The sequence below is a fragment of the Streptococcus suis genome, assembly GCA_002831545.1.
Classification (GTDB): Bacteria; Bacillota; Bacilli; order Lactobacillales; family Streptococcaceae; genus Streptococcus; species Streptococcus suis_P.
Genome location: CP025095.1, coordinates 1,557,129 through 1,614,799, shown reverse-complemented (window position 1 = coordinate 1,614,799; position 57,671 = coordinate 1,557,129). Strand labels below are relative to the sequence as shown.

At 38.4% G+C, this 57,671-nt stretch carries 44 protein-coding genes and 3 pseudogenes (2 of these 47 cut by a window edge); 42 read left to right on the top strand and 5 right to left on the bottom strand.

Annotated elements, in window-relative coordinates; genetic code table 11:
• On the top strand, nt 1-507 hold the 3' end of the coding sequence (locus CWM22_07870; protein AUC91813.1) for an N-acetylmuramoyl-L-alanine amidase. 2,301 nt of this gene lie to the left of the window's left edge; the window shows 507 of its 2,808 coding nt (coding positions 2,302-2,808); its start codon lies off the left edge, out of view; its stop codon occupies nt 505-507.
• Nucleotides 508-584: 77 nt separating this feature from the next.
• Nucleotides 585-1,013, top strand: coding sequence for a glucosaminidase (locus tag CWM22_07865; GenBank protein ID AUC91812.1), 429 nt, complete (start codon nt 585-587; stop codon nt 1,011-1,013).
• Between the two features lie 69 nt (nt 1,014-1,082).
• On the opposite strand, the gene CWM22_07860 is transcribed toward CWM22_07865, so the two are convergent.
• Together CWM22_07860 and CWM22_07855 are read right to left on the bottom strand one after the other, a co-directional pair.
• Nucleotides 1,083-3,644, bottom strand: a complete 2,562-nt coding sequence (locus tag CWM22_07860) for a sulfatase (protein AUC91811.1) — start codon at nt 3,642-3,644, stop codon at nt 1,083-1,085.
• 207 nt (nt 3,645-3,851) lie between these two features.
• A pseudogene (locus CWM22_07855) lies at nt 3,852-4,244 on the bottom strand (sulfatase).
• 201 nt (nt 4,245-4,445) lie between these two features.
• Here CWM22_07855 and CWM22_07850 point away from each other — a divergent pair.
• From CWM22_07850 to CWM22_07775, 16 genes and pseudogenes are all read left to right on the top strand, one after another.
• Nucleotides 4,446-5,594 (top strand): glycosyl transferase, encoded by a 1,149-nt coding sequence (locus CWM22_07850; GenBank protein AUC91810.1) that lies wholly within the window; start codon nt 4,446-4,448, stop codon nt 5,592-5,594.
• Entirely contained in the window at nt 5,591-6,520 is a 930-nt protein-coding gene (locus tag CWM22_07845) for a glycosyltransferase family 2 protein (GenBank protein ID AUC91809.1), read from the top strand. Before CWM22_07850 ends, CWM22_07845 begins: the two co-directional genes overlap by 4 nt.
• A gap of 2 nt (nt 6,521-6,522) precedes the next feature.
• Entirely contained in the window at nt 6,523-7,329 is an 807-nt protein-coding gene (locus CWM22_07840) for an LPS ABC transporter (protein ID AUC91808.1), read from the top strand.
• Nucleotides 7,329-8,543 carry an ABC transporter ATP-binding protein gene (locus CWM22_07835; GenBank protein ID AUC91807.1) on the top strand — a complete coding sequence of 405 codons (1,215 nt, stop codon included), beginning with the start codon at nt 7,329-7,331 and terminating at the stop codon, nt 8,541-8,543. The genes CWM22_07840 and CWM22_07835 overlap by 1 nt, the downstream gene beginning before the upstream one ends.
• 20 nt (nt 8,544-8,563) lie before the next feature.
• Nucleotides 8,564-10,288 (top strand): rhamnan synthesis protein F, encoded by a 1,725-nt coding sequence (locus tag CWM22_07830; protein ID AUC92867.1) that lies wholly within the window; start codon nt 8,564-8,566, stop codon nt 10,286-10,288.
• 32 nt (nt 10,289-10,320) lie between these two features.
• Nucleotides 10,321-11,580: an exopolysaccharide biosynthesis protein gene (locus CWM22_07825; protein ID AUC91806.1), complete on the top strand. Its 1,260-nt coding sequence runs from the start codon at nt 10,321-10,323 to the stop codon at nt 11,578-11,580.
• The gene (locus CWM22_07820; protein AUC91805.1) at nt 11,577-12,884 is read left to right on the top strand and encodes a hypothetical protein; all 1,308 of its coding nucleotides are present in this window, start codon (nt 11,577-11,579) and stop codon (nt 12,882-12,884) included. Before CWM22_07825 ends, CWM22_07820 begins: the two co-directional genes overlap by 4 nt.
• A gap of 22 nt (nt 12,885-12,906) precedes the next feature.
• A complete protein-coding gene (locus CWM22_07815; protein ID AUC91804.1) occupies nt 12,907-13,896 on the top strand; it encodes a glycosyltransferase family 8 protein in 990 nt (329 codons plus the stop codon).
• Between the two features lie 2 nt (nt 13,897-13,898).
• Entirely contained in the window at nt 13,899-14,879 is a 981-nt protein-coding gene (locus tag CWM22_07810; GenBank protein AUC91803.1) for a glycosyltransferase family 2 protein, read from the top strand.
• A 9-nt stretch (nt 14,880-14,888) separates the two neighbouring features.
• Entirely contained in the window at nt 14,889-16,949 is a 2,061-nt protein-coding gene (locus CWM22_07805; protein AUC91802.1) for a glycosyl transferase, read from the top strand.
• Nucleotides 16,949-18,202: a glycosyl transferase family 1 gene (locus tag CWM22_07800; protein AUC91801.1), complete on the top strand. Its 1,254-nt coding sequence runs from the start codon at nt 16,949-16,951 to the stop codon at nt 18,200-18,202. Before CWM22_07805 ends, CWM22_07800 begins: the two co-directional genes overlap by 1 nt.
• Before the next feature lie 104 nt (nt 18,203-18,306).
• Nucleotides 18,307-19,023 (top strand): glycosyl transferase family 2, encoded by a 717-nt coding sequence (locus tag CWM22_07795; GenBank protein ID AUC91800.1) that lies wholly within the window; start codon nt 18,307-18,309, stop codon nt 19,021-19,023.
• On the top strand, nt 19,023-19,379 hold the full coding sequence (locus CWM22_07790) for a DUF2304 domain-containing protein (protein ID AUC91799.1): 357 nt from the start codon (nt 19,023-19,025) through the stop codon (nt 19,377-19,379). The genes CWM22_07795 and CWM22_07790 overlap by 1 nt, the downstream gene beginning before the upstream one ends.
• Complete coding sequence (locus CWM22_07785; protein AUC91798.1) at nt 19,369-20,157, top strand: glycosyl transferase; 789 nt, start codon at nt 19,369-19,371, stop codon at nt 20,155-20,157. Before CWM22_07790 ends, CWM22_07785 begins: the two co-directional genes overlap by 11 nt.
• 104 nt (nt 20,158-20,261) lie before the next feature.
• Entirely contained in the window at nt 20,262-21,377 is a 1,116-nt protein-coding gene (locus CWM22_07780) for a glycerophosphodiester phosphodiesterase (GenBank protein ID AUC91797.1), read from the top strand.
• 179 nt (nt 21,378-21,556) lie between these two features.
• Nucleotides 21,557-22,027 (top strand): annotated as a pseudogene (locus CWM22_07775) (hypothetical protein).
• Between the two features lie 5 nt (nt 22,028-22,032).
• Here CWM22_07775 and CWM22_07770 read toward each other — a convergent pair.
• A complete protein-coding gene (locus CWM22_07770) occupies nt 22,033-22,227 on the bottom strand; it encodes a ferredoxin (GenBank protein AUC91796.1) in 195 nt (64 codons plus the stop codon).
• Nucleotides 22,228-22,277: 50 nt separating this feature from the next.
• Between CWM22_07770 and CWM22_07765 the strand changes: the two genes are divergently transcribed.
• From CWM22_07765 to CWM22_07740, 6 genes are all read left to right on the top strand, one after another.
• Nucleotides 22,278-22,754 carry a LysM domain-containing protein gene (locus CWM22_07765; protein ID AUC91795.1) on the top strand — a complete coding sequence of 159 codons (477 nt, stop codon included), beginning with the start codon at nt 22,278-22,280 and terminating at the stop codon, nt 22,752-22,754.
• 9 nt (nt 22,755-22,763) lie between these two features.
• Complete coding sequence (locus tag CWM22_07760; GenBank protein ID AUC91794.1) at nt 22,764-23,441, top strand: (d)CMP kinase; 678 nt, start codon at nt 22,764-22,766, stop codon at nt 23,439-23,441.
• Between the two features lie 195 nt (nt 23,442-23,636).
• Entirely contained in the window at nt 23,637-24,143 is a 507-nt protein-coding gene (locus tag CWM22_07755; GenBank protein AUC91793.1) for a translation initiation factor IF-3, read from the top strand.
• A gap of 26 nt (nt 24,144-24,169) precedes the next feature.
• Nucleotides 24,170-24,370, top strand: a complete 201-nt coding sequence (locus CWM22_07750; protein AUC91792.1) for a 50S ribosomal protein L35 — start codon at nt 24,170-24,172, stop codon at nt 24,368-24,370.
• A 49-nt stretch (nt 24,371-24,419) separates the two neighbouring features.
• Nucleotides 24,420-24,779, top strand: a complete 360-nt coding sequence (locus tag CWM22_07745) for a 50S ribosomal protein L20 (GenBank protein AUC91791.1) — start codon at nt 24,420-24,422, stop codon at nt 24,777-24,779.
• Nucleotides 24,780-25,008: 229 nt separating this feature from the next.
• Nucleotides 25,009-27,510, top strand: coding sequence for a histidine triad protein (locus CWM22_07740; protein ID AUC91790.1), 2,502 nt, complete (start codon nt 25,009-25,011; stop codon nt 27,508-27,510).
• A 296-nt stretch (nt 27,511-27,806) separates the two neighbouring features.
• On the opposite strand, the gene CWM22_07735 is transcribed toward CWM22_07740, so the two are convergent.
• Nucleotides 27,807-29,981: an alkaline phosphatase gene (locus CWM22_07735; GenBank protein ID AUC91789.1), complete on the bottom strand. Its 2,175-nt coding sequence runs from the start codon at nt 29,979-29,981 to the stop codon at nt 27,807-27,809.
• A gap of 116 nt (nt 29,982-30,097) precedes the next feature.
• Between CWM22_07735 and CWM22_07730 the strand changes: the two genes are divergently transcribed.
• The 14 genes from CWM22_07730 (at nt 30,098) to CWM22_07665 (ending at nt 52,667) form a co-directional block, all read left to right on the top strand.
• The gene (locus CWM22_07730) at nt 30,098-31,261 is read left to right on the top strand and encodes a class I SAM-dependent rRNA methyltransferase (protein AUC91788.1); all 1,164 of its coding nucleotides are present in this window, start codon (nt 30,098-30,100) and stop codon (nt 31,259-31,261) included.
• Nucleotides 31,258-31,932, top strand: a complete 675-nt coding sequence (locus tag CWM22_07725) for a type I 3-dehydroquinate dehydratase (protein ID AUC91787.1) — start codon at nt 31,258-31,260, stop codon at nt 31,930-31,932. Before CWM22_07730 ends, CWM22_07725 begins: the two co-directional genes overlap by 4 nt.
• Nucleotides 31,933-31,934: 2 nt before the next feature.
• Nucleotides 31,935-33,101 carry a chorismate synthase gene (gene aroC, locus CWM22_07720; GenBank protein ID AUC91786.1) on the top strand — a complete coding sequence of 389 codons (1,167 nt, stop codon included), beginning with the start codon at nt 31,935-31,937 and terminating at the stop codon, nt 33,099-33,101.
• A gap of 7 nt (nt 33,102-33,108) precedes the next feature.
• Nucleotides 33,109-34,212 carry a prephenate dehydrogenase gene (locus tag CWM22_07715; GenBank protein ID AUC91785.1) on the top strand — a complete coding sequence of 368 codons (1,104 nt, stop codon included), beginning with the start codon at nt 33,109-33,111 and terminating at the stop codon, nt 34,210-34,212.
• A 9-nt stretch (nt 34,213-34,221) separates the two neighbouring features.
• On the top strand, nt 34,222-34,560 hold the full coding sequence (locus CWM22_07710) for a YlbF/YmcA family competence regulator (protein ID AUC91784.1): 339 nt from the start codon (nt 34,222-34,224) through the stop codon (nt 34,558-34,560).
• 262 nt (nt 34,561-34,822) lie between these two features.
• Complete coding sequence (nagA, locus tag CWM22_07705; protein AUC91783.1) at nt 34,823-35,968, top strand: N-acetylglucosamine-6-phosphate deacetylase; 1,146 nt, start codon at nt 34,823-34,825, stop codon at nt 35,966-35,968.
• A 23-nt stretch (nt 35,969-35,991) separates the two neighbouring features.
• Nucleotides 35,992-36,993, top strand: a complete 1,002-nt coding sequence (gene lacD, locus CWM22_07700; protein ID AUC91782.1) for a tagatose-bisphosphate aldolase — start codon at nt 35,992-35,994, stop codon at nt 36,991-36,993.
• An 812-nt stretch (nt 36,994-37,805) separates the two neighbouring features.
• Nucleotides 37,806-47,498 (top strand): hypothetical protein, encoded by a 9,693-nt coding sequence (locus CWM22_07695; protein ID AUC91781.1) that lies wholly within the window; start codon nt 37,806-37,808, stop codon nt 47,496-47,498.
• A 34-nt stretch (nt 47,499-47,532) separates the two neighbouring features.
• Nucleotides 47,533-49,539 carry a hypothetical protein gene (locus CWM22_07690; protein ID AUC91780.1) on the top strand — a complete coding sequence of 669 codons (2,007 nt, stop codon included), beginning with the start codon at nt 47,533-47,535 and terminating at the stop codon, nt 49,537-49,539.
• A gap of 24 nt (nt 49,540-49,563) precedes the next feature.
• Entirely contained in the window at nt 49,564-50,418 is an 855-nt protein-coding gene (locus CWM22_07685) for a hypothetical protein (protein ID AUC91779.1), read from the top strand.
• Between the two features lie 168 nt (nt 50,419-50,586).
• Nucleotides 50,587-50,772: a hypothetical protein gene (locus CWM22_07680; protein AUC91778.1), complete on the top strand. Its 186-nt coding sequence runs from the start codon at nt 50,587-50,589 to the stop codon at nt 50,770-50,772.
• Nucleotides 50,753-51,103 (top strand): IS66 family insertion sequence hypothetical protein, encoded by a 351-nt coding sequence (locus tag CWM22_07675; protein AUC91777.1) that lies wholly within the window; start codon nt 50,753-50,755, stop codon nt 51,101-51,103. Before CWM22_07680 ends, CWM22_07675 begins: the two co-directional genes overlap by 20 nt.
• Before the next feature lie 51 nt (nt 51,104-51,154).
• Nucleotides 51,155-51,361, top strand: a complete 207-nt coding sequence (locus CWM22_07670) for a transposase (GenBank protein AUC91776.1) — start codon at nt 51,155-51,157, stop codon at nt 51,359-51,361.
• Nucleotides 51,315-52,667, top strand: a complete 1,353-nt coding sequence (locus tag CWM22_07665) for a transposase (GenBank protein AUC91775.1) — start codon at nt 51,315-51,317, stop codon at nt 52,665-52,667. Before CWM22_07670 ends, CWM22_07665 begins: the two co-directional genes overlap by 47 nt.
• Before the next feature lie 285 nt (nt 52,668-52,952).
• Here CWM22_07665 and CWM22_07660 read toward each other — a convergent pair.
• Nucleotides 52,953-54,058 (bottom strand): annotated as a pseudogene (locus CWM22_07660) (IS630 family transposase).
• Between the two features lie 503 nt (nt 54,059-54,561).
• On the opposite strand from CWM22_07660, the gene CWM22_07655 reads away from it, so the two are divergent.
• The 4 genes in view from CWM22_07655 to CWM22_07640 are tightly spaced (at most 54 nt apart) and all read left to right on the top strand, a layout consistent with a single transcriptional unit that may run on beyond the window.
• Nucleotides 54,562-55,521, top strand: a complete 960-nt coding sequence (locus CWM22_07655) for an ABC transporter substrate-binding protein (protein AUC91774.1) — start codon at nt 54,562-54,564, stop codon at nt 55,519-55,521.
• 23 nt (nt 55,522-55,544) lie between these two features.
• Nucleotides 55,545-56,519, top strand: coding sequence for an ABC transporter substrate-binding protein (locus CWM22_07650; protein ID AUC91773.1), 975 nt, complete (start codon nt 55,545-55,547; stop codon nt 56,517-56,519).
• A 54-nt stretch (nt 56,520-56,573) separates the two neighbouring features.
• The gene (locus CWM22_07645; GenBank protein AUC91772.1) at nt 56,574-57,467 is read left to right on the top strand and encodes an ABC transporter permease; all 894 of its coding nucleotides are present in this window, start codon (nt 56,574-56,576) and stop codon (nt 57,465-57,467) included.
• A gap of 9 nt (nt 57,468-57,476) precedes the next feature.
• Nucleotides 57,477-57,671: the beginning of an ABC transporter ATP-binding protein gene (locus CWM22_07640; protein ID AUC91771.1), read on the top strand. 606 nt of this gene lie beyond the right edge of the window; the window shows 195 of its 801 coding nt (coding positions 1-195); the start codon lies at nt 57,477-57,479; the stop codon falls past the right edge of the window.

The following is a 57,671-nucleotide window of genomic DNA, read 5'->3' as shown; positions in this document are numbered from 1 at the left end:
TTGCGTGAAAATCTCTTGAAATATGGAATCAATGTTTTGATGACCCGTACAGGTGATTATGATGTAGACTTCAAAACAGAGAGGTCACGAATGACGAATGCAAGCAACGCAGACTTATTTATTAGTATCCATTTTAATGCGACGGGAGCAGGAGTTTCGAATGCGACTGGTATCGAAACATACTGGTATCAATACGATCCGGAATACCAACCTAAAATTAATAAAGAAATGCATAATAACCCTACTCGTTTAGCTGAAAGTGAGATTTTAGCCAACAAGGTTCAGGAGAGTTTAATTAAAGAAACAGGTGCAGTTAACCGTGGCGTAAGAAGAGAAACTTTTGCAGTCCTTCGCGAGACAGCAATTCCTGCCATTCTAGTGGAGCTAGGATTTATGGATAATCCTTCGGAATTACAAGTTATCAAACAAGATTCTTATCACACTCGCCTTGCGAAAGCATTGGCACAAGGCGTAATGAATTGGTATGGTGCTGTTGAGGGAAAGTAGAAATTGCAGGTACAGGTATTGAAACAGGAAAACTTTCTAATGATCAAAAAAGTTTCATAGCTAATCTAGTACCTGCAATTGAGCAAAGTTCAAAAGCTAATTCTATCCTTTCGAGCGTCATGTTATCTCAAGCCATCCTCGAAAGTGCATGGGGAACGTCATACTTGGCGACTCATGGGAATAATCTTTTTGGCATCAAAGCGGATGCTGCGTGGACGGGTGCTACAATTGAAATCATTACCAATGAATACCGTGATGGTGAGAAGAAGCAAGAAAAGCACTTGTTTAGAAAATATGATTCATGGAATGAAAGTGTAGCAGACTATGCTAAGTTCTTTACCTCTACTCCGTGGAGAATAAAAAATTACCAGAGTTTCAGAGAGGCAACTGATTATCAACAAGCGATTCTTGCGCTAAGACAATCAGGATATGCTACTGATCCGAAATATGGTGAAAAATTACGATCAATTATCGAGAATTACAAGCTTTATCTTTTAGATAATTAAGTTTTTTGCCCAGCCTCTTTCAGGGGACAAATAAATAGCCTTGCTCAAAAACGAGCAAGGCTATTTTTATCACTCATATAGATCTGTTAGAGGTCGTTTATCAACGGCACTATTGTATTCTAGTTGTAAGTAGGTTTGGTAAAGTGATAGGCTGGATATGTCTTCAATTTGTTGGCCATTATTATCGGTATTTCCCCAGCTAGTAATGATAGGTGCTTCGATTTGCATAACACTCAAAAATTGTTGGTAAGGTGATCGAGGAAGGGCATAGTCGGATTCGGATAAAATATCCATCAAATATGGAACGAGATAGTTTGGGCTAATAGTTGTAGATTCACGTTTCTTAATATCAAAATTAGACCAAATCACAAAAGGGGTAGAATATTTAGCGGCAGGATTATTTTCATCCATAAATTGTGCGTAAAATTCTTGAGTCAAACTAGGTTGGTGATCGCCGTACATGACGATGACCGTAGGCTCTTTGTAAGTGCTAAAGAAAGTAATTAAATCAGCAAATGCTTCGTCCGTCTTCTTCATGCTGGTCAAAAATTCTGTTTCAGCTAAGTATTCAGATGTTGAACCATTAATGCTGACTTCGCGAGGATAAATTTCTTCCGTACTTGGATAGCCTCCATGTCCTTGCATGGTAACAACAAAGCTAAATAGAGGCTGGTCTCCTTTTTGGGTATAAAGTTCTTTTATTCCGTTGAACAAGAATTGATCAGATGGCCAGCCACGATCGATTGTTAGTGGTGCTAAGCTACTAATAGCAGGTTCCGAATCTAAAAAATAAGATTTATTAAACCCTAGTAGAGGATACACTGCATTGCGGTTGTAATTATTTCCGGATTGAGGATGTAGAGCTACGGTGTCGTAATTTTTATTTTTTAGATAAGTTGCGAAACTTGGACGTTCTTGTGTGATAATCTGCTGATATGGGAATAAATTAGAAGATAATAAACTGATTGGGTTACTTGTCAGAACTTCATACTCTGTATTAGCTGTTCCGCCTCCAAATACAGAAACATTTAATGTACCGTGAACAGTATTATCTGTTAAAGCATGTTGGTTTGATAGCGGATCAGGCTCCATATTTAAGCCCTGTAAGTTTGAAAAATCACTCTGTGATTCATTCTGTATAAAGATAATATTAGGTCTGATTGTTTGTCTTTCTGGTTCAGGAGAGTATTTTTCAAGAACTTCACTAAGATTGGAAGCTGAATATCCATCAGGTTCAGTTATTTTACTATCTTCATAGAAAGAGGCGAGCGAGAGTGGTAGCCCAAATTGACCGTAGGTAACGTACATTCTCCAGTAATTTAATGATATATTTGCATTAGAGACGATAGTTTTATTAATCATTGGAACGATTGTTATTAAAGTTATATAGCCCAGTAAAATTCTGCTGAAACGTTTCGGCCACTTGAAATCATAACTAGAATAAAACGTTCTAGAAGGTAGAAGTTTTGGTAAATATAATTTAGGGATAAAGAAAAAGAAGGTCAATAAAATATAAGAAAATACCATGCTTTGTAGCATTCGATTGTTGATATTAATTGCTACGCTAGAAGCTACATTTAATCCATCTGTGATTTGAAAAAGATTATAAAACAATAGAGGAGCACCACGGCTGTCAATCAAAAGTTGGTTACTTATACCAATAAATACTGAAGCAGATAGAATTAATAGGCTGGCAAATCGTAGATTAGTTGTAAAGACCAGTATTAGGTAGAGGACTCCGATAATGATTAGATTGTTCCAAAGACTGTTTGGGGAAAGAGTAGAGAATTGTGAATAGCTATTTTCAATAATAAATAATGAAAAAATGGGAACTAGAAGATAAATCACTGATAGACTAATCGTTTTGAAGGCTTTAGAGATATGACCTCGGAGTTGTTTGTATCCCAAAAGACCAAAAAATATCAGGAAAGTTAGTGCAACTAATAGCTGTTGAGTTTCCATTTTATTAAAGTTCGAATTAAATAGCACTAATTCATTGCGATATAAACGTGGAAATGTAAAAGTAGTGAATATATATTGAGTGATTAATAATATTGTTAAGATGCTGATATGTCTTCTCTTGATTCTCCATGTTGATCCATTTAAGATAAAGCATGATAGGCCTAAAGCAAGGACTATTAAGTGGAGATACCAAAATTGATTATCTTTAGTTATCCGTAAAGTATAGGGAAGTTCAATAAAGGCTAAATTTTTATATTTATCTCCAGTTGATGTGTCAACAGATTCAACCAATTGTCCACCAACTTTAATTTTTACAATAGTCGGATTTTCACTAACAAAGTATTCAAATGATAAGGTTCTTACAGAAGAGGAAGATTTAATTATGAGTGAATTTTCCTCACCTAGAGAAGAGAAATTAGGGATTAAATCAGCATCATTGATTCCCCATTGGTTTTCTATAATTTCTGATGAATGAATATAGCGTCCATTTATTTGGATGCTGTCGATTACTTGGTTTGGTTGTTCTGCGATGATTTCTATCATTCCATCATTTTTTGTAGAACCTAATTCGTTTTGAATGAGATGTGCATAGAGAAAAAAACTTCCAATCAATCCGATGGAGATTAGTATGTGAATAAACTGTTTGATTAATTTCATATTTATTAACAATTCTAAGTTTTATATTTTTATGTAAAAGCCAGTACATATTATATCAAATTTTTCTTATTAACTCAAAATTTATTTTTATCTATACTGTGGAGTTAGAGGGGTAGAAAAAGAAAAGGCTTTATAGCCAAACTAGGATAGAATTAGGAAAAAAAACTAAAAAATGGTATAATGAAAAGAACTGCAATTTGATGGAGAGGATTCATGAAACACGTTTTCAACCAATTGTCCACCAACTTTAATTTTTACAATAGTCGGATTTTCACTAACAAAGTATTCAAATGATAAGGTTCTTACAGAAGAGGAAGATTTAATTATGAGTGAATTTTCCTCACCTAGAGAAGAGAAATTAGGGATTAAATCAGCATCATTGATTCCCCATTGGTTTTCTATAATTTCTGATGAATGAATATAGCGTCCATTTATTTGGATGCTGTCGATTACTTGGTTTGGTTGTTCTGCGATGATTTCTATCATTCCATCATTTTTTGTAGAACCTAATTCGTTTTGAATGAGATGTGCATAGAGAAAAAAACTTCCAATCAATCCGATGGAGATTAGTATGTGAATAAACTGTTTGATTAATTTCATATTTATTAACAATTCTAAGTTTTATATTTTTATGTAAAAGCCAGTACATATTATATCAAATTTTTCTTATTAACTCAAAATTTATTTTTATCTATACTGTGGAGTTAGAGGGGTAGAAAAAGAAAAGGCTTTATAGCCAAACTAGGATAGAATTAGGAAAAAAAACTAAAAAATGGTATAATGAAAAGAACTGCAATTTGATGGAGAGGATTCATGAAACACGTTTTTATTATCGGTAGTCGTGGACTGCCAGCAAAATATGGTGGCTTTGAGACCTTTGTCCAACAATTGGTCAGTCACCAGCAATCTGAGAAGATTTGTTATCATGTGGCTTGTTTATCGGATACAAGTCATCGCCAACATTCAACCTACCTGGGTGCAGATTGCTTCACCATTAATCCACCAAAACTTGGACCGGCTCGTGTGATTGCTTATGATATGATGGCGATCACTTATGCCCTTAAAATCATTAAGGAACAGCAGATAGAGCGACCAATTTTCTATATCTTGGGAAATACCATAGGTGGCTTCATAGTACCTTTTGCGAAAAAGATTCACTCTGTTGGAGGTACCTTGTTTGTCAATCCAGACGGTTTGGAATGGAAACGGGCCAAGTGGGCCAAGCCAGTCCAAAGGTATCTAAAATTTTCTGAAAAGATGATGGTCAAATATGCTGATTTGATTATTGCTGATAATGAGGGAATTGAGGATTATATTCAATCTGAATACTCGGCTACCAATACACGCTTTATTGCCTATGGTACAGATTTAAGTCCGACTAAGTTAACAAAAGAATCTGAGCAAGTTCGCCAATATTTTACAAATTGGAACATTAAAGAGAAAGAATTTTATCTGATTATCGGTCGTTTTGTACCTGAGAATAACTATGTGACAGCTATTAAGGAATTCATGGCTAGTTCGACCAAGCGTGATTTAGTCATCGTTGCAAACCATGAAGGCTCTGCCTATTTTCAAAAATTAAAAGACGAGACAGGCTTAGCATCAGATAAGCGAATCAAGTTCGTAGGAACAGTGTATGACCAAGAACTGCTTAAGTATCTGCGCAAAGAATGTCGAGCTTATATTCATGGACATGAAGTTGGAGGAACCAATCCTAGTCTCCTAGAAGCGCTGGCGCAAACCAATGAAAATTTGGTTTTAGGTGTCGATTTTAACCGCAAAGTTGCCCTAGAAGGTGCTCGGTATTGGAGTAAGGAGTCAGGTAGCCTTAGTCAATTAATTAACCAAATTGATGAGAATGCTGAAGCGGTGGAATTAGGAGAAATTGCGAAAAAACACATGAAGGATGAATACACCTGGGAAAAAATCGTCCACGAGTACGAGGAATTATTTTTACAATGAAAGTAAACATACTCATGTCGACCTACAATGGTCAACAGTTCTTAGCTGAGCAAATTCGTTCTATCCAAGAACAGACTTACACAGACTGGACACTATTTATTCGTGATGATGGTTCCAGTGATCGAACTAGAGAGATTATTAAAGATTTTGTTGAACAAGATCAGCGAATTCACTTCATAGATGTTGAGACAGACGAAAATCTCGGTGTCATCAAAAGTTTTCATAGGCTAGTTCATTATGATACTGCTGATTTCTATTTTTTCAGTGACCAAGATGATGTTTGGCTGCCAAATAAACTGGAAGTTAGCCTGAAAAAAGCACAAGCCTATCCAACAAATTTGCCATTGATGGTTTATATGGACCTCAAAGTTGTCAATCAAAATCTAGAGGTTATGGCAGAAAGCATGGTAAAATCTCAATCTCATCATGCCAATACGGAATTGGTGCAAGAGTTGACTGAGAATACTGCGACTGGCGGTGTCGCCATGATTAATCATCATCTTGCTGAAATGTGGCAAGTAACTGAGGATATTTTGATGCATGATTGGTATCTGGCCCTGCTTGCGTCAGCCTTTGGAAATTTGGTATTTATTGATCAACCAGGGGAACTGTACCGCCAGCATTCTGATAATGTTTTAGGGGCTCGAACACTCTCAAAACGCTTTAAAAAATGGATTCGCCCTCATATTTTATTTGCTGTCTATTGGGATTTGATAAAAAATAGTCAAAAACAAGCCCGACACTTACTACAAATGCCTCTATCTCAGTCAAATAGAGAATTAATTGAAGCATTTGTAACCATTATGGATAAACCAATGCTTGAACGATTCAGGATTTTGAGAAAATATGGATTGAGGAAAAATAAGGCTTTCCATACATTGGTATTTACAACACTCATTATTACAAAATTTGCTTATAAGGAATAGTTATGAACTTATTGAATAGAGAAAACCAGATTCTTTTGAAAGAAATGGTAAAAACTGATTTTAAACTGCGTTATCAAGGTTCTTTGATTGGTCACCTGTGGTCAATCCTAAAACCATTGTTACTTTTTACAATTATGTATTTAGTCTTTGTACGTTTTTTGCGTTTTGATGATGGAACTCCACATTATGCAGTAAGCTTACTGCTTGGTATGGTTACTTGGAACTTTTTTACTGAAGCAACCAACATGGGAATGATGTCCATTGTTTCTCGTGGAGATTTGTTGCGTAAATTGAATTTTTCGAAAGAAATTATTGTCTTTTCTTCAGTTGCAGGAGCTGCAATTAATTACGCCATTAACTTAATGGTTGTGTTTGTATTTGCTGCTATTAACGGGGTTCCCTTTACTTGGTCCGTTTTAATTATAATCCCATTGTTTTTTGAATTGGCATTACTAGCAACAGGTATAGCTTTCATTCTATCTTCTTTATTTGTAAGATTTAGAGATATTGGTCCAATTTGGGAAGTGTTCTTACAGGCTGGATTGTATGCAACACCAATTATTTATTCATTGACATTTATTTTACAGCGTGGGCAAGTAACATTTGCTAAGTCGATGATGTTGAACCCTGTTGCACAAATTATTCAAGACTTGAGACATTTTATTGTTTATTCTGGGAATACTACAGTTAGTGAATTGATTGAAAATCCTGTTATTGTGGCAATTCCGTATATTCTTCCAGTCGTTGTTTACCTATTGGGTATAACTGTGTTTAGAAAAAATGCCAAAAAGTTTGCGGAGATTTTGTAATGGTAAAAAATAATAATATTGCTGTAAAAGTAGAACATGTTAGCAAGAGTTTTAAACTTCCAACGGAGAGTAGTCAGAGTCTAAGAACTACTTTAGTCAATTTATTTAAAGGGATTAAAGGCTACGTAGAGTATAATGTTTTGCAGGATATCAGTTTCGAAGTTGAAAAAGGGGACTTTTTTGGAATTGTTGGTCGCAATGGATCTGGTAAGTCAACACTGTTAAAAATTTTATCTCAAATATATGTTCCTGAAAGAGGAACTGTAGCTGTGGATGGTAAATTAGTTTCTTTTATTGAACTTGGTGTTGGTTTTAATCCTGAGCTAACTGGTAAGGAAAATGTATACCTAAATGGTGCGATGTTAGGATTCACTGCAGAAGAAATTGATGCAATGTATGATGATATTGTTGAATTTGCGGAATTAAGTGAATTCATGAATCAAAAGTTGAAAAACTATTCTAGTGGTATGCAGGTACGTTTAGCCTTTTCAGTTGCCATTAAAGCTCAGGGAGATATTCTGATACTTGATGAGGTTCTAGCAGTCGGTGATGAGGCTTTTCAGCGTAAATGTAATGATTACTTCCTAGAGCGTAAAAAAAGTGGAAAAACGACCATTCTTGTCACCCATGATATGGGAGCTGTGAAAAAGTATTGTAATAAAGCCCTTCTTATAGAGAAAGGATACGTCAAGGCATTAGGAGAACCTGATGATGTAGCTAATCAATACAGTTTTGATAATGTGCTTGCCTCAATAAGCGAAGTTACAGAAAACGAAGAACCTCTGCATCAGAGTGATATTGTAAAAGATTTGCAGATTAACCTGGTCTCAAAAAATCAAATTGAACCAGATGAATCAATTGAAATCGAGTTTAGATATACGGTTTTAGAAGATATTGAAACACATGTTGCATTTACATTTTTAGATTTAGAACGTCATTTTGATGTATATAACGATAATTCTATGGATTTAAAAACGTTTGGCAAAGGCGAGAAGTTTTTCCGAGTGAAATGTAAGCTACCTTCAATTAATCAGGCAAAATTAAAAATGGCGGTGTCAGTACGAAATAGTAATAAGCAGCCGTTATTATTTGCCAAGACATCTGACACACCAGCTATTTTTATTAGTAGGAAGTTTAGTACTGATAATATTGCAGAGGAAGACGCAGCAACCGGGTTTATTCAGAGAAATAGCCAATGGGAGCTGCTAGATTAACAAAATATAACGGAGGCAGAATGTCGCGTTTGTTGGTATATGTTCACTATAATAAATATAATGTTGTCAGTGAATATATTTATTATCAATTAAAGTCGATACGAAGTATTTATTCAGACATAGTTTTTGTTTCTAACAGCCATGTTTCAAAAGACATAGTACAATATTTACAGTCGGAACGACTGATTGATTTTTTTATCCAAAGAGATAATATTGGTTATGATTTTGCGGCATGGAAAGAAGGGCTGAATCAAGTAACATTTTATCAATATGATTCGGTAACTCTGATGAATGATACATGTTTCGGCCCCCTCTGGAACCTAGAGGATTATTATAGTCGATTTGACAGTGATGTTGATGTAGATTTTTGGGGGATGACCAATCATTTAGAGACAAAAATAGATAGTGTAGTTGTCCCGGAACATTTACAATCATATTTTATGGTATTTAAGAAACGAATCTTGCAGAGTCAAGCATTTGTTGGTTTTTGGTCATCGGTAAGTGAGTTAACAGATATTCAAGATGTTATAAAATTATATGAGAGCCAATTGACAAAAATACTTTTATCAGAGGGTTATAGCTATAAGTGTGTATTAGATACGTCCATTTATTGTAAAACCCTTAAAAATAGCAACATTACATTAGAATATCCAGAAGTTATTCTTAAAAATAACGTTCCATTCATAAAAATAAAGAGTTTTACCGAATATCCAGACAGAATATACTCTTTATTACATCTTATTAGGATGAAAACGAAATATCCAGTTGAATTAATCGAGAGGCATTTGAGGCAGATAATCATTCCGGGTATGAGTTTTATTCCTCAAATACGGGTTTCGCAAACGACAGAGACCGTTCGTTCTTCGACGTCGGTACTTCTTCATGTTCATATAGAATCAGTGTCTATTTTTGAAGAGTATATTGAAGAGTTATGCAAAATAGCCGATCGGTGCCAGTTACTAATAACATTGCCAGAAGCTGATTTTTCAAATAAGTGTAGTATAGTTGAGAGATGTTTATTCACCTACCAATTGAGAGCACAGATTGTAAAAGTCACAGATGAATTACAATTTTTTGAAATAGTAAACAACTATATGGGAGATGCCAAATATCTTGCTCATATAACTGTCAAACAAACAAATGAAACAAAATATTCTGTAGAGGATATTATTGACAGGTATCAGTTGAGGAAAATGTTTTTTACATCATTTGATGCAGTGATTTCTAATTTTGAATCACAATCTAGCTTGGCTGTAGTTATTCCAGACTTAACAACCAATCAAAGATATGATAGACAAAGTCTTCGAGAGGGCAATCCAGAACTTATTCGTCAATTGAATATACTCTATGAATCACTTGTGAGAACTAAGAAAGTTGATTTTTATAAACTGCCTTATATAATTGGAGAAGAAGTAAGTTGGTATTGGATAAAAACAGAACACTATAAAAAGATTGAGGACAAATTTAGAAACATTGATTTTTCAAAAGAAGATAGATTATTGCTAGTTCCAATATTATTTATTTATAGCGCGTGGGATTTATCAAACGATTATGCAGTGGTCGAGAATACTGAAAATGTGAGTCCAATCTTGGAAAAGATTAGTTTTTCTAGCGAAAGAGAATTGCGTTTAATTATTGAAGAAAAGGAATTTTTACAAATTGGACTGAGAAGGACACTAAAGATAATATCAGTTGGGATTGTAAGTGTGTTTAAGATGATAAAGAAATCTCTATTAAAAAATTAGGGATAACGGATGACAAACAAGGGGAAGATAGTGTGAAGAGCAAAATAGTATCACCAAAAACAATATTTATTTGGAATTTATTAGGGAGTATTTCTTCAGCAGCAATATCAATATTTTTATTGTTACTAGTAACACGTTTGTTGACGGAATTAGAGGCTGATATTTTTAGTTTTGCTTATGCAGTAGCAAATCTTTTTGTAATAATTGCTAGTTTTCAGGTAAGAGATTATCAAGCTACTGATGTTTCGAAAAAGTTTTCGTTTAGCCAGTATCTTGCAACAAGGCTTATAACAATCACTATTATGCTATTACTTGCCTTAAGCTATATTTTTCTGTCTAAATATGAATTTCAAAAATCTGTTTGTATTTTCCTAATCTGTTTGTATCGCGGAAGTGATGCTCTGTCGGACGTTTTTCAAGGATTGTTCCAACAAAATTCTCGGCTAGATATTGCAGGTAAATCACTTTTTTTGAGAAATTCTATTGTGATTTTGACATTTGGAATTGGTTTGTTTATGACTAACAACCTACTACTTTCATTAATCTATTTAGTAATTAGTTCATATTTATTTGTTTTCTTTTTTGATGTTCCGAATTTGGTTCAATTTACGAGGATTATCAAAGAAGAAATTAATTTGAAAGCCATTAAAAATATATTGTCAGAATGCTTACCGTTATTTATTAATGCATTTTTACTTGTTACTATCTATAATCAACCTAAATATGCTCTCAATACTTTTTTTGAGAGAGGTGTTATAGGAACAGGTGTTCAAAGAGATTTTAATATTTTATTTATGCCTGTTTTTTCAATGAATATTTTGTTGATTTTGTTTAGACCCATGATAACTCAGTTGGCTATATATAGAAGAGCTGGGAACTATAATCAATTTAAACAATATCAGAAGCGTATCGTTAAAATGGTTGTCGGATTGGCTGTGTTAGTTTTGGTTGGGGGAATAGTATTGGGGATTCCAGCATTAAATATTCTCTACGGAACGAATCTTAATAAATATTGGCTCAGCTTTATTATAACAATGCTTGGGGGAATTGCGAGTACCTTTGCAACCATTTGTGATAACATACTTACTGTTTTGAGGAAGCAAAAGTATCTCGTAATTTCATTTGCAATTTCTTGTTTATTATCCATATTGATTTCTAATCCACTGGTAGAATATTATGGAATATTGGGGGCAGCTATTGCTTTTGTTAGTTCGATGTGGACTTGGTTTTTAATTTCTTTCGTAATATATCTAAAATTGCAAAAACATTTGAATTGGGAAGTACAAGAATGAAGATAGAAAAATTATTTTTAAGGTTAGCAATCCCCTTTTTGTTGATTTCAATATTTGTTATGCCTGTGACAAAGGTTCCTGATGAAGCAACACATGCTTTTATGTCGTGGAATATATTATTTGATTCTCCGACAAGTAGAGATACTGAGGCAATGAATGAATTACGGGCAGCAGATTTTGCGTATTCAGAACCGGAGATTCATGCAGTTGATTCTACAGAATATTCAAGCCTTTTTACCAAAATTCGTGATTTTTCAAAGGACAAATTATCTATCGATTTTTCTCTGAAATCGTTAATGAGTACACCTCAGCTAATTGGTCTAGTTGTAGGTAAATTGATTTATCCGTCATATGGTATGATGGTCACTATAGGGCGCCTTTTTAATACAATAGTCTATATTATAGGTATCTACTATTTGATAAAAAAAATAAAGTATGGGAAGATGACCCTGTTTTTTGTCTCACTTTTACCTATGATGATTCAGCAGGCTGGCTCACTGTCTTATGATGTGGTGAACTATCTGGCTGTTGTTGCATTTTTTGTTTTTTATGTTAACTTATTGGTAGACAAGGTACTGACCACCAGGAAATTTATTAACTTAATATTACTAGCCTTGCTACTATATTTAACAAAAGCAAATAATATTTTACTTTTGGCACTATTGTTTTTTGTTGATTTCGAATTTGAAGGCATCTTATCTAAGTTTAATTCGATTTTAAAATGGATTCAAAAGAGAAGATTACCAATTCTTATTTTGGGGTTTGGACTAGTTTTACTTGTTAGCTATCTATTTCTACATAACAGAGGTGGTGTCGTGCACTTTGTGAAAGTGATGATAAACAGTTTATTTATCAATAACAGAAACGATCATCTTAATGGTATTTTAACAGTTGGTATTTTTGGTTATTTTGGCTGGTTTGTCACTCAACTACCTCTCTGGTTAATTTTCATAGATATTTTCATTTTTACGTTATTATTATTTAATGATGGAAATTTAAAGATAAGTAAAACAGAAGGTCTTGCGTCGTTATTTGTACTCCCTGTTCAGGTAGCTATCATTGTAGCGGGCATGTATTTTGCATGGACACCGACAGCTATTGGGCCAAATGCAATGATTTCTCAAGGGGCACAAGGAAGATACTTTACTCCGTTTTTAGTCTATCTATTTCCGGCATGTTTAATGTTAAAAGAGCAGGTAAGTGTATCGGTAAAACAGAAGTATTTGATACGGTGGATCACTGGCACAGTAGTCATTAACTTTATCATGTATCTATTTTTGATAGTAGATTATTATTGGTTGTAAGAAGATAGTGGAAGAGGGAAACGTGAATATATTATTTACATTGAATGATGCTTTTGTCCCGCAAGTTGCAGCTTGTATGGGCTCAATCATGCGAACATTAAACGAAGACGATACATGCCATTTTTATCTTTTCTCAGATGGTATAAGTCAACAGAATAAAGAAAAACTTAATCAATTTGTTACCGACGGAGGAAATAAATTGACAATCGTTGAATTGGAAAACTTGGAATCATATTTTGATTTTGAAGTTGACACAAATGGTTGGGCTTCGGTTGTACTTGCAAGATTACTTGTAGATAAATTACTGCCCGAAGAAGTTGATAGAATCATCTATTTAGATGGAGATACTTTAGTTTTAGAAAATATTCGGGAGCTATGGGAAGTAGATTTGGAGGGGAAAGTCCTTGGAATGTGCCCAGAACCGACAGCTTCGTCTGAGAGAAGAGAAGGCTTAAATTTGGGTACGTATACATATCATAATGCGGGAGTTCTTCTAATCGATTTGAAACGGTGGCGTTCAAAAAGTATAGGAACAATTATTTTTGATTATTATAAAGAAAAAAATGGAGAGCTTTTTGCTAATGATCAAGATGCACTGAATGGAGCATTGAAAGAAGAGATAAAAACACTCTCAATCACTTATAATTATTTTAATATTTTTGATGTTTATCCATATCGTACGTTGGAAAAATTAAGTAGGCCTTCAACGTTTATTTCAAAAGAAGAATTTGTAAAAATTCGTAAGCAACCACGTATTGTTCATTTTTTAGGTGAAGAACGTCCATGGAGAATCGGAAATAAACATCGATTTAGAGAAGACTATGTTTCTGCATTAAATCAGACGCCATGGAGAGGTACTCAATTTGAGAGTGGTTGGCAGTTTTACTTTTTCTGCTTTAATCTTTTTAACATGATTATGAAGCCTTTTCCTATGTTGCGCTATAAAATTATTACAGTCTTAATTCCTGTATTCATGAAATATAGGAAAATTAGATTACAAAAAGGAGTCTAGGTGTGAAGTTTTCCGTTATTATCCCAGCGTACAATGTTGCTGATTATCTGGAAGAATGTGTGTATAGTGTACTGAATCAGACTTATGAAGAATTTGAAATATTGTTGGTAGATGACGGTTCTACAGATGGTATAACCTCCAATATATGCGATAAATTAGCAGCTAAAGATGATAGGGTGAAGGTATTTCACCAAACTAATGGTGGGCAATCAATTGCGAGAAATACAGGAATAAAAAATGCTAGTGGTGATTATATTTTATTTCTAGATGGTGATGATTTTTGGACTGATGTGTATTTTTTAGATGAAATCAATGAAGAACTAAATTCTCACGAGGAAGTGGTAGATGCAGTAATTTATCCATTTTCATACTGGTATGGTAATGCTGATATAAGAGTTCGTGATTTCCCTCAAAAATTACCTAGACATGAAGTTATTACTGATTCTGTTCTACTTGTAGAAACAGGCGCATTGATTGCTCCTGTTTGGAACAAGTGTGTCCACAGAGAACTATTTGCAGATTCTTTGATGTTTCCGGATGGGTTAATGTACGAAGATGGTATTTGGTGTGCAGACCTATTAAAAATAATAACTTGTTGTTGTGTCATTGAAAATTCTAATTATATGTATAGACAAAATAGAGATGGAAGTTTTACTAACAAAATTACACAAAAAAAAGTCTATCATGCCTTTAGAGGAATTGAAGAAAATTTAAAGAATTTTAAACAACTATCGAATGAGAAACAAGAAGCACTTTTGATTTATTTATCAAATTCTTATATTTCCATCTTGCCATTTGTATTTCCATATCTGAATAATTCTGATATAAAAATGTTTGTGAAAAAATTTAGATATTTGCTAAAATATTCACAGAGGGTAGAACTTGTTTCGTTTAGAATCTCAGGTTTAATGACCAGAGTTCTGGGGATATATGTATCAACATTTATTCAAAACAAACTTTTGAAAATTTATAAAAGTAGATAATAATAGAAAGTGATTGGTAACACTGTGAAAAGGTGGATTAGAAATTTCACAACGCGATTATTTATCTTATCAGGTAAATACAAGCTATTGTTTTATATATTAGAGCTTACCAAAAATATTGCAAAGTTTTTCTGGAGAATTCCAAAATATATAAAGCGAACTCTACTAGCTTTGCAACGTGATAAGCAACGTAGAAATAATTATTCAGATATCAAAAATCGTTACTTGATTTACACAATTTATGAACATCAATCGTCTTTACAGGACTATAAAGTAATTTTTTTAGAGGCATTGGCTAAAATTTCTCGAGATGTTTTAATTGTTGTAAATGGTAAACTTCCACAGGCTGATATAAATCGTTTAGCACAATTTGGTAAGGTTTTGGAAAGAGATAATGAGGGCTATGACGTTGCGGCTTTCCGACACGGGATAATACATACTGGAAAAGAGGCGTTACAACAGTATAATCAGCTCATCTTGGTTAATGATACGAATATTGGTCCTTTTAGAGATTTAGAAGAGGTTTTCTCTGAGGTTAATTCCGATCAGCTAGACTTTTGGGGAATTTCCATGGGTGAGGAGCAACTAGACTTTACTGGTTATAACCCTTATGGTAAAATTCCTAAGCACTTACAATCATATTTTGTTGTTATTGAAAATAGCTTGCTTAGGTATGAAGGATTTTATGATTATTGGGAAAAGCTCTCTGATACGGATTCTCGTAATAAGGCAATTGGAAAACATGAAACTGTGTTTGCAAAATATTTTCATGATCGAGGCTTTAAGTATGACGCATTGATTAAAGACACGAAAGATAGTGCATTGTATATTCATCCGCTTAAATTATTAAAGCAAGGTTGTCCATTAGTTAAGTATTCGGCCTTTAGAAATTATGACAGAGAACAATATTTTTGGCATGGTTTAGAGAGAGAATCTGAGATTCCAGATTTGATGGAGTATATTGCTAAGGAAACAGATTATCCGATTGAAGTGGTGTCTTCTATATTAGAAGATTTTAAAACTAGAGAAAATCAATCTTATATTTTGATTATTGATGGTGTTGAAAATATTATTCCACAATGTACACGTTATCGTGTGTTAAATAAGGCTGAGCAATTGAGAGAACTTGGTTATACAGTCCGAGTGATAAATAATTCTCTTGTACAACTTCAGGATGCACAGTTTGCTAGTCATATTATTATTTATCGTGCTCCATTCAATGATATGCTGAAAGAAATATGTAGGGCGGCACACATAAAGAACAGACCTGTTTATTTTGATATTGATGATTTGGTTTTTGATACAAAATTTACAGATGAACTTGAATTTACCCAAGGTTTGAGCAAGAGAGAGAAAAAAGGCTACGATACAAGTGTTTTAGCTTACAAAAAAATGCTTTCTCTCTGCGACTATGCTATCACATCAACTTCGAAATTGAAAGACGAGCTCGAACAATATAAAAACAAGGTTATTTTGAATCGCAACGTCATGTCTAAAGAATTAGTTGAGCGTAGTTTACAAGTTAAGAAAAATTCGAACGACAATAAAGTTAAAATAGGATATTTCTCAGGGTCAATTACACACAACGAAAATTTTAATTTAATTAGTCAAGCATTGCTACATCTACTTCAAAAGTACCCGCAAGTGGAATTACATATAGTAGGATATTTAGACATTCCGAAACCATTCCAAAAATTCAAAAAACAGATTGTGAGTCATGAGTATGTTGATTGGAGAAAGCTTCCAATTTTAATTTCACAAGTTGATATTAACTTGGCGCCGCTTGTAACCACAACCTTTAATGAAGCAAAGTCGGAAATTAAATGGATAGAAGCGGCAGCAGTTAAAGTTGTGACAGTCGCAAGTAATCTTGGAGCATTTGAAGAGATGATTCAAGATGGAGTGACTGGAGTTCTAGCAGATGATAACGAATGGGAAAGTAAATTGGAGAGATTGATTCTTGAACAAGACTTGAGAGAACAAATAGCAAAAAATGCTTTTGAGTTTGTAATGAATCATTGCACTACAACAAATAGAATTAATGATTTTTTGAAAGAAGAGTTAGTCTAATGAAACGTATTTTGTTTATTTCTCCTACGACTAGTATGGATAATGGTGCGGAGAAGTCTATTTATTATCTAATGAAGTACCTTATTCAACTGGGACACACAGTTATAAATGTTACTCATGCAATAGGAGGGGAACCACAAGATAAGCATGAGCAACTTTATAAAATGGTAGGGGTTAAGAATTACTATTTGCCAACTATTAAGTGGTGGTGGCCGGATGCACCAGGTGGAGAAATCCTTAATAGAGAAGAGGCTACAAGCTACTATCGCCAGAATGTTCAAGACATAGCTGAAATTATTGAGCAAAATGAGATAGACTTGGTTATTTCAAATACTGTTAATGTTTTTCAAGGAGCAATTGCTGCCTCATGTCAAAAGGTTCCCCATTTCTGGCTAATTCATGAATTTCCTAAAAATGAGTTTGCCTATTATGCTGATAAAATTGACTTCATAGAAGAGTATTCTTCAGAATTATTTAGTGTGACTGGAGAGTTAAATAATTTTTTAACACCACTATTTAATAAGAAAGTCCATTCGTTTATTTCTTATACTGAGCAAGAAACAAAAGTTTTAAAAAAAGGCAATCAAGTTAGAATTGTTTCTGTTGGTCGATTAACAGAAGGAAAAAATCAACTAGAACTAATAAAAGCATATAAGACACTAAATAGATTAGATATTGAATTGGTTTTTATTGGAGGATGGGATAGTAAATACAAAGCTATTTGTGATGAATATATCCATGAAAATAAATTACAGAAAAATGTTAAATTTTTAGGTAACTTAGATAATCCTTGGGAAGAAGTAACTGATAGAGATATCTGTGTTTTCCCTTCATCTATGGAAACTTTTGGCTTAGTCTATGTTGAAGCAATCTTAAGAGGGCTTCCAGTAATTCTATCAGATAATTTGGGACATTTGACGGCATTTGAAATATTCTCAGCAGGTCAAATTTATAAATTGGGCGATATAGAAGAGTTGGTGACTAAGTTAGAGCAAGTGATTGAATCCTTTAGAAATTTTTCAGATAGGGCTCGGCTTGATGTGGAACGTTTACGTACTCTATATACACCGGAAGTTGCCTATAAAGAAATACTGGACGGCATCAATCACTTAGAATATACTGGACACCAAAATACAAATTTAAGTCACATAAAAGAGTTACTGACTTTAAATATGCGTCCAACAAGATTGGAGCGTTATGCAAGATTGATTAGCAATATGGCGACAAAAATCAGACATAAACTTCGACTTTGATGGATAATAGGATACCTATGTTAAAACATGTATTATTATAGTTTCTTCAAATGAGTAAGTAGAATCTAAAAAGTTATATAGAATTCTAGTTTTAGAGAGAAAAAATGAAAGTATTAATGATTATCCCTGCCTACAATGAAGAAGAAAGTATCCTTCAAACTGTTCAGGGAATTATAGATTATAGAAATAGTGTGAATTTCCAATTGGATTATGTTGTCATTAATGATGGCTCAACAGATCACACGAAAGAAATTTTGATTCAAAATAAATTAAATGCTGTTCACCTAGTACAAAATTTAGGCATTGGTGGAGCTGTTCAGACGGGATATAAATATGCCTTGGACAATGACTATGATGTAGCAGTTCAATTTGATGGTGATGGTCAGCATGACATTCGTTCATTAAATAGCTTAATTCAGCCAATCGTAGTTGGTCAGGCTGATATGGTGATTGGCTCACGCTTTGTTGGTGATACTTTGTCGGAATTTCAAACTAGCTTTATGAGGCGTTTTGGAATAGGTGTTATTTCAAATATGATTAAATTAACAACTGGAAACCGAATTTGGGATACTACATCAGGTTATCGTTTGGGAAATAGAAAAGTGATTGCACAATTTGCAAAACGATACCCAATTAAATATCCGGAACCGGAATCAACTGTTCATTTACTAAAGCAAAATTTCCAAGTAGTAGAAGCACCGGCAAATATGTTTGAAAGAGCGGGAGGGGTTTCATCCATAACACCTCTAAAATCAATTCGTTATATGGTTGAGGTTTGTTCATCAATCTTGATTGCATCATTAATGAAGGAGGGAGAATAATGACCATACAAGCATTAGCTATGTTTCTTGCCTCACTAGTTTTTTTGTATTTTATTTTTAGGAATATTAATAAAAATAAGATCTTATTCGAACATGCCTTTATGTGGATTGTTATTGGCTTCGGACTGATTGTTTTTGCGCTCTTTGATGTTATTCCTATTAAACTGGCTTACTTATTCGGGTTTGGTCTGACTTCCAATTTCTTGTTATCTGTGGCAATCTTTGTTCTCTTGGTGATTGGATTTTTGCATAGTATGGCTTTATCTCAACAAAAGCAGCAGATTAAAAATTTAATTCAAGAAGTATCAATGACTAAAAAAAGAATATCTGAGTTGGAGGAATCTGATGCAGAATAATCATACCTTTGTTATCTGTGCTTATGGAGATAGTAAGTATCTAGAAGAATGCATCCATTCGTTAAAGCAGCAAACACTTCAATCACAACTTATCCTATACACTAGTACTCCGAGTGAATATATAGAACAAATTTGCCAAAAGAATGCAATCGTAATGCATACCGCACAAGGAGGAGGTATTGGAAAAGATTGGAATTTGGCACTCTCTTTTGTAACAACCCCTTATGCTACAATTGCTCATCAAGATGATATTTATTTACCAGACTATTGTGAAAAAATAATGTCTCAGATGACAGAGGAAACGTTGATTGCTTATTCAGATTACCAGGAAGTGAAAGAGGGTGAGGTCATTGCCCTAACTTCAAATTTGAAAATCAAGCAACTCATGTTACGGACAATGGCCATGTTTCCCAAATGGAAGTTTTGGCGGAATAGGGTTTTAGCCTTTGGTAATCCAATTTCTTGTCCAGCTGTGACCTATAATTTGAAGAAACTGAATGATTTCAAGTTTAATGAAGAAATGAAAGTTTCTCTTGATTGGTTTGCTTGGTATCAGATTGCACAAAAAAATGGGAGCTTTACCTTTGTAGATGAGAGTTTGATGTATCATCGTATCCATGAGGAATCTGAGACGACAAATAGCATTGAAAACAATATTCGTACACAAGAAGACTATGAAATGTATTTGTTGTTCTGGCCAGAGTTTATTGCCAAATTTCTCTTGAGATACTATGTTAAGAGTCAAGAAACGAATGGAGGAAACAATGGGGAGAAATAAAATAGAAGGAAATACACGAACTCGCAAACGAACACGTTGTCGCTTCGTTAATATATATATATATATATATATATATATATATATTAATAAATGTATCTTTATTCATGTGTTTACTGGTTGGCTACAAGCATTTTTCTTTGTTGCGAGACGGTTATATTCCATTGAATACGGTTTTAGAAAAACAATCATTTAAAAAAACTTCTGCTGGGCAGTATGAGAAAAAAATCGGTGATTTATCATACTCCTTGCTGATTGATACAGATAAAAACAGAGTGACAAAAGCAGGTTATCAATTTGATATTAGCAATAATATTCAGCATTTTTTATGGATGGACTATCTGTCAGCAGATAAGATTGAGGAAATATTCAATTTGCAAGTCTCTCTTAATGGAATTTTTGTGGATGTTCAAAATATTGAATTTTCACAACATCAGTGGATAGAAAAATTTCCAAATCTTATTGCTCATGCTGGTGGTACTTATCGTGAAAAGTCCTACAATACTTTTTATACGAACTCTTTAGAAGCGTTACAACAAAACTATTCTATGGGTCACCGAGTATTTGAAATGGATTTCTATTTAACTAGTGATGGGAAGATGGCAGCTGTCCACGATTGGGACCAATTCGGCTATATGAATGGTGTAGCTTTGAGCTCAGATGAATGGAAAAATTTTCAAACTTTTGGATCACCAGTCACTGATTCACGTTTTACAACGATGCTTATTGGTGATGTGTTAGATCAAATGCTGATTAATAAGGATATGTTCTTAGTGACGGATACTAAATCTTTTGAAGTTTCAGAAGAAGAGGTAATCCATCAGCTTACTGAAATTTATAATGAAGCAATGAAACGAAGCCCTGAATTACTAAGTCGTATTATCCCACAAATTTACAATCAAACGATGTATACTACCCTAAAAAAAGTTTATGATTTCTCGAATGTTATCTACACGCTATATGCCTCGCCCGATAGTCCGGAACAGGTTATTGAATTTGTGGCTAATAATCCATCTATTAAAGTGGTTACTATTCCTTTGAATCATGGTGGATATTTTAATTCAGAATTTTTTAATAACCTTCATGCTTTAGATAAAAAAATCTATACCCATACCATTCACACATATGATGAATTGACGAAATACTCTGCGCTTGGAATTGATGGTTTTTATACCGGTCTATTATTACCAAGTGATATGGAGAGATTATCGAGTTTGAGGTAATCTTTATTATTACTGATGGCACTATTTTAATCATATCATCAAAAAATATTTCAAAAGCATTTCAGAAGTTTTACAAACAAACTAATATTGTCATGTAAATGTAATAAAAATTTCAAAAGATAGAGGTTTTCATAGGAAAATCTCTATTTTTGTGCTAGAATAATAGATGGAGGTCCGATATGATCAAAATTTTTGGTAAAATTCGTTACCATTGGCAACCGGATTTATCATGGGCCATTATTTACTGGTCACTTACCTTCACGCCTATTTTCATTGGTATGACACTTTTATTGGAAAAGTTGAGAGTTTCAAGATTATTTATCTTACTTCTCTCTCTCTTTGCTGTATTAGTAGTGCTTGGCTTACATCGCTATTTCGAGATAAAAGAAAAGCATTTACGGATTGCTTCGGCTAATCCTTTTGCAGTACAGAAAATTGAAATTGCTACCATAGAAAAAATTGAAGTTTCTTATCTAGCCATTCGCATATTTTCACAAGAATTTCCCAATGGGCAGGTGTATCACATGCGCAAATGGCCGAAAAAATACTTTATTAACCATTTAGCTATTCATAATTGCTTCAAGGGTGAGATTGAATTAATAGACCATTTAATAAAACAGGATTATTTTGAAGAGTATTATGCAAAAAAGCCAAATCAATCCGCTGAAATGGCTTTTGTAGGACAGGATTTGATGGCTTTGAGAATATCTGGATTGGGTTCAATCGTTTTCTCAAATTGTGAGTCGTCTGAAAAAACAACGATACCGTCGTCATCATAATCGAATATAGATGAATAAGTTTGGCAGAGCCCGCAGGCAATGCACCGTTCAGGAATAAGTTTTATTTTCATATTAGTATTGTAATCATATTTTAATAAAAATACAAGGAGTTTTCTCGATAATGTCACAAGAGCCATGGAATGAAGAAGTTTATCAAACAGAAACAGTTAGTCGAAAAGAACGTCTAAACAAGGGAGTAGCAAGTACAACAGTATTTACAGTCTTGGCAATTATTTTCTTTGTTATCGTACTGATTATTGGAATTATGGCTGTCTATCTCTCAATCGGTGGCGGTAGTAAAACAGATTCAACAAAAGAATTTTATACCCCAAGCACTACAACAGTCGTAGCAGAGAGCTCTTCATCGGCTGCTGAGACACAAGAATCTACTTCGACTGACACGACAGAAACAGAAACAAGTTCCAGTCTAGCAGAAGCTACGGATGGCTCTACCCTTACTGTTCAAGCAGGTGAAGGTGTTGGACAATTAGCCGCACGTGGCGGGATTTCAATTGCTGAGTTAGAGCGATTAAATCCAGAGAAAATGACCACAGGGTCTTGGCTTGCGCATCCAGGTGATGTAGTCCGTATTAGATAAAGAGGGGTTATGAAATCAATTCAAATTGCAATTGACGGTCCAGCTTCAAGTGGAAAGTCAACGGTTGCTAAAATTATTGCTAAAAATTTTGGATATACTTACTTAGATACAGGAGCTATGTATCGCTCGGCTACCTATCTAGCCTTGACAAACGGCATAGAGGTCACAGATCAAAATAGAATCGTGGCCTTGCTTGCTCAGTATCCTATTCGATTTGGGCGTGATGAAAATGGCCAACAATTAGTTTTTGTGGGTGATGAAGATGTCACTTTACCAATTCGTGATAACCAAGTTACAAATAATGTATCGGCAGTAGCAGCACTTCCTCTAGTACGGGAAGAATTGGTACGACTGCAACAGGAAATTGCCCAGGCTGGTGGTATTGTCATGGATGGTCGCGATATTGGAACAGTTGTTTTACCACAGGCAGAACTCAAGATTTTCCTGATTGCTTCAGTGGAAGAGCGTGCCATGCGTCGTTTTAAGGAAAATACGGAACGTGGCATCGAGACAGACTTGGAAATCTTGAAAGAGGAGATTGCAGCTCGTGACCTGAAAGACAGTACTCGGGAGGTTTCACCTTTGAAAGCTGCTGACGATGCCATCACATTTGATACAACAGGAGTATCCATCGAAGGTGTAGTGAAATTTATTTCCGAAAAAGCGAAAGAAATTCTTGACAAGTAGTTTTAGACATGTTAGAATAGTCATATTGAGAAAAGCAGAAGTGAGAGCTTCTCGCCTTGCGACTAACGTTGTCTGGCTCTACGGATTAAGATTTCTTCGGAAAGAATAATGGTGTAGTGCGGACTTGTTTAGCAAGTCCGTTTCGTTTTTCTCGAAAAATATAAAATGAGGTGAAAAGCCATAGCAAAGCAAGATTTGTTCATCAATGATGAAATTCGAGTGCGTGAAGTTCGTCTTATCGGTCTTGAGGGTGAACAGTTGGGAATCAAACCGCTCAATGAGGCTCAGGCCATTGCTGATAGCGCCAACGTGGATTTAGTATTGATTCAACCGCAAGCTAAACCACCAGTAGCGAAAATTATGGACTACGGTAAGTTCAAATTTGAATATCAGAAGAAACAGAAAGAACAACGCAAAAAACAAAGTGTTGTCACTGTAAAAGAAGTGCGTCTAAGTCCAGTTATTGATAAAGGGGACTTCGAGACAAAACTTCGTCATGCCCGTAAATTCCTTGAAAAAGGAAATAAGGTTAAGGTTTCGATCCGTTTCAAGGGTCGTATGATTACCCACAAAGAAGTTGGAGCGAAAGTATTAGCTGAGTTCGCTGAAGCAACCCAAGATATTGCCATTATCGAACAACGCGCTAAGATGGACGGACGTCAAATGTTTATGCAATTGGCCCCAGCTTCAGATAAAAAATAAGCTTTTTAAGCAAAAGGAGAATTAACATGCCAAAACAAAAAACTCACCGCGCATCAGCTAAACGTTTCAAACGTACAGGTTCTGGTGGATTGAAACGCTTCCGCGCTTATACTTCACACCGTTTCCACGGTAAAACTAAAAAACAACGTCGTCACCTTCGTAAAGCAGGTATGGTACATGCTGGTGACTTCAAGCGTATCAAGTCAATGCTTACTCAAATGCGCTAAGCACTGATATAGCACTACTTATTATTTGAATTATTTGGAGGAAAATTAAATGGCACGTGTTAAAGGTGGCGTTGTTTCTCGTAAACGCCGTAAACGTATTTTAAAATTAGCTAAAGGTTACTATGGAGCTAAACATCTCTTGTTCCGCACTGCGAAAGAACAAGTAATGAACTCTTACTACTATGCATACCGTGACCGCCGTCAGAAGAAACGTGATTTCCGTAAATTGTGGATCACTCGTATCAACGCGGCTGCTCGCATGAACGGTTTGTCATACTCACAATTGATGCACGGTTTGAAATTGGCAGAAATCGAAGTAAACCGCAAAATGCTTGCTGACTTGGCAGTAAACGATGCAGCAGCTTTCACAGCTCTTGCAGATGCTGCTAAAGCAAAGCTTGCTAAATAAATATATAAAATAAAGAGTTTGGTCTGTGTGCCAAGCTCTTTTTTTGTTTTAATTCGCTCATGGCTTGCTAAATTTCAATATGAATGATATACTTAACCAGTAAATTAAAAAGGCGACAAATTTTATTTTATGAAGTAAATGGATATGGCGATGGCATTCTACAAGGGTAGAATCCATTTATCATGTCAATAATATAAATATAATAGTAAGTAAGGAGAGAAACAGTGATATGAAACAAGGTAAGACTTTGCTTTATGTAGCAGGAGTATCGCTTATTTGTGCTGTAGCATTGGTAACCTATCAAGTGTCTAATTATAAAGAGCAATCGAGCCATCAAAAAATAACAAGCATAGAAACATCGCAATCAAAGCAATCAAAAGAGATTCCTTCAGATTCGAAAAAGGAAGTTCCAGGGATTGATAAAGCGACAGATGATGGATTTTTACTCACTGATGAGTCACAAATTGAGGAAAAAACTGATTTAGGAATTATTGTTAATCATGGCGATCATAAGCACTTTTTCTTTTATTCAGATTTAAAGAATACAAAATGGGCTTATTTAATTCCTGAGAACTATCAAGAAAAAACACATTCTTCACAACCTAATAGAAGTAGAAGTCAATTATCGTCAGGATCGAAACAGACCGAAGATGAATACGTTTTTGATCCTAAAGATATTGTCGCAGAGGATGCCAATGGCTATACTGTTCGGCATGGGGATCATTATCACTATATTTTAAAATCAAGCTTAGGTGGCACGACACACAGACAATTGACCTCTGATAGTCGTCAATCGCCAACTCTTCCTATTGTTCATCGACAGGAAGGGATTCCGGGGATTGATTTTCAAACGAGTGATGGTTTCTTGTTTGATGGGCAAAATATCAGCGGTGTAACGGAAACTGGGATTCTAGTAAGGCATGGGAAACATTTGCATCTTATTCATTTTGAAACATTGAAAAAGAGTAAATGGTCTTATCTTGTGAACCAGTACAAACCAAGTGTTGAATCGGATAAGAAGTCACAACCTGAGGTAGATAATACTGAGTATCAAACCAAATTGGACTACTTAGCAAAAGAACTGAATTTAGAGCCATCACGTCTTAAGAAAGTCATTGTTGACGGTCAAATTGGATTAGAATATCCGCATGGCGATCACACACATATTGTTTTATTAAAGGAAATTGATACAAGGAAGCCGTTTGAAAGTCCGGAGGATCGTATTCTTAAGCAAAAGGATGGAGAAACTCTTGAACAGAGAAAAGAACGTCTCATTAAACAGTACATGGAGCGTTTTAAAGTAAAACGTGAGGACATTACAATTGATGGGAACTATATGAGTGTACGCCATGGGGACCATGCGCACGTTTATAAAATTGATCCTAGCTTGCCAGATGATCCTGAGCGTGATGTTAAGACCGAAACGGTAAATCTTGCTATTGAGAAACAATCAGTATATGGGCCTTTTTATACAGAAGGTTCAACAGAAAATTTAACACGTAATGGTGTCCATCAAAAGTATCATCCAGAAGGGCTTCAGGATATTAAAAATTTCATTCTGGTAACATTCAGTACAAATAGTGATTTTGGTGATTTTGTCGTTAATGGTAAAAAAACGAAGAGAGTCTATTATTTGGTTCGTAAAGATTTAAATTGGGAGGATTTGAACATCGCCTATCCGCAGACCCTTCAACAAAAGGGACGCGTCTTTAACGGTTGGAATGCTACTTTGCCAAAGTCTGGCAAGATGGCAAGAGAACATCAGAGTTTTTATGCTGATTTTGATAATGTTTATCGTAAGCCGACAAAAAATATTTACACTCCAAGTGATGATGTTTCAAATATTGATCTATCAGACTATGTACCTGTTAAATATAGTGCGATAGCTAATGGTCGTTTAAAATTAAATGGTGAGATTCGAGCAGGGTTCATATACTTTGTGAAATCTGACTTAACTTGGAAACAAGCTAAGGAGCAGGGGCTTGTTGTACCAGAACCGGTTCCAAGTAAAGATTATGAATTCATCGAGTTTAGGACAGTTATTACCGGTGGAGAAAAAGATACAGATTATGTTAGTGCCACAACGAGCTTGGCAGCATTTGGGACAACAGCTCCTCGTATAGGACCATATATTGCCGAAAATACGGATAATCCAACGGACATCAATGATCCAAGTAGACATCCAAATTACTATTGGCATGATCCAAAGAATTATGTAGCTCTTGCATTTCGAGCAGGTGACGGCGGTCAACTTCAGACCCATTTGGGAACTAGTAAAACAGTTGTTTACCTTGTTAGAAAAGGGTTAACATTGAACCAAGCTGGAATTTTTCCGCCATCTTTGAAGAGTGATACAGGTTATAAACGAGATTATACAAAACCTGTTATTCCAAATGTAGCATGGGACACACCTATTTTGGAAGATACTACCTACGATATTCATTTCGATAAAGTTGAAAGTGATAGCAAAGATGGGACAGTTGAGCCAGGTGATACTTGGTTGCCTGGAAATCCATTGCCGAATACTCCAGATGTCCCTAATGGAGAAGAGGATGCAGACGGCTGGTTAGATGATTTGTTGACACCTAGTTCAGAAGTAGAAACTGTAACAGACATTGAAACTACAACAGAAGATACAAAAGCAACAGAAAGTAGTACTGTTGCACCCATAGATGTCCCTAAGAATCCATCAGCAGGGGAAGAGTCTAGTGAGGATTCTATATTTCCTTGATGCAATAGAGATGAGTGATTTGAAATAGTGGTCTAATACTCTTCGAAAATCAAAATCAGACGTTGTTGACTTGATTTGATGAGTGAAAGGCTCCAGTGGAGCCTTTCAGCCTGTTACCTTGAAACAAAATAGTAACAGGGTTCTATCTGCTAAGTAGAAACGAACTACGTTCGCTCTATCTCCAACCTCCAAAGGTTCCCCAAACCTTTGGAGCTAGTCTGTTTTTAATTTTCATTGAGTATAAAAAGGCTTAGAATCAATGTAGTAACTGACATGATTCTAAGCCTTTTAGTGTATTACTGCGAAGTTGAACTGGTACTTGTTGAGGTAGTACCAGTATTTGGTGTGCTAGTAGCAGTTGTACTACCGTGAAGTTCTAGGTAGCTTGGTGCTTTAAATAGTTCAATTGTTGACTTATTGCCGTTTTTACTATACAAACTTGTCGATTGTGTACCAAGTTTATTCTCCAGTGCAATCTCGGCAGCCAATGAGTCAATGTAGTTATATTGACTTGAATCCAAGGCTGGCAATCCATTGTCGAAGAATCGGATAAGGTCACCAGTTTGAATGGCATCGCTAGTCGCCAGTTGTGCTGCGGTAGCTTCTTTAATTGCATCAATTTCTTTCTGAGTTGTCTCATCTGGATTTGTAATTTCAAGACCAGTTTCTGTATAGTAGATTTTACCTTCGTAGCTAGTGTATTTTGGTGTGATAAAACTGCCAGCGGTTCGAAGAGCCACGATTTGGCTGTGTTGGCTGGAAAGTAGGTCTTGACCAACTTGAAGATAGTTATCGGATTTGATTCCTAAAAGATGTTCGAGAGTAGGAAGTGCATCAATCTCACCACCGTAGGTATCAAAAATCCCACCGTTGGTCATTCTAGGTACAACAATCATATATGGAACACGTTGCATCATGGCATTGTCAAAATCTGACCAAGTCTGAGAATCTTTTCCAATCAACGGTGCCAAGTCAGGATTGCGTGAATTAGAAATTCCATAGTGATCACCATAGAGAACGATGACGGAGTTTTCGTACAAGCCAGTCGCTTTTAAGTAATCGAAAAATGCCTTTATGGACGCATCGAGATAGTTTGCAGTAGCAAAATAGCCATTAATGGTTTCATCATCTGTATTGGCTAATGGAAAGCCAATCTCATCCCCAATCAAGCTGGTTGTATAGGGGTAGTGGTTGGAAACTGTGATAAATTTGGTATAGAAGGGTTGCTGTAAATGTTCCAGATATTGGATAGAGTCGGCGAACATGATTTTATCATTCAGACCGTATTGGAATGAATTTTCAGCAGTGGCTTTAGAGAAATAGGATTGATCAAAGAAGTAATTGTAACCCCATTGTTTATAGGTGTTGTTCCTATTCCAGAAACTAGCTGCGTTACCGTGGAATACAGCAGATGTATAGCCACCATTTTGAGAGAGAATATATGGTGCGGCTTGCTGGGTATTGCTTCCGCCATATTGGACCATGAAAGAGCCTTGATTGAGTCCAAAAAGTGAGGTTTCAATCATGGTTTCGGCATCAGAGGTTTTACCTGCCTTCACTTGGTTAAAGAAATTAGAAAAGGCGAGAGTAGAGCTAGAATGATACAGAGAATTGAGGAAAGGTGTGACTTCGTATTCGACACCATTGACGTTCAACTTATAGTCAATAACAAATTGTTGTAAGCTTTCTAGGTGGAGATAGATAACATTTCGTCCTTTGGCAATACCGAAGTAGTTGTCATTCGGCTGAGCATAATGTTCTGTAATATATTGTTTTACAGGCTCCAGGTCTGAGGCGGTGGCCCCAGAGCGATCCTTATGGGCATTGTAGGTTTGATTAGCATTGTAGCCAAGGAAAGCTGGTAAACCAAGGGCTCTGACGATATAAGTATTAGAAAATCCTCTCGTAAGTAGCTCAGGTCTATCAATTTCTGCTAAAAAGAGATTGATAGAGAATAATAATACTGAAAAGGCTGTGATGGCAAAGCTAGATTTTTTATGAAATGGAGTTTTGTCCCAGTGAAATGCCTTACGGTAGACTAAGAAACCAAAAGCTATAAAATCAAGAAAATAGACAATATCCCATAGCCTAAATAACTTAAGAGCTGCTTCTCCTAATCCAGCAGATACGCTAGAGGTAGCCATCATGGTAGAAATGGAGATATAATCGGAAAATTCTCTATAATAGACTGCATTTGAAAAGAGCCAGGCGAAAAGAACAATATAAATGGTCATCGTTACACTATAGAATGCCTTCGTATTCTTTATATAAAGCGAGAGACCAAGCAATAAAATTCCTACTGGTAGAGGATTCATAATAGCGATAAAATTTTGGAAAAATCCTTGGGTATCTAAATTAAAATCAACATAGTAGGCCCAGAGTGTTTTGAGCCAGTAAATCATTAGCAAAATCAAGACGAAGCCAAGTCGAGTTTGTCCGCTCTTCTTGACGTAGTCAATTAGTTTTTTCACAATAAAACCTCATGGTCCTTTCTAAAAGCTTAGTTCATTATACCATAATTTTAAAATAAGCCTCAAAGTTTAGAGTTTTTTTGGCATAGTATGAAGAAACATGTTATAATAATTCTATGAAAATAAAGGTAAACCGTATTGCAGAACAGAAAATAAACAGAGGGATTCAACTCTTGGATAGCGCTGATTTTTCAGGTTTTTCGTTTGATGAAGACAGGCTGGCTGTTTTGTATTCAGAGTCTGGAAGCTATTTGGGCCAGGCTTATTTATCCAAACAGAATAAGGGAATAGGCTGGCTGTTTAGTAGAAGCAATCAAGATTTGACCATGGATTTTTTTGTTAAACTATTCGTGGATGCTAAACAGAAACGTCAACATTTTTATCAATCTGAGGTGACGAACGCTTTTCGTTTATTTAATCAAGATGGAGATAATTTTGGCGGAATGACGGTTGACTTGTATGATGAATACGCAGTTTTTTCATGGTATAATACCTTTATTTATTCTGTTAAAGAGATGATTGTTGCTGCCTTTCAACAGGTATTTCCAGAAGTAAGAGGAGCTTATGAGAAGATTCGTTTTAAAGGTTTGGCCTTTGAGTCTACTCATCTGTATGGAGAAGAAGCCCCTGAATATTTCACTGTGTTGGAAAATGGAGTTCACTATCAGGTCTTTATGAATGATGGTCTGATGACGGGAATCTTTTTGGATCAGCATGAGGTACGTGGTTCCTTGGTGGATGGTCTGGCAGCAGGCAAGTCACTTTTGAACATGTTTTCGTATACGGCAGCATTTTCTATTGCTGCTGCCATGGGCGGAGCAGGGGAAACGACTTCTGTTGACTTAGCCAAACGCTCGCGAGAACTTTCTAAAGCTCACTTTAAGGTTAATAGTTTAGACTTAGATAATCATCACTTTGTAGTAATGGATGTATTTGAATATTTCAAATATGCCAAACGTAAAGGCTTAACTTATGATGTGATTGTCTTGGATCCGCCAAGCTTTGCACGAAATAAGAAACAAACCTTTTCAGTAGCCAAAGATTATCACAAGTTGATTTCTCAATCTTTGGAAATACTAAATACAGGTGGAACTATTATCGCTTCGACCAACGCCGCAAATGTTTCTGTTGAAAAATTTAAACGGCAGATTGAAAAAGGTTTTGGTGTTAGAAAACACCGTTATGAGGCAAGTTACCGCTTGCCGGCCGATTTTGTAATCAATAAAAATGATGAAAGTAGTAATTACCTAAAGGTCTTTACGATACAGGTAGATAAATGAAAATAGTAGTTCCTATTATGCCTAGAAATCTGGAAGATGTAGAGGCCATTGATGTAGAACGTCTAGCAGAGGCAGATATTGTTGAATGGCGAGCAGACTATCTTCCGAAAGATGATATTTTAAGAGTAGCACCTGCTATATTTGAAAAATGTAATGGTAAGGAAGTGGTTTTCACCATTCGAACAACACGTGAAGGTGGCCACTTGGATTTGGACGATCAAGAATATGTCAATTTAATCAAAGAAGTTGCAGCGCTTTATCAGCCAGATTATATTGATTTTGAATATTATTCTTATAAGCCGGTTTTTGAGCAGATGTTGGAGTTTCCTAATCTTGTGTTGAGTTATCATAATTTTGAGGAAACACCGTCTAATTATATGGAAATCATGTCTGAACTAACTAGCCTGTCACCAGCTGTTGTTAAAATGGCTGTAATGGCTAAGACAGAGCAGGATGTCCTAGATGTTATGAATTATACTCGTGGTTTTAAATCGCTGAACACCGAGCAGACATTTGCGACAATCGCTATGGGTGAACTAGGGAAGTTAACGCGTATTGCAGGTGTGATTACAGGATCCTGCTGGACTTTTGCCAGCTTAGATGAAACATCTGCACCTGGACAGATGTCTTTAGGCAATACTCGTAAGTTTTTGGAAATTTTGGAGAATTAAGTATGCGTTATTTAACAGCTGGTGAGTCTCACGGACCACGTCTAACAGCCATTATTGAGGGAGTTCCAGCTGGTCTTCCTTTAACAGCTGAGGATATTAATGAAGATTTAAAACGTCGCCAGGGGGGATACGGTCGTGGTAGTCGGATGCAGATTGAAACAGATCGCGTAGAGATTACGGCTGGTGTTCGTCACGGCAAGACAACAGGTGCCCCGATTACATTGAATGTGACCAATAAAGACCATCAAAAATGGTTGGATATTATGGCAGTTGAGGATATCGAAGAGAAACTCAAAAGTAAGCGTCGTATCAAACATCCACGACCAGGACATGCTGACCTAGTTGGTGGTATGAAATATCGCTTTGATGATTTGCGTAATTCCTTGGAGCGTTCTAGTGCGCGTGAGACAACTATGCGTGTGGCTGTAGGTGCGGTTGCCAAACGGATTTTGGCTGAGTTGGATATTGAAATTGCTAACCATGTAGTCGTTTTCGGAGGGAAGGAAATTGATGTCCCAGATGGTTTAAGCGTAGCAGAAATCAAAGAGCGTGCAGCCCAGTCAGAAGTATCCATTGTCAACCAAGAGCGTGAAGAAGAAATAAAAGCCTATATTGATCAAATCAAGCGAGATGGAGATACTATTGGCGGAGTGATTGAGACTGTTGTTGGAGGAGTTCCAGCTGGCTTGGGGTCATATGTGCAATGGGATAAAAAGTTAGATGCAAAATTAGCGCAGGCTGTTGTTTCAATCAATGCTTTTAAGGGAGTAGAATTTGGAGTAGGCTTCCAAGCTGGCTATCTCAAAGGGAGTCAAGTCATGGACGAAATTCTCTGGTCCCAAGAAAAAGGATATACACGCCGAACCAATAATCTAGGTGGTTTCGAAGGTGGTATGACCAATGGCGAGGCTCTGATTATTCGTGGTGTTATGAAACCAATTCCGACCCTCTATAAGCCATTGATGTCGGTTGACATTGATACTCATGAGCCTTATAAAGCTACTGTGGAACGTTCAGATCCAACGGCTCTCCCAGCAGCTGGTGTGGTCATGGAATCAGTCGTAGCCACAACTCTAGCGACAGAAATCCTAGAGAAGTTCTCTTCCGATAATATGGAGGAATTGAAAGCTGCAGTAGCCAGTCATCGCGACTATGTCAAAAATTTCTAGGTAATTAATGAAAAAAACGATTTTAATTGTAGGTCTAGGGTTGATTGGAAGTTCACTTGCGCTCTGTATTCGCAAAGACCATCCTGACTATCACCTCATTGGCTTTGATCCTAACGAACAATCATGCCAAATTGCCTTGGGCAAGGGGATGGTTGATGAGGTATCAATGGAATTGGAGGGTGTAGCAAAGCAGGCGGATGTGATTCTTCTGTGTGTTCCAATTCAAGTTTCTTTGCGTTTGATTGAAGAATTTAGTGCTCTTGAATTGAAGGATACGGTCTTGATTACAGATGCAGGTTCAACGAAGTCTGCAATTGTGGCTGTTGCTGAGGAACATTTGGCGCCAAGACAAATTAATTTTATCGGTGGACACCCTATGGCAGGTAGTCATAAATCTGGTGCCAGTGCAGCAGATCTCCATCTATTTGAGAATGCTTACTACATTATGACACCGTGTCAGGCTACCAAGCAGGATGCGGTTCCTCGATTGACAGATTTGTTATCTGGAACGGGGGCACGTTTTGTTCAGATTGATGCGGCAGAACATGACCGTGTGACCAGTCAAATTTCACATTTTCCACACGTATTGGCTTCTAGTTTGATGCACCAAGCTGGAGAGTTTGCGCAAGATCATCCCTTTACGAATAATTTTGCAGCTGGAGGATTTAGAGATATGACACGGATTGCGGAAAGTGAGCCGAGCATGTGGACTAGCATTTTGCTAACCAATGCAGATTCTATTCTAAATCGAATCGAGGAATTTCAAGCACGTCTCTCAGAAATTTCAGATGTTCTCAGATCTGGCGATCAAAAAGCAATTTGGGACTTTTTTGATAAAGGACGTCAAACTCGTAAAGCCATGGAAATTCACAAGCGTGCAGGTGTTGATTCTTTCTACGATTTATTCCTTAGTGTTCCTGATGAGGAAGATACGATTTTGAAGGTTTTGGAAGTCTTACGGGGTATTTCCATTGTCAATATTCGTATCAATGAAGAGAACCGTGAAGATATACACGGTATTTTACAAATTACGTTTAAAAACAAAGGAAATTTGGAAGACGCTGCGAAACGTTTAAGAGAGCAGACGACTTACAAAATCCATTTAGATTAGGAGAAAATTATGTCAACAAATATCTATGATATAGCAAATGAATTGGAACGTGCAATCCGTAACCTGCCTGAATATAAGGCAGTGGAAGCCGTTAAGGTCTCAGTTGAGGGGGATTCAGAAGCCAAAGAAATATTGGAAAGTTATATTTCTTTCCAAAAAGAAATCCAATCTAAATTGCAGGCTGGTGAAATTCCTACTGAAGCTGACCAAAAGAAAATGTTGGATTTCAACAAGAAAGTTCAGGGAAATCCACTTTTGACGGAATATTTCAGCAAGCAACAACAATTGGGAACTTATGTAGCTGATTTGGAACGTATCATCTTCAAGCCTCTCAACGAATTGTTGTAATATATTTATATTTGATAGGAGCAGGGTGTTAGGTCATGGATTGACGCCTAGTATACACTGCTTACGTAGAGTTCTTATCTCCAAGTACAGATTCAGAAACGGTACTTTGGGGAGTAAGAACTCTTTTTTCTACCTTCTCACAGCATCCATTTCTTATAAAGTTATGGTAATTACTTGACATTTTCTAATAGAAGTTCTACAATATATTTAGTATATGGTTATAACCAGTTTGATAAGTATATATATCAATAAAGGAGATAGTATGACAGTATTTATAAAAGCAAAATCTATTATTTTACCAGAGAGTGAGGTCAAATCAGCCTATTTGGAAATTACTGACAATGGTCAGTTTGGACGGATTGTGACTGAAAAGCCTGAAGGGGAGATTGTTGATTATTCTGACTTTCATTTAGCACCAGGGCTAGTTGATACACATATCCACGGCTACGCTTCTCACGATGTTATGGACAATGATTTTGAAGGGATCAAGGTAATTTCAGAAGGCCTCTTGTCTTGTGGGGTAACCTCTTGGCTTCCAACGACCTTAACAGATACGACTGAAAATTTAGATGCAGTTTGTGAAACGATTGGGACTTATGCAGGGCAGGAAACAGGCGCCAAGATTCAAGGTATTTTCTTAGAAGGTCCTTTCTTTACAGAAAAATACAAGGGAGCACAAAATCCTAAGTACATGAGTGATCCATGCATTGAAAAGTTGGACAACTGGTACAGCTTATCCAAAGGTTTAGTCAATAAAATTGCTATTGCTCCAGAACGTGAAGGCGTCAAAGAATTCATCGAGTTTGCTAACAGCAAGGCAATTCATACTGCCTTGGCTCACAGCGATGCGACCTATGCGCAAGCGGAAGCGGCAGTAGAAGCTGGTGCCAATATCTTCGTCCATGTTTACAATGGGATGAGTGGGCTTCATCACCGTGAACCAGGTATGGTCGGAGCTGCTTTGAATTTAAAAAATGTCTATGCGGAAATGATTTGTGATGGACACCATGTTCATCCAGCTGCGGCAGAAATCGTGGTCAAAGCACGTGGAGCAGAGGAAACTGTTTTGATTACGGACTGTATGCGAGCTGGCGGTATGGGGGAAGGGGAGTCCCGCCTCGGTGAATTTGAAGTTGTTGTAAAAGATGGAACTGCTCGTTTAAAAGAAAGTGGTAGTTTGGCAGGTTCTATCTTAGAATTGATCGAAGCAGTGCAGAATGTTGTGAAATGGGGCTTGGTGTCCCTACCTGATGCCCTTCGTATGGCTTCTCTGGCACCAGCTCGCTCTGTCAATATTGACCATATTTGTGGTCGGATTGCAGAAGGCCGAGCTGCAGACTTTATCGTCGTAGATGATGCAGGACGCTTACAAGCGACCTATCTAGATGGCGTGAAACGATTTGGTTAATAAAATTCCTTAGGAGGAAACTAATGACAAAATTACAACTTTCTCAGGCAAAATTCAATCACATGACCCGCTTGTCAAACAGCGATCAGGTGATTGCGGCCTTGGCGATTGACCAACGTGGTGCATTGAAACGCCTGCTTGCTGCTGCAGCAGGTGGTGGTGAATTTGGTGATGACATTTTGATTGACTTCAAGAAAGTCATCTCAAGCGATTTGACTCCTTATGCAAGCTCCATTCTCTTGGATGCGGAATACGGTGTTCCGGCTTCAGAATTGCGCCATGCAGATTGCGGTTTCATTGCAGCTTATGAAAAAACAGGTTACGATGCGTCCACACCAGGTCGTTTGCCAGACCTTTTGCCAAATTGGTCAGCCAAACGTATCAAAGAATTGGGCGCGGATGCCGTAAAAATCTTGCTTTACTATGATGTAGATGACAAGCCAGAAATCAACGACATTAAGCATGCTTGGGTAGAACGCATTGGTAGTGAGTGTATCGCAGAAGATATTCCTTACTTCGTCGAAATCTTGACTTATGATGCCAGCGATATGGATGTGACTTCTCGTGAATACGCAGCCCTCAAACCACACAAGGTCAATGGTGCCATGCGTGAATTTAGTAAGTCACGTTATAATGCCGACGTGCTCAAGGTTGAAGTACCTGTCAATATGAACTTTGTAGAAGGCTACACAGATAAAGAGCCAGTCTATACAGTTGAGGAAGCTAAGGCCTTCTTCAAGGAACAAACAGATAGTACCCACTTGCCATTCATTTATTTGAGCGCTGGCGTATCTGCTAAACTTTTCCAAGAAACCCTTGTCTTTGCCAAAGAAGCTGGTTCAAGCTTTAATGGTGTCCTGTGTGGTCGGGCGACTTGGAAGGATGCAGTAGCCATCTTTGCAAGCGAGGGTGAAGAAGCAGCCAAAGCTTGGTTGGCAGATCAAGGCCGCCGCAACGTAGAAGAACTCAACGAGGTTCTAGCAACTACAGCGCGTCCTTGGACTGAAAAAGTTGAAGTAAAATAATTGTTTTAGTAAGGTCTGGGCTTAGGTTCAGACTTTTTTTGTGCCATCAAATATATTCATTTATAGTGAAATGAAGCAGGACATATCTAAGTTTATCAATTTGAAAACTTTAAAGTTATTTTAGGAGTAGGTTATTGACACTATAACTTAAAGTTGTCCTTTTCCTAATTCAAATCACTATACTTTCGCATTTTCAGGTAGTAGGCGCTGAGATGTTGACAAGAACTCTAAGAAGTGGAGCTGGGCTTTTTGCCGGCCTCACTCATCCAATCAAGTTAACAACGTCTGCTTTCGATTTTCGAAGAGTATCAGTTATGCCTGTGACTTGTTGCCTAGTACTAAAAGCAAACTAAAATACTACAGGTTTAAGGATTTAGGTTTTCGCGCCGGTCGTGGAAATTGAGAATAACTACTTGATTTTTCGGGGGGGGGGGGGGGTATAATGGAAGAGAGCTTTTAAAAGCGTCACGATGTAAAAATGGTTTCTGCGCCTTGTTCCCATGTGAGCAAGGAAGTCGCAATTGTCGGAAACAGGAACCCATAGAAGTAAAGAGAAACTTTTTTTTGAGAGAAAGAATGAACCCGCAACCGTCATTTCAGCACAAAGAAAGTTTATCACTACATCTTGGACGAAATCAGTTTTAAAAAAAGAGACAAAGTAGTCGAGCAAGGGCTTGTAAAGCTTGATACTATTTTTTTGTCATTTAGGATATAAAAGTCAATAGAAGTGTGAAACGTTAGACTGTTCACCATTGTAGTTGTATAGCCACAATGGATTCAGCAAGTGGCTAAGCATAGGAGAGGAAAAAGAAATGAAATCGTGGAAAAAGGTAGTGAGTAAATGGCTACTCGCCTTGTTAATAGTAGATTCTGTGGCAACGCCAGTCCTTGCCTTATCAGAAACGACTACAGAAGGAGTACGGATACGCGACACTTACATAAAGGATTATAAAGAGGATGCTTCCAAGCTATCACTTACCATTGATAAGGAACAAACAAACACCGAGCAGCTGGTTGTCAAACTCAAAGCTGCAGAAGGAGAAATCAACGAGCAAGGATTGACCTTGGTGCTACAAAGCGGTCTGGCTTTGCAACAAAATGACCAAGGTCAGGATATACTTCCTGAGGGTTTCTACCGAGATGAGGCTTATAATGAAAATGATAGGAAGGTTGCAGCAGAGGGTAGCGACGCACTCGCGGCCGGCCTCGAACAATTACCGGTTTATGGCGAAGGCTACTATTCACTGAAAATCAAACCCAGTGCTGACCGCTCTATCACCTTAAATACAGACCCAAATGACAGTAGCAAGCGATTTGAAGAGCATGTCTTTGTCTTCAAAAAGGTTGCCGAGGTTCAGACTGGGGAAATGGTCGCAATGACCAACGAACATTACCTGACCATTCTCAAAGAAAATCAATTGGTGTTTACTAATCAGGAAACGACAGAGATAACTGCATCAACCGAGATGCCAAGAGCCCCAGGTAGCCTGACCATTCAGCTCAGAGCATATGAAGAGAATAATCCAGACCCAAAGGTTCCCCTGACAGAAAGTGAGTTTGAAATTTCCCCAGTGGACCATCCCGAACAAACGACGAAAGGGAAGACGGATTTAAACGGAAATGTGACCTTTGAAAATATCGCACTAGGGACTTACACCATCAAGCAACTCACTTCTACCTCAAGTTATAATCTCGCTGAACAAATAGAAGCGGTAGAACTAACAGAATCAGAGCCTGCTAAGACAGTTCTCGTCATTAACCAACCAAAAGAAAGTTTATCACGTGCAGTACGACGCACACGCTCTGTATCAGAACGGGCTGCAGTCAATACGACGCTTTCTCCAAGTGTAGAGACCTACGGTATCACTTACGCCAATATTGATACCTTTGGTTATTATCAATTCCAAGATGGTTATTCTACTTATGGTGCTGGTATGGATATCAGGTGGAAACTACCGGCAGAAGCCAAGGAAGGGGACTACTTCACTTTGAAGTTTGGGAACCAGATTTTGCTGAACCGTGCTCCTATGTATGATGATAATGAGACAGTTCCCTACGATAGACTAGACAGTGTAGAGGACCGCTATCCTGATACACATATCGGGAACCTCTTCTTTACAGTTGTGACACGACAAAGTGCGACAGAACCAACAGGGATTCCGATTCTCAATGTCTACTATACCAAGGCAGGCGAGCTGACCTTCGTTGTCCAGAAGTATGCGAATGACAAAGGACCTATTGAAGGGGATGCCATTATCGGTAAGCTAGTTGATAAATACAATCTAACCGCTGTTACAGATGGTAATGGTCGCCACCGTGGTAGCAAGCGTATCCGACCAGCTGGTAACGGAGCAACCGATAGTAGGTTGGACTGGGATATCAACGACTTGGATGATCAAATCAAAAAGTATGACTTTTATGAAGGATTTTATCCCAACTATATGCTGATGACCGAGCAAGCGGGTGCGACTCCGACCAATGGTAACCCTTGGTTTTTAGGTCGGAAAATCATCTACACTTCCCAATATATGAACGGAACTCCAATTGACTTAGAAGACGCTAATGGTGATCCTAGTAAAAGTGGTGTTTATATCAATCAGCGAACACAGCTTTTTGAAACCACCCATGACTTTGGAGCAGGTGCTCAACAGACCTCCTCCTATGGTCGTGATGCACTCTTCCCCGTCTACGAAGATCGGAACTATCTGTACCACTACTTCGTATATAATGGAAATAGAAATGCGACTGGTCCAGGTGCTTGGGAAGTCTATCTAAGACCAGCAGGTTCGGAGCTCCAGATTGTCGATATCAAGCTCTTTGAAGGCTACAACGGTCCATATGCTAGCAAACAGGCGACCTCTATGGTACCGCCCATGGCTACCGTAGATCCAAACAATCCTGAAGCAGGTCAGCAAGTTTCCACTGGTAAGAGATTTAATCCCTACAATGCGACAGAGTGGATGGCAAACTGGGGTGGTCCAGAACACAATAAAACCTACTTAGCAATTATCAAGTCTAAAAAGAAGACTCCATCAGCTGAAGCAGCTGACCTCAACCGTTTGGGCTACCACATGGGAGTTCATTCTAGACAGAGTGTTTTTGCTACACGGCAAATCGTTGACTACTATGTACCGACGGAAGGCTTTGGTGCAGGTTGGGTAGTCCCTAAGGAGCCTAAAGACCTTTTGGGGAATTTCAAGATTCAGAAAACTGACCCAAATAAAGCAGTAGTTTACCCCAACTACCAAAAGGTTGGGGATGCTATTCAGTATCAGGATGACCATGGAAATACCTATACCTATAATAGCCTAAGCAAAAAATTTGTAGATAATCGCGGACAAAGTTTAAGTCAGAAGACAGACAATCAAGGCAATCTTCTCTTTGAAAATAACCTCCACAAAGTCTTTACCCAGAAGAAAAATGGCAGCACCATCACCTATACAGATGATACTGGTATTGTCTATAGTAAAAAGGCTGGCGAGGAAGATATTTATATCAGCCCAGATGGCAAGGTCTTCAGACCATCACGACCACTCCTCAAAGATTACGATGTCACCATCAAGGTAGAGGGGACTGTCGTGACAGATAGTGGCGGCAAGGTCTACCCACTAGCCAGTCAGAACAATGGTATTCTTGAAGTCGTAGACCGATTTGGAAATCTATTACGTGTTCAAAAAACGGCCGGAGGCTTGAACGCTTGGAAATTTGACCCTGGATCAGGAAGCTGGGGACCTGCACAAGTCACCTCACAGGGTAGTGGTTATTATAAGATTTCAGCCCTGCCAATTTCGACAACGCATATCCGTCCAAAACTAACAGAGACCTTTAGTTTCAGGATTACCGACACAGTGACAGGACTTGTCTTCAATCATGAAGTTGACGAGTACGGCTATGCCATCTTCCCATCCTTGCTGGTAGGACATACCTATCGTCTTGAAGAAACCTCGGCACGAGTAGGGTATACCCGTACACCAAAAGTATACCTCTTGACAGTAACTGCTACAGGACAGATTACGATTACGGATGAGAATGGAGCACCAATCTCTGCAACGACTGATCCATTATCAGTTGTTGATGCAAGCAATCTTCTTTATTCCGTTGTCAATGATGTCGTCCGCCTCAAGATTAAAAAGACAGACGAAGATGGTCGTCTCATTACATCGGATAAAGCCACCTTTAAAGTCTATAAATCAGGCGATTATACGAACAATAACAACACTATCCGACCAAATACTGGAGCCGTACCAGTGGCGACCATTCAAACCTCAAAAGCGGATGGAACCGCTACGCTTTACGGCGAGTCAGAAGCAGTTGTCATTCCAAACATTATGACCAATGTCAACTACGGCATTGTCGAAGAGACTGCACCAGCAGGCTATCGTATCCTGACAACTGGTATCGAAGTGAAGTTAGTCCAAAGTGGTACAAACTACGTTTGGCAACTGGTTTCAGGTGGAAACAATGCTAGTCTAGAATCAGATAATCTTACCCTCAAGGTGAAAAACAGAGCTGATTTAGCCACTCTTGTCATCACTAAGAAAATCAAGGGACTAGAAAGTCTGAACGATTTGATTACTTCGCCTGTTACGTTCAAGTTGACCAAATTAAACGATACAAGCTTTAATCCAATCACTTTAAGGCAGAATGCTAATACAAGATTTGTGTTTAACAATTTATCAAAAGGCGTGTATCGTTTAGAAGAGACCGAACCACCGACAGGATATGTCAAATCCCCAACACCGTATACCGTTATCGTGGACAAAGGACGAGCTAGCTTGTACCAATCTGGTCAAGGAACAACGACTCAAGCTACGGGACTAACGGTCATCAAGTCAAACCACTTTGACAATGCGCCACTCTGGGGAGACAATATCGAAGGTAGAGCCTTGGACGGAAGCGACTCAACTGTTGCTCTCTACAAACTTGCCAATAACCGACTAGAGGAAGGTCAATGGTGGGGAGTTGATTTGGGAGAAATAAAAAATGTTTCCCGTATCCGCTACCTCCAAGGTCCAGCAGGAGGAAATGGAAGTGATAAGGATAGAATGGATAGTCTTGCGTTAGAGTATTCTGTCGATGGTCAAAACTACCAAAGCCTAGGCACCTATAATGCACCGACTGGTGGTTCTCTTGGAGAAGTATTGAAAGATACCGAAGTGATGGCACGTTATATCCGTGTTCGCAACCTCCGTCTCAAGACGAACGTCTGGTTAGCCATCAAGGAAATGACGATTACCACAAGAAACTCAATCACTCCGTTGACAGATGGGACACTTGCTATCGGAAATATCCAAAATCCAAAATTACGGATTGAAAAGCAGGATACAAATGGGCAAGTCATTTCACAAAATGTCACCTTTAAACTCTATAAGGTGGATGATACAACAACAGCTGATAACGTTGTCATTCGAGAGGCTGACCATGTCCAAACTTTTGAGTTGACAAACGGTCAGGTAAGTCAGAATCTACAAACCAAGGTGCTAGGTCGGTATGCTCTTGTTGAAACCCAAGCCCCTACAGGTTATACAGGACTATCAGCCCCAGTTCTCTTGGAACTTTATGAAGAGAATCAACCGCATAACACTCAGCTCAATAAAGCAGTCACACGCTTTAGAGTGCTCAGTCAAACAGACAAGGTAACGGTTGATGACAGCACCACCGCAACGGACAATACCCTGAAAATGGTTGTCAAAAACGTGCGGAACACCTTCAACTTGAAGCTATTGAAACGAGACCTTGCAAATCCAAATACCGGCCTCAATGCTCGCTTTGAGTTGTACAATGCAAATGAAGCAACTCCGATTGGTCAAGGTGATACTGAACGGGATAGTAATAGTCTTACCTTCCAAAATCTGTCAGCTGGTATTTATGTCCTCAAAGAAGTAACACCGCCGTCAGGTTATATTCAAGTAGATCCAGTTCGACTTGAAATCACGCAGGCAGGTCAATTACAAATCTTGTCAGGAGATACAGAGCTTCTAGAAATTGGTGCATCAAGTGGCAATACGCTTCAACTGACGGTCAAAAACGACAGTAAGAAAACCCTGCGCATTTCCAAACGCATCAAGGGATTGGAAGACTTGCCGAGTCTTATCACGGGTCAGATGACCTTTACATTGACCAAGGGCAATGATACAACCGCAGTATCAGCCGTTCAGACCCATGCTGCGAATACAGACTTTGTCTTTAATAACCTGACCTACGGTTCCTATACTCTTGTCGAAACCACACCGCCAACAGGTTATCTGGTTGATTCGGTTACTTATAAGGTGACAGTGACTCGCTCAGGAGTTTCCTTGTACAAGATTTCCAATGCTTCGTCGATCGAAACGGTCACAAATGCCACTCTCATCAAGTCAGCGGATTTGTCCAATATTCAAGCTGGACAAGATGGAAATGCTATTGACGGTCGTGATGATACATTTGTTACCTACTCAAACTTTAATGGTCAGGGGGATAATATCCCAGTAGGAGCTTATATAGGAGTTGATTTACAAGCCGTAAAACGTGTCCGTCAGATTTACTATTTGCAAGGAAATCAAAGCAATCCATTAGATAGATTGAATCGCTATACAGTTGAGTACTCTATTGATGGTCAGAACTATTATCCACTCGTGAGCAATGCGTCGGGAGAAAGTCTGACGCAAGATACAGACATTCTTGCTCGCTATATTCGGATAAGAAATGAAGAATTGGTATCACAAAAATGGTTTGCGATACGAGAGTTGAGAGTATCGGCTCAAGAGGCTGTTTCTGTAAATGTGCAAGGTATGGATGTCTATCCAATCGGCAACATCGAGAACCCAGAGTTCAAAATTGAGAAGGTTGATAGCAATAACAACCAAATCTCAAAACCTGTCACCTTTAAGCTCTACAAAGTTGACGATAGTACAACAGCTGATACTGTATCAAGTGTTACTCTTAATGACAGCAATCTTGTGCAAACCTTGACCTTTACAGGTCAAAGTAGCATGACTAGGTTAACTGCGACAGCGCTGGGCAAATATGTTCTTGAGGAAGCGCAGGCTCCAGAAGGCTATGATGGCTTGGCTACTCCTGTCTTGCTGGAATTGGAGGAAACCACACGAGCCTATGACGTGACCCAACAAAAAGCGGTGACCCGTTTCAGGGTCCTAAGCCAGACCGATGCGGTCAGCGTAACAGATTTATCTGCTGTTAGCGGAGTTCTTACGAACGCTATTAGCATTAAAGTAAAAAATACGCAAAAAAGCTATAACTTTAAAGTCATCAAGAAAGATTCGACGACAGATGCTGGACTGGATGCCCGCTTTGAACTTTATCGTGAAAATGGTAGTCGTGTCGATGCCGGAAATACGACGTCGTCTGGTGAGAACCTTGTCTTCCGTAATCTCAATCCTGGTGATTATGTCCTCAAAGAGGTACGAACGCCAAGCAATTACAATGGAATTATGGATATTAAGGTACAGATTGCTGCCAATGGAACACTAACCGTTCTTGAAGGACCAGCAGAACTCTTGACGACCAGCAATGCAGATGAAAATCGAGAAATCCGCCTGACTGTAAAAAACGTCCCATTCCTTGAGATGAGCGTTCAAAAACTGAAAAAAGCGACAGGTGTCAGTCTGGCAGGCGTTCGATTGAAAATAACTGCACTGGATCAAACACCTGCTCCAAACTTTAAAGATGTGACATGGCATCAAAATAATTATAGAGGTGTTGTTAACTCGACTGCTAAGACAGTAGAATGGACAACACGAGCTGATGGAGATGCAGTCTTCTTGCTTCCACAGGGGCGCTATAGATTGGAAGAAATCAGCGCACCAAGTGGTTACAAACAGTTAGAAGCATTTACATTTACTGTTAATGCTTCCAATCAGATTGTACTTGGAGTGGATGCCCCTGCAGACTTAGTGGGGACTACAACCAAGGATAACCGTTTGTCTATCGTCCTTAAAAACGAGTTTGAGAAGAAAATCAAGGTTAAGAAAATAGACAAGACCAAGCAAACGCTTCTCGCAGGAGCCAAGTTCAAACTCTTTGCTTCTGACCAAACAACCCAGATAGGGGACGAAAAGACAACAAATAGCCAAGGTATTCTTGAATTTACTGTTACAGACGCGGGTACCTACTATCTCCAAGAAAGCCAATCACCGACAGGGTATGTGACCAACGGTAAAAAGTACAAGCTGGTGGTTGCAGAAGATGGTAGCGTAACGACAGATAATGGAGATGACAACTTTGCTATCGGTGACATTGATGCGACGGATCGCTCAACAACGATTACCGTTAAAAATGAACGTCGTAGCATCAAAGTGAAGAAACGTGACTACCATAATCCAGCGACTGGATTGAACGCTCGATTTGAACTCTTTACAGAGGATAATCGACCTGTAGTCATTGATGGTGTTAGCATGAAAGGCACTACCAGCAATGCGGACAATAGTATTACCTTCTCGAACCTGCCAGTCGGTATTTATATCTTGAAAGAGACAGTCGTTCCGACCGGTGGTTATAGACCAACCACTGAGTTGCGAGACATTAAATTCGAGATCCAAGCAGATGGAAGTCTGAGACTCATAGACTTTGATTCGAATATGGTAACGGTTGATGTGTCACAAGGGGCTACCCTTGAGATAACCGTCAAGAACTTCAAGTTCCTTGAGATGAGCGTTCAAAAACTGAAAAAAGCGACAGGTGTCAGTCTGGCAGGCGTTCGATTGAAAATAACTGCACTGGATCAAACACCTGCTCCAAACTTTAAAGATGTGACATGGCATCAAAATAATTATAGAGGTGTTGTTAACTCGACTGCTAAGACAGTAGAATGGACGACACGAGCTGATGGAGATGCAGTCTTCTTGCTTCCACAGGGGCGCTATAGATTGGAAGAAATCAGTGCACCAAGTGGTTACAAACAGTTGGAAGCATTTACATTTACTGTTAATGCTTCCAATCAGATTGAACTTGAGGTGGATGCCCCTACAGACTTAGTGGGGACTACAACCAAGGATGGTCGTTTGTCTATCGTCCTTAAAAATGAGTTTGAGAAGAAAATCAAGGTTAAGAAAATAGACAAGACCAAACAAACGCTTCTCGCAGGAGCCAAGTTCAAGCTCTTTGCTTCTGACCAAACAACCCAGATAGGGGACGAAAAGACAACAAATAGCCAAGGTATTCTTGAATTTACTGTTACAGACGCGGGTACCTACTATCTACAAGAAAGCCAATCACCGACAGGGTATGTGACCAACGGTAAAAAGTACAAGCTGGTGGTTGCAGAAGATGGTAGCGTAACGACAGATAATGGAGATGACAACTTTGCTATCGGTGACATTGATGCGACGGATCGCTCAACAACGATTACCGTTAAAAATGAACGTCGTAGCATCAAAGTGAAGAAACGGGACTACCATAATCCAACGACTGGATTGAACGCTCGATTTGAACTCTTTACAGAGGATAATCGACCTGTAGTCATTGATGGTGTCGGTATGAAAGGCACTACCAGCAATGCGGACAATAGTATTACCTTCTCGAACCTGCCAGTCGGCATCTATATCTTGAAAGAGACAGTCGTTCCAACCGGTGGTTATAGACCAACCACTGAGTTGCGAGACATTAAATTCGAGATCCAAGCAGATGGAAGTCTGAGACTCATAGACTTTGATTCGAATATGGTAACGGTTGATGTGTCACAAGGGGCTACCCTTGAGATAACCATCAAGAACTTCAAGCAATTCAAGTTCCGACTCCAAAAATCGGATAGTCGTAATGATAATCAACTCCTAGACGGAGCAACATTCAAGATTTATAGCGATTCGAACAATGATGGAGTTAAAGATGCTGAAATTGCTAGTGGTACAACTGCAAATGGTATATTCGAAACACCACTAAGTTTTGGTTACTATATCTTGGAAGAAACAGCTGCTCCAACAGGCTATCAACTAAATCCGAAACAATATCGTTTCCAGATTAACCATGATGGAACGACTTATCTCCATAACGGAGATGATCAAGTTAGCCTAGCTCAAAGAGCGAATGGGGAGAATGTTGTCCTCTTCACCATGAAGAACACACGCTCGACCACATCCATCAAACTAGCCAAGCGCTCTTACCGTGATCCAAATCAACGGTTAGAAGCCGAGTTTGAGCTAAGAGAAGGTGATAATCCTGCCTCAGCCGTTGTCAAAACAACGACGACCACAGGGGATGAAGTGAGCTTTGACCAATTGGCTTTAGGGAAAACCTATATCCTGAAAGAAACGGTAGCTCCAGAGGGCTATCAAAAGATCGAAAAAGAATTCCAAATCGATATAGGTGCAGATGGCACGATTACCATTCGAGATGGTGGTGACCTCGTCAGTCTGGACGGTATGGATCCTCACCTGATTATCGTGAAAAACCTCCGCAAAGGAGAATATCCGCAAGCAGGTGGAATGGGCGCAATCCCATATATTGCATTAGGGGGGGTGATGATGTTCGTTGCTTTTGCCGTTGAGCGACGTCGCAAAAACAGTCTATAACCCCTAATGGAAACACAACTAAAAAAATAGGAGAATGTTCATGAAAAAACTAACGAAATTATTTTCCCTCTTGACCGTCTTAGTGACAATCCTAGGTCCATTGGGAAATATTCGCCATCTGGTACATGCTGATGATACACAGCAACCGCAGCAAACGAAAGTTTTTGTTCATAAAATTTTATTGAATAAGGAACAGTTCGCTGATTTTGATCACGAAGCCAAAAAAGATGGCTACAATGGTAATCAGATTGGCACAATTACTGATTATTTTGGTAGTAGTGCGAAAGAAATAGCAGGTGTCAACTTCAAGGTTTGGAAGAAGGTTGACCAAGCTCAAGATAAAGTGACAAAAACTGGTGATCAGTTGGGTATCTCTGGTGATGGTGCTAATGAGAACTACAAATTGATGGATGGAGAGTATGGTACTAATGGTGTAGTTACTGGTGAAAATAATGCTGGTGCAGAATTTACACTTCCAAATGGCACTTATATCTTTGTGGAAGATAAGGCAAACTCACCTTACTACAATAAACAAGAAGGTAATGAATTAACAGAAGCTAAGGCAGTTCCATTCCGTCTTGTCTTACCAGTCACTCTCCCTGATGGAACAGGATATTTTGATAGCACAAATAACCCTCTCCATGTTTATCCAAAGAACACAGAGGATAAGCCGACTGTGAAAAAGACTTTTGGAAATGATAAAACTGATACAAAAAATGTCGAAATTGGCGAAGAAATAGACTATAAAATCACTACAAAAATTCCAAAAGGTTCTTCTTACAAGACAATTGTCTGGGAAGACTTGATGGTTGAAGGGTTGGACTTTGTTGAAGGCTCAATCCAAGTTGCTTCTAAAGAAGTTGTAGCTCTTAATGGAAATGATCACTACACTATTACTCAAGACAAACGTGGCTTTATGGTGAAAATGAAGGAAGTCGGTCTTGCCGCTATTGAAGAGGCTGCTAAAACTCGGGATGTTAACATCACTTTGACCTATAGGGGTGTCCTAAACGACTCAGCCATTGTTGATACTGAAATCCCTAACAAAGTGAAATTCCACTATGGTAACCGCCCACGTACCTTCACTGATTCAGAGCCAAAACCAGTGACACCGAAAGAAGAAGGTGGTCAGCTGAAAATTAAAATCAATAAAGTTTGGGGAGATAAGTCACAAAATAAATCTGCAACATTTGTTGTCTATGAAAAAGAAACTGGTAAAAAGATTGGTGAAGAAATTACAATTCAACCAGGTCAAACAGAAATTGAGTTTACTCATGCTGATTTAAAATCAACAAAAGAATACATAGTTGTCGAAAAGGATATTAACGGCTACCTTCCAACTTATACTGTTGAACAAGGTGTTGATAAAGGTCATATCCTCACCGTAACCAACAACCCATCAGACAACCCACCACCGCTAGTACCAGAACAACCAAAAGTTATCACTCACGGAAAACGTTTCATCAAGACAGATAATCAAGACAACTTTGGTGGTGACAAACTTCTCGGCGCAGAGTTTGTGGTGACGAATGATCAAAATCAATATTTGGCTTTGAAATCAGCAAATACCCAAGCAGATTCATTGACTAAGTACACACAAGCAGAACAAGATTATCTTGCAGCAGTAAAAGCAAATAGTGGTGAAGTTGTTACTAAAAAAGCAGCACGTGATGCAGCCTATGAAGCCTTGAATATGCAGTGGCAGTGGGTAGCAGATGAGTCTCAAGCTTTCAAGTTCATTTCATCTACAGAAGGTAAATTCGAAGTTAAAGGTTTGAAAGCTGGAACCTACTACTTGAAAGAAACCAAGGCTCCAGAAGGCTACGCTTTACCAAGTGATAAGATTCAATTTACAGTGAATAGAGGTAGCTGGGGTTCAGGTGAAGAGGTAAATACTACTAACTTCCAACAAGTGAAAAACAAAAAGATTACCATTCCACAAACTGGTGGCATTGGTACAGTTGTATTTACAGTTGTAGGTTTGAGTACAATGGTATTTGCATTCATCGCTATGAAAAAACGCCAGGCAGAAGACGCCTAGGATAGAGTAGAAAAGGAGGGACAGATGAGACGAATCAGACAGCTAGTATGTTGTTTCATAGCTATTATTTGTGTATTGTCACTGCCCTCGCTTTCACTTCAAGCACAAGACTCCTTTGATGTTCAGGTTCATATTCCTCTTCCAGACGGAATAGATGCCAGTCAAGTGTCGACAGGCTTGGAGGCTTGGTATATTGCTGCAGAAGAGCCAGCCTCTTCTGGACAGTTGGCAGATACTTTATATATAAAAAGTCGGTCCGAGTTAAACCAACTCTACGGAGAGCCGATTTCTTCGCAAGCCCTTACTTCAGAAGGTCAGGCCACTTTTCAGGGTTTGGCTAAAGGGTGGTATTATGTCCGACAAGTAGGAACTCCTACGAGTCTCGAGGTTGTCCCATTCTTGATGAAAGTTGACGGCAGTGTTGCGCAGATTGAGGCAAAAGTCAGAAGACCAAGCAAGGAAACCGGCAGTAAAACCTTTCTGAAGGTTTCAACAAGCACAGCTCCCTTATCAGGGGCAGAGTTTGTAGTCCTTGAGGAAGTGAATGGAGAACTGAAGGAAGTGACTATCGACGGCAATTCTTATCATGTCACTTCAGGCTCAGATGGTCGTTTTCAAGTAGGTTCTCTTCCTTATGGTCGTTATTACCTAAAGGAGGTGCAGGCACCTACAGGATATCTTCTGTCTCACGATACGATACCGTTTGAGATTAGCTCGGATTCGCATGTTTCTGAGATTGTAAAAATCAAGAACAAGCCCATCACACCGCCCGGTATTGAGATTCCATATACAGGGAATGCGGTGGTCATAGCGGTTCTGTCGCTAGGCATTATCCTCTTCTTGCTGGGCTATCGTTTGGTTACTTATACGAAACGATAGTGCCTGACAGACTAAGAACAAAGAAAAAATCTCATTGTCAGGTTGAATCTGTGGCAATGGGATTTTTTCGGTTTAAAGGAGAGGCGTAACCGCCCAATAACAAAGTATCTATCTAATCACTCCCTCCTCCAGTATACTGTTATAAAAAACAAAACTGGAGGATTTATTATGTCACAGCCCATCGTCCCATTGACTGTTCCCCAATCTCGCCGCTTTGAGAAGAAAGGCAGAAACGATATTCTGATGAAAATTCGTCTCGGAAAAGTGGAAGTCACATTCTTTCACTCTATCAACCAAAAAATATTAGAAACAATCTTGGATAAGGTACTGCACTATGACCATCCGACTCAGTGATTTAGGTCAAGTCTACTTGGTTTGCGGTAAAACGGACATGCGTCAAGGGATTGATTCTCTCGCCTACCTTGTCAAAAGTCAATTCAATCTGGATCCCTTTTCAGGTCAGGTCTATCTCTTCTGCGGAGGTCGAAAAGACCGATTCAAAGCTCTTTACTGGGACGGACAAGGATTTTGGTTATTGTATAAACGTTTTGAGAATGGAAAATTGACCTGGCCAAACAATGAAGAAGAGGTCAAGGCTCTAACTTCCGAGCAGGTGGACTGGCTCATGAAAGGATTTTCTATCAATCCAAAAATAAATCTTTCAAAAAGTCGTGATTTCTATTGAAATCATGGCTTTTCTTTGTGTATAATGAGATAAAAAGAAGGAGGTAAGTCCATGGAGTCACAAGATAAAGTGATTGAAAGTCTAACAAAAACCATTGAAATCATGACCAACGAGTTGAGCCTCCTTCGTGAACAGATTGAGTATCTGAGACAGAAACTCTACGGAAAATCATCAGAGAAGGTTGTGTATCAACCCGGTCAGCTGAGCTTGTTTGGGGAGGAAATTCTCCCTGAAGAAGAAGCTGACTTACCCAGTTGAAACAGAAACGATTACCTATAAACGCAAGAAAGCTAAGGGAGTTCGTCAGGCTATTTTCAGCCAATTCACTCCAGAGATAGTGCATCACGAATTGCAAGGCGAAGATTGTACCTGTCCAGACTGTCATGGTCAATTAAAGGAGATTGGTTCAACTGTTCAACGACAAGAGTTGGTCTTCATTCCTGCACAATTAAAGCGGATTGACCATGTTCAACACGCATACAAGTGTCAGGCATGTAGTCAGAAGAATCTGAGCGATAAGATTATCAAGGCTCCCATTCCTAAGGCACCTTTGGCACACAGCTTGGGTTCAGCCTCTATCATTGCCCACACCATTCACCAGAAGTTCAATCTGAAGGTGCCCAATTACCGTCAGGAAGAGGATTGGAACAAGCTCGGTCTGCCCATCAGTCGCAAGGAAATAGCCAATTGGCACATCAAGTCTAGTCAGTATTATTTCGAACCGATTTATAACCTGTTGCACGAGAAATTGTTGGAGCAGCCTATTCTCCATGCGGATGAAACCTCCTACAAGGTCTTAGAAAATGATAGCCAGTTGACCTTCTACTGGACTTTCTTGTCTGGGAAGCATGAGAAAAAGGGCATCACCCTCTATCATCATGACAAACGACGGAGTGGCTTGGTTGTGGAGGAAGTTCTTGGGGACTATGCGGGCTATGTACATTGTGACATGTGGTCAGCCTATCGGCAGTTAGACAAGGCTCAGCTGGTTGGCTGTTGGGCTCATGTCAGAAGAAAATTCTTTGAGGCGACTCCTAAGAAGACAGACAAGACTTCTTTAGGTGCTAAGGGTTTAGCCTATTGCGACCGCCTATTTGCCTTAGAGAATGACTGGGCAGATTTGTCTACTGAGGAACGGCGACATAAACGGCAGACAGAGTTAACTCCCTTGATGGACGAGTTCTTTGATTGGTGTCGCAATCAGGCCGTTTTGCCAGGCTCCAAATTGGGCACTGCAATGGAGTATAGCCTCAAATACGAAACCACCTTCCGAAACGTTCTCTTGGACGGTGACCTAGTCCTATCCAACAATATGGCTGAGAGGGCTATGAAGACCTTGGTGATGGGCAGAAAAAATTGGCTGTTCTCTCAGAGCTTTGAGGGAGCCAAGTCGACAGCTGTCATTTTGAGTCTTTTGGAAACAGCTAAGCGACACGGACTTGATGCAGAGAAATATATGACCTATCTTCTAGAACACTTACCCAACGAAGAGACGCTCGCAAAAAAAGAGGTGCTAGAGGCTTATTTGCCATGGAAGGAAACAATTAAGAGAGCGTGTAAATAGAAAAAGGTTCCAGAGTCGACAGGACTTTGGAACCTTTTCAATATACCTTGTTATTGGGCGGTTACGGAGAGGCGTTGCTCGTACTAGGGTAACCGTAACCGCCCCATAACAAGGTACCTATCCAATCATTCGTAACCGCCCAATAACAAGGTATCTATCTAATCACTCCCTCCTCCAGTATATTGTTAGAAAAACATAACTGGAGGATTTTTTTATGTCACAGCCCATCGTCCCACTGACTATTCCCCAATCTCGCCGCTTTGAGAAGAAAAGCAGAAATGATGCTTATTCGATTTCAAAATCTGAATAAACCCATTTTCTATGTACAATACTTTTTAGAGTTTCACTATCTAACTCTTGAATGATTTCTTGGAGCTTATCAATGACTGACTCCAATGTTTGAAAAGCTCTGTTCTTAAATCCGCGTTTGCGGATTTCTGCCCAAACTTGTTCAATGGGATTCATCTCAGGGGTATATGGTGGTATGAACGCAAATTCAATATTATCAGGAATTTCAAGTGCCTGAGATTTATGCCAAATTGCATTGTCCATGACTAAAATGATGTAGTCATCGGGATAAGCTTTTGATAATTGACGTAAAAATTCATTCATCCAAGCGGTATTACAACCACTAGCTATTATGAAGAAAGATTCCCCTGTGTGTGCATCTGCCGCACCATAGCAGTAACGAAATTCTCGGATATGATGGCTTGAGATATTCGGACGGTAGTTTTTAGGACTCCAACATGCCCCCAGTTTACTAATCCGACCAAACCCTGCTTCATCTTGATATATAAGCCGGGTTTGGTTGTAGGAATTTTGTTCAAGAAACCGCTTGCCTGACTTTTCCTTGTACAAAGATTTTATTTTTAGACGCTAGAATCGTTTCGGCGTCTGCTTTCTTTGGATGTTCTGGACGGGGGCTAATTTTTGTTGCTTACTGCGTAAGCTTTATTTCCCGTCTCAAAGAATCTTTTGATTCTTTGACCCATCCATGACGTTTCAATAGTTGGTAGAAACCATCTTTAGTTGTCGTGCGACCAATTTTATCTTGATAAGCTCTATAGAGGGATTCAACAGTTACAAATTCTCCATTTACAGCAGAAGTTAACTGCTCACTCAAGAAGGCTTGTTCTTCTTCAACTGTCATATAAGAGTGGCGACGACCTCCTCTAGCATCTGATGTAAGACCTGTTAAACCATGTTCTTGATAATTTCTTAGTCAGTCTCCAAATTGTATCGTGTGAGACATTCAGCATGTCCATAATCGCTTTGTAGGGAGTATGGATAGCCCTAAGATATACTGCTTGAATACGTTTGTGATAAGGTGCTAAGTTTTTATCTTTTAGAGCTGTTTTGAGCTCTTTAATCATTTCGTTAGTAAATTCCATGTTTCTATTGTACTTCAGATTTTTAATTTAATTGAGTATAAAAGTAAAGTAAAAAGCTATATAAACATGATGACAGATCGTTTTATAGCTAATAATATAGGGTTCTATTTTTAGAAAAATTCGAAAAAACTTGAAAAATCTGAAAATTTACGCAATTTCCTATTGACAAATAATTTGAAAACAGTTATGATAGTTACAAATAAATGAGAAAGGGAAACAGAGATGTTACAAATGTGTCAAAATCATTCAGCTAATCATACTTATTTCTACGGCTATTTTAGGTAGTGTTTGTAGTCATGGTAAACATGGATGCAAACACGGGAACGTAAAGTTTGTATCTATGTGGCTGTAGCTATTTTGACATGTGCCTCATAGATGATACATCTAAATGGCACGGATAATTCATTCTGTTTTCCTATACAGATGAAATATAAGGACCGTTTAGAGTGTAGTCTAAGCGGTCCTTTCTTGTTTACAATTATATTTATAAAAGGAGAATAATCATGGGATTTAAAAAAATTATACTTAGTTCAGTAGCACTTTTGTCAGCAGTAACGCTTGCTGCATGCAGTTCCAATTCGTCAGATTCAAGTTCAGTCAATGTTGGTATTATTCAATATGCTGAACATGAAGCGTTGACCTCAGCTCGTGAAGGCTTTGTAGAGGCACTCGAAGAAGCAGGCTACAAGGAAGGTGAAAATCTGACGATTGATTTGCAAAATGCCCAAGGTGATCAAGCAAACTTACAGACAATGGTTGAGAAATTGGCAGGGAAAAATGATCTTAACTTTGCCATCGCAACACCGGCAGCCCAAGCCATGCTTAATGCAGATAGTGAAACATCAAGTGTATTCACAGCTGTCACAGATCCAGTTGAAGCAGGTTTGGTTGAATCATTGGAAAAACCAGGTGGGACCATGACGGGATCGACTGATGCAACTGATGTGGAAGGTCAAATCGAGATGTTGCTCAAAGTTGTACCAACTGCGAAGACTGTCGGTATTTTCTACAATTCTAGCGAGGTAAACTCAGAAGTCCAAGCTGAGCAGGCTAAAAAAGCACTCGAAGCAAAAGGTGTAAAAGTAGAAGTGACAACAGTTACGACGACAAACGATGTTCAGCAAGCTATTACTTCACTTGCAGGAAAAGTCGATGCTATCTATCTTCCAACTGATAATACAGTTGCCTCTACAGCTTCAACAATCGGTGATATTTTAAAAGAAGCAAAAGTTCCAGCTATGGGAAGTGACGCGGCAGTTATTGACGCAGCTCTATTTACCTACGGTGTCGACTACCATGCTATCGGTGTTCAATCTGGTGAATTGGCTGTGAAGATTTTGAAGGGTGAAAAGCTTGCTGACTTAGCAGTTGAAAAACCAAATACAGCGGCTATTACCGTCAATGAAGAAATGGCTAAAGCTGTTGGTATTGATGCAGCGACTATAAAAGCATTAGAAGAGTAAAATATTTAGGAGAAGAAACGTTTATGTATTATAAGCTAGTAAAAAAATTGGCAACTATTTCAGTAGCAAGTATGGGTTTGCTAACACTTGCAGCTTGTTCCTCATCATCAGAACAAGCTTCCTCAGATGTGGTAAAAGTTGGAGTTCTCCAATATATGGAGCATGAATCATTGACAGCTGCCCGTGAGGGTTTTGTGGCGGAATTAGAAGCAAATGGTTATAAAGAGGGTGAAAAATTGGTTTTGGATTATCAAAATGCCCAAGGCGATCAAGCTAATCTTCAAACCATTTCAGAACAATTAATCGATGGAAATGATATTGTCTTGGCAATCGCTACGCCGTCTGCCCAGAGTTTAGCGACTGTGTCTACTGAAACGCCGATTGTCTTTACTGCGGTTACAGATCCCTTGTCAGCTGACTTGGTAGAATCCATTGAAAAACCAGGTGGACTTTTGACAGGTACTTCTGATCAAGCTCCAATTGACAAACAGGTTGAATTGCTAGGTCAAGCTGTTCCAGATGCTAAGACAGTTGGTATTTTGTACACTACTAGCGAACGTAATTCAGAAGTCCAGGTAGAGCAAGCTAAGGAATTGCTGGAAAAAGCAGGTTATAAGGTAGTAGTAAAAGGAATCACATCTTCAAATGAAGTCCAAGATGCGACAACTAGCTTGATGAAGGATGTAGATGCTCTCTTTATTCCAACAGACAATACTGTCGCTTCAACCATGACCATGATCGGTGAATTATCTGTGGAGCATAAGGTTCCAGTAATCGGTGGTTCAACGGACATGGTGGATGAAGGAGGGCTTTTGACTTACGGTACCAACTATGTAGCTTTAGGTCGTCAAACTGCAAAAATGGCTATTAAGATTATCGAAGGAGCCAATGTGTCAGAAACAGCAGTAGAATACCCAGAGACCGTCAGTCTTCACGTTAATGAAGAAATGGCTCAGAAATTAGGTATCGATACTTCTAAGCTTGCTGTATCGGAATAAGATTGGTAAGATAGAACCTAGTATTGACTACGAATTTAGAAAAAGGAGAAAATCGTGGATATTATTTTATCAAGTATCTCGCAAGGCTTGCTTTGGTCAGTTATGGCGATTGGTGTTTACTTGACGTTTCGTATTTTAGATATTGCTGATATGACAGCTGAGGGGTCTTATCCGCTTGGAGCTGCTGTTTGTGCGACAGGGATTGTGAACGGAGTGAGTCCCTTGCTGGCAACCTTTATGGCTATGGTAGTTGGTATGGGTGCAGGCTTGATTTCTGGGTTACTTCATACAAAACTAAAAATTCCAGCCCTTTTGACTGGTATTGTAACCTTGACAGGTCTCTACTCTATCAACTTGAAAATATTAGGCAAAGCCAATGTGGCTCTACTTAAGCAAGAAACTCTAGTGACCCAATTGCAGGATTTCGGTTTGACAAAAACAAATGCCGTTTTGGTGATTGGTCTGGTCTTTGTGCTAGCAGTTATAAGCTTATTGACGCTCTTGCTCAATACACAAATTGGTCTAGCTATTCGTTCAACAGGGGATAATATTCCAATGAGTGAGTCCAATGGTATCAATGTAGATAATATGAAAATCTACGGCTATATGTTGTCGAATGGTCTAATTGCCCTTTGTGGTGCTCTTCTTACTCAGAATAATGGCTATGCAGATCTCAATTCAGGTACTGGTACCATTGTTATCGGTTTGGCATCTGTCATTATTGCAGAAGTTATCTTGCGTAACTTACGCTTGGGTTGGAGACTCCTATCGGTTGTTCTCGGTGCAGTTGTTTACCGTTTGATTATCTTAGCGATTTTGGAAATTCCAGGTATGGATGCAGACCTTGTTAAACTCTTCTCAGCTATCCTTCTGGCAACCGTTCTCTATGTGCCAGAATTGCAGAAGAAATTGAATATTCGTCGTCCAAAATTGAATGGAAATGCTTAGGAGGAAGTCATGTCTACAATTTTATCAATTCAAAATATTCATAAAACCTTCGAAGCTGGAACAGTTAATGAGAACCATGTCCTTCGTGGGTTGAACCTAGATGTGAAAGAAGGGGATTTTATCTCTATCATCGGTGGTAATGGTGCTGGTAAATCAACTTTCATGAACTCACTTGCAGGTGCCTTGACGGTTGATTCGGGCGAT

What these genes read in the sequence shown, in the direction of transcription:
- CWM22_07850 (AUC91810.1), top strand. Translation starts at nt 4,446, where the DNA reads ATGAAACACGTTTTTATTATCGGTAGTCGTGGACTGCCAGCAAAATAT.
- CWM22_07845 (AUC91809.1), top strand. Translation starts at nt 5,591, where the DNA reads ATGAAAGTAAACATACTCATGTCGACCTACAATGGTCAACAGTTCTTA.
- CWM22_07840 (AUC91808.1), top strand. Translation starts at nt 6,523, where the DNA reads ATGAACTTATTGAATAGAGAAAACCAGATTCTTTTGAAAGAAATGGTA.
- CWM22_07835 (AUC91807.1), top strand. Translation starts at nt 7,329, where the DNA reads ATGGTAAAAAATAATAATATTGCTGTAAAAGTAGAACATGTTAGCAAG.
- CWM22_07830 (AUC92867.1), top strand. Translation starts at nt 8,564, where the DNA reads ATGTCGCGTTTGTTGGTATATGTTCACTATAATAAATATAATGTTGTC.
- CWM22_07820 (AUC91805.1), top strand. Translation starts at nt 11,577, where the DNA reads ATGAAGATAGAAAAATTATTTTTAAGGTTAGCAATCCCCTTTTTGTTG.
- CWM22_07800 (AUC91801.1), top strand. Translation starts at nt 16,949, where the DNA reads ATGAAACGTATTTTGTTTATTTCTCCTACGACTAGTATGGATAATGGT.
- CWM22_07795 (AUC91800.1), top strand. Translation starts at nt 18,307, where the DNA reads ATGAAAGTATTAATGATTATCCCTGCCTACAATGAAGAAGAAAGTATC.
- CWM22_07790 (AUC91799.1), top strand. Translation starts at nt 19,023, where the DNA reads ATGACCATACAAGCATTAGCTATGTTTCTTGCCTCACTAGTTTTTTTG.
- CWM22_07785 (AUC91798.1), top strand. Translation starts at nt 19,369, where the DNA reads ATGCAGAATAATCATACCTTTGTTATCTGTGCTTATGGAGATAGTAAG.
- CWM22_07780 (AUC91797.1), top strand. Translation starts at nt 20,262, where the DNA reads ATGTGTTTACTGGTTGGCTACAAGCATTTTTCTTTGTTGCGAGACGGT.
- CWM22_07770 (AUC91796.1), bottom strand. Translation starts at nt 22,227, where the DNA reads ATGAAAATAAAACTTATTCCTGAACGGTGCATTGCCTGCGGGCTCTGC.
- CWM22_07765 (AUC91795.1), top strand. Translation starts at nt 22,278, where the DNA reads ATGTCACAAGAGCCATGGAATGAAGAAGTTTATCAAACAGAAACAGTT.
- CWM22_07760 (AUC91794.1), top strand. Translation starts at nt 22,764, where the DNA reads ATGAAATCAATTCAAATTGCAATTGACGGTCCAGCTTCAAGTGGAAAG.
- CWM22_07750 (AUC91792.1), top strand. Translation starts at nt 24,170, where the DNA reads ATGCCAAAACAAAAAACTCACCGCGCATCAGCTAAACGTTTCAAACGT.
- CWM22_07745 (AUC91791.1), top strand. Translation starts at nt 24,420, where the DNA reads ATGGCACGTGTTAAAGGTGGCGTTGTTTCTCGTAAACGCCGTAAACGT.
- CWM22_07740 (AUC91790.1), top strand. Translation starts at nt 25,009, where the DNA reads ATGAAACAAGGTAAGACTTTGCTTTATGTAGCAGGAGTATCGCTTATT.
- CWM22_07730 (AUC91788.1), top strand. Translation starts at nt 30,098, where the DNA reads ATGAAAATAAAGGTAAACCGTATTGCAGAACAGAAAATAAACAGAGGG.
- CWM22_07725 (AUC91787.1), top strand. Translation starts at nt 31,258, where the DNA reads ATGAAAATAGTAGTTCCTATTATGCCTAGAAATCTGGAAGATGTAGAG.
- aroC (AUC91786.1), top strand. Translation starts at nt 31,935, where the DNA reads ATGCGTTATTTAACAGCTGGTGAGTCTCACGGACCACGTCTAACAGCC.
- CWM22_07715 (AUC91785.1), top strand. Translation starts at nt 33,109, where the DNA reads ATGAAAAAAACGATTTTAATTGTAGGTCTAGGGTTGATTGGAAGTTCA.
- CWM22_07710 (AUC91784.1), top strand. Translation starts at nt 34,222, where the DNA reads ATGTCAACAAATATCTATGATATAGCAAATGAATTGGAACGTGCAATC.
- nagA (AUC91783.1), top strand. Translation starts at nt 34,823, where the DNA reads ATGACAGTATTTATAAAAGCAAAATCTATTATTTTACCAGAGAGTGAG.
- lacD (AUC91782.1), top strand. Translation starts at nt 35,992, where the DNA reads ATGACAAAATTACAACTTTCTCAGGCAAAATTCAATCACATGACCCGC.
- CWM22_07695 (AUC91781.1), top strand. Translation starts at nt 37,806, where the DNA reads ATGAAATCGTGGAAAAAGGTAGTGAGTAAATGGCTACTCGCCTTGTTA.
- CWM22_07690 (AUC91780.1), top strand. Translation starts at nt 47,533, where the DNA reads ATGTTCATGAAAAAACTAACGAAATTATTTTCCCTCTTGACCGTCTTA.
- CWM22_07685 (AUC91779.1), top strand. Translation starts at nt 49,564, where the DNA reads ATGAGACGAATCAGACAGCTAGTATGTTGTTTCATAGCTATTATTTGT.
- CWM22_07680 (AUC91778.1), top strand. Translation starts at nt 50,587, where the DNA reads ATGTCACAGCCCATCGTCCCATTGACTGTTCCCCAATCTCGCCGCTTT.
- CWM22_07675 (AUC91777.1), top strand. Translation starts at nt 50,753, where the DNA reads ATGACCATCCGACTCAGTGATTTAGGTCAAGTCTACTTGGTTTGCGGT.
- CWM22_07670 (AUC91776.1), top strand. Translation starts at nt 51,155, where the DNA reads ATGGAGTCACAAGATAAAGTGATTGAAAGTCTAACAAAAACCATTGAA.
- CWM22_07655 (AUC91774.1), top strand. Translation starts at nt 54,562, where the DNA reads ATGGGATTTAAAAAAATTATACTTAGTTCAGTAGCACTTTTGTCAGCA.
- CWM22_07650 (AUC91773.1), top strand. Translation starts at nt 55,545, where the DNA reads ATGTATTATAAGCTAGTAAAAAAATTGGCAACTATTTCAGTAGCAAGT.